The 55,582-nt window shown below is 71.3% G+C and carries 55 protein-coding genes and 3 tRNA genes (1 of these 58 cut by a window edge); 17 read left to right on the forward strand and 41 right to left on the reverse strand.

What is annotated here, in order from left to right:
* Positions 1-350 precede the first annotated feature (350 nt).
* The gene (locus DP939_RS49450; protein ID WP_225878712.1) at positions 351-506 is read right to left on the reverse strand and encodes a hypothetical protein; all 156 of its coding nucleotides are present in this window, start codon (positions 504-506) and stop codon (positions 351-353) included.
* Here DP939_RS49450 and DP939_RS47245 point away from each other — a divergent pair.
* Positions 462-800 carry a hypothetical protein gene (locus DP939_RS47245; RefSeq protein ID WP_199565652.1) on the forward strand — a complete coding sequence of 113 codons (339 nt, stop codon included), beginning with the start codon at positions 462-464 and terminating at the stop codon, positions 798-800. The genes DP939_RS49450 and DP939_RS47245 overlap by 45 nt on opposite strands.
* Before the next feature lie 101 nt (positions 801-901).
* On the opposite strand, the gene DP939_RS47250 is transcribed toward DP939_RS47245, so the two are convergent.
* On the reverse strand, positions 902-1,270 hold the full coding sequence (locus tag DP939_RS47250; protein ID WP_199565641.1) for a hypothetical protein: 369 nt from the start codon (positions 1,268-1,270) through the stop codon (positions 902-904).
* Between the two features lie 244 nt (positions 1,271-1,514).
* Here DP939_RS47250 and DP939_RS35890 point away from each other — a divergent pair, with 244 nt between their 5' ends.
* Together DP939_RS35890 and DP939_RS47255 are read left to right on the forward strand one after the other, a co-directional pair.
* Positions 1,515-3,023, forward strand: a complete 1,509-nt coding sequence (locus DP939_RS35890) for an AfsR/SARP family transcriptional regulator (RefSeq protein WP_113985291.1) — start codon at positions 1,515-1,517, stop codon at positions 3,021-3,023.
* Positions 3,024-3,227: 204 nt separating this feature from the next.
* The gene (locus DP939_RS47255; protein WP_199565642.1) at positions 3,228-3,449 is read left to right on the forward strand and encodes a site-specific integrase; all 222 of its coding nucleotides are present in this window, start codon (positions 3,228-3,230) and stop codon (positions 3,447-3,449) included.
* A 593-nt stretch (positions 3,450-4,042) separates the two neighbouring features.
* Here DP939_RS47255 and DP939_RS35900 read toward each other — a convergent pair.
* The 3 genes from DP939_RS35900 to DP939_RS35910 form a co-directional block, all read right to left on the reverse strand.
* A tRNA-Val gene (locus tag DP939_RS35900) sits at positions 4,043-4,117 on the reverse strand.
* Between the two features lie 23 nt (positions 4,118-4,140).
* A tRNA-Cys gene (locus DP939_RS35905) sits at positions 4,141-4,211 on the reverse strand.
* Between the two features lie 33 nt (positions 4,212-4,244).
* Positions 4,245-4,317: transfer RNA gene (locus DP939_RS35910), tRNA-Gly, on the reverse strand.
* Positions 4,318-4,430: 113 nt separating this feature from the next.
* On the opposite strand from DP939_RS35910, the gene dusB reads away from it, so the two are divergent.
* On the forward strand, positions 4,431-5,555 hold the full coding sequence (gene dusB, locus DP939_RS35915; protein ID WP_113985292.1) for a tRNA dihydrouridine synthase DusB: 1,125 nt from the start codon (positions 4,431-4,433) through the stop codon (positions 5,553-5,555).
* Positions 5,556-5,574: 19 nt separating this feature from the next.
* Here dusB and DP939_RS35920 read toward each other — a convergent pair whose 3' ends face one another.
* The 3 genes from DP939_RS35920 to DP939_RS35930 form a co-directional block, all read right to left on the reverse strand.
* Complete coding sequence (locus tag DP939_RS35920; RefSeq protein WP_113985293.1) at positions 5,575-6,924, reverse strand: esterase/lipase family protein; 1,350 nt, start codon at positions 6,922-6,924, stop codon at positions 5,575-5,577.
* 181 nt (positions 6,925-7,105) lie between these two features.
* On the reverse strand, positions 7,106-9,610 hold the full coding sequence (locus DP939_RS35925; RefSeq protein WP_113985294.1) for a DEAD/DEAH box helicase: 2,505 nt from the start codon (positions 9,608-9,610) through the stop codon (positions 7,106-7,108).
* Positions 9,611-9,659: 49 nt separating this feature from the next.
* Positions 9,660-10,946 carry an acyltransferase family protein gene (locus tag DP939_RS35930; protein ID WP_113985295.1) on the reverse strand — a complete coding sequence of 429 codons (1,287 nt, stop codon included), beginning with the start codon at positions 10,944-10,946 and terminating at the stop codon, positions 9,660-9,662.
* A gap of 194 nt (positions 10,947-11,140) precedes the next feature.
* Here DP939_RS35930 and DP939_RS35935 point away from each other — a divergent pair, with 194 nt between their 5' ends.
* On the forward strand, positions 11,141-12,388 hold the full coding sequence (locus DP939_RS35935) for a sensor histidine kinase (RefSeq protein ID WP_113985296.1): 1,248 nt from the start codon (positions 11,141-11,143) through the stop codon (positions 12,386-12,388).
* Positions 12,379-13,026, forward strand: coding sequence for a response regulator transcription factor (locus DP939_RS35940; RefSeq protein ID WP_113985297.1), 648 nt, complete (start codon positions 12,379-12,381; stop codon positions 13,024-13,026). The genes DP939_RS35935 and DP939_RS35940 overlap by 10 nt, the downstream gene beginning before the upstream one ends.
* A gap of 38 nt (positions 13,027-13,064) precedes the next feature.
* Here DP939_RS35940 and mihF read toward each other — a convergent pair whose 3' ends face one another.
* Together mihF and DP939_RS35950 are read right to left on the reverse strand one after the other, a co-directional pair.
* Positions 13,065-13,370: an integration host factor, actinobacterial type gene (gene mihF, locus DP939_RS35945; protein ID WP_113985298.1), complete on the reverse strand. Its 306-nt coding sequence runs from the start codon at positions 13,368-13,370 to the stop codon at positions 13,065-13,067.
* A 158-nt stretch (positions 13,371-13,528) separates the two neighbouring features.
* Entirely contained in the window at positions 13,529-13,936 is a 408-nt protein-coding gene (locus DP939_RS35950; RefSeq protein ID WP_111169795.1) for a GlcG/HbpS family heme-binding protein, read from the reverse strand.
* Between the two features lie 121 nt (positions 13,937-14,057).
* On the opposite strand from DP939_RS35950, the gene DP939_RS35955 reads away from it, so the two are divergent.
* Positions 14,058-15,110 (forward strand): phosphotransferase enzyme family protein, encoded by a 1,053-nt coding sequence (locus DP939_RS35955; protein ID WP_113985299.1) that lies wholly within the window; start codon positions 14,058-14,060, stop codon positions 15,108-15,110.
* A complete protein-coding gene (locus tag DP939_RS35960) occupies positions 15,107-15,991 on the forward strand; it encodes a ribokinase (protein ID WP_113985300.1) in 885 nt (294 codons plus the stop codon). Before DP939_RS35955 ends, DP939_RS35960 begins: the two co-directional genes overlap by 4 nt.
* A gap of 65 nt (positions 15,992-16,056) precedes the next feature.
* Here DP939_RS35960 and DP939_RS35965 read toward each other — a convergent pair whose 3' ends face one another.
* Positions 16,057-18,027, reverse strand: a complete 1,971-nt coding sequence (locus DP939_RS35965) for a glycosyl hydrolase family 18 protein (protein WP_225878706.1) — start codon at positions 18,025-18,027, stop codon at positions 16,057-16,059.
* A 332-nt stretch (positions 18,028-18,359) separates the two neighbouring features.
* Here DP939_RS35965 and DP939_RS35970 point away from each other — a divergent pair, with 332 nt between their 5' ends.
* Positions 18,360-19,322, forward strand: coding sequence for a formylglycine-generating enzyme family protein (locus DP939_RS35970; RefSeq protein ID WP_113985403.1), 963 nt, complete (start codon positions 18,360-18,362; stop codon positions 19,320-19,322).
* A gap of 21 nt (positions 19,323-19,343) precedes the next feature.
* On the opposite strand, the gene DP939_RS35975 is transcribed toward DP939_RS35970, so the two are convergent.
* Positions 19,344-20,300, reverse strand: a complete 957-nt coding sequence (locus tag DP939_RS35975) for an SPFH domain-containing protein (RefSeq protein WP_113985302.1) — start codon at positions 20,298-20,300, stop codon at positions 19,344-19,346.
* Between the two features lie 164 nt (positions 20,301-20,464).
* On the opposite strand from DP939_RS35975, the gene DP939_RS35980 reads away from it, so the two are divergent.
* Positions 20,465-21,367: a phenylalanine 4-monooxygenase gene (locus tag DP939_RS35980; protein ID WP_113985303.1), complete on the forward strand. Its 903-nt coding sequence runs from the start codon at positions 20,465-20,467 to the stop codon at positions 21,365-21,367.
* A gap of 59 nt (positions 21,368-21,426) precedes the next feature.
* Here the strand turns inward: DP939_RS35980 and DP939_RS35985 are convergent, their stop codons facing one another.
* On the reverse strand, positions 21,427-21,651 hold the full coding sequence (locus DP939_RS35985) for a ferredoxin (protein WP_113985304.1): 225 nt from the start codon (positions 21,649-21,651) through the stop codon (positions 21,427-21,429).
* 120 nt (positions 21,652-21,771) lie between these two features.
* Between DP939_RS35985 and DP939_RS35990 the strand changes: the two genes are divergently transcribed.
* Positions 21,772-22,038, forward strand: a complete 267-nt coding sequence (locus DP939_RS35990; protein WP_113985305.1) for a DUF4031 domain-containing protein — start codon at positions 21,772-21,774, stop codon at positions 22,036-22,038.
* On the opposite strand, the gene DP939_RS35995 is transcribed toward DP939_RS35990, so the two are convergent.
* The 5 genes from DP939_RS35995 to DP939_RS36015 form a co-directional block, all read right to left on the reverse strand.
* Positions 21,998-22,657 carry an HD domain-containing protein gene (locus tag DP939_RS35995; RefSeq protein ID WP_225878707.1) on the reverse strand — a complete coding sequence of 220 codons (660 nt, stop codon included), beginning with the start codon at positions 22,655-22,657 and terminating at the stop codon, positions 21,998-22,000. The genes DP939_RS35990 and DP939_RS35995 overlap by 41 nt on opposite strands.
* Positions 22,658-22,772: 115 nt before the next feature.
* The gene (locus DP939_RS36000) at positions 22,773-23,165 is read right to left on the reverse strand and encodes a ribosomal maturation YjgA family protein (protein ID WP_113985306.1); all 393 of its coding nucleotides are present in this window, start codon (positions 23,163-23,165) and stop codon (positions 22,773-22,775) included.
* 41 nt (positions 23,166-23,206) lie between these two features.
* Entirely contained in the window at positions 23,207-24,058 is an 852-nt protein-coding gene (locus DP939_RS36005; RefSeq protein WP_113985307.1) for a zf-HC2 domain-containing protein, read from the reverse strand.
* A complete protein-coding gene (locus DP939_RS36010; RefSeq protein WP_199565643.1) occupies positions 24,051-24,593 on the reverse strand; it encodes an RNA polymerase sigma factor in 543 nt (180 codons plus the stop codon). The genes DP939_RS36005 and DP939_RS36010 overlap by 8 nt, the downstream gene beginning before the upstream one ends.
* Before the next feature lie 68 nt (positions 24,594-24,661).
* Complete coding sequence (locus tag DP939_RS36015; RefSeq protein WP_113985308.1) at positions 24,662-25,369, reverse strand: cellulose binding domain-containing protein; 708 nt, start codon at positions 25,367-25,369, stop codon at positions 24,662-24,664.
* Positions 25,370-25,643: 274 nt separating this feature from the next.
* On the opposite strand from DP939_RS36015, the gene DP939_RS36020 reads away from it, so the two are divergent.
* On the forward strand, positions 25,644-26,075 hold the full coding sequence (locus DP939_RS36020; protein ID WP_113985309.1) for a TIGR03667 family PPOX class F420-dependent oxidoreductase: 432 nt from the start codon (positions 25,644-25,646) through the stop codon (positions 26,073-26,075).
* A gap of 11 nt (positions 26,076-26,086) precedes the next feature.
* Here DP939_RS36020 and DP939_RS36025 read toward each other — a convergent pair whose 3' ends face one another.
* The 18 genes from DP939_RS36025 to DP939_RS36110 all read right to left on the reverse strand — a co-directional run bounded on the left by DP939_RS36025 (position 26,087) and on the right by DP939_RS36110 (position 44,486).
* Positions 26,087-27,829: a CDGSH iron-sulfur domain-containing protein gene (locus DP939_RS36025; RefSeq protein WP_199565644.1), complete on the reverse strand. Its 1,743-nt coding sequence runs from the start codon at positions 27,827-27,829 to the stop codon at positions 26,087-26,089.
* 174 nt (positions 27,830-28,003) lie between these two features.
* Complete coding sequence (locus DP939_RS36030) at positions 28,004-29,320, reverse strand: IS701 family transposase (protein ID WP_158578895.1); 1,317 nt, start codon at positions 29,318-29,320, stop codon at positions 28,004-28,006.
* Between the two features lie 420 nt (positions 29,321-29,740).
* Positions 29,741-30,496, reverse strand: coding sequence for a MinD/ParA family ATP-binding protein (locus DP939_RS36035; protein WP_147268262.1), 756 nt, complete (start codon positions 30,494-30,496; stop codon positions 29,741-29,743).
* A gap of 3 nt (positions 30,497-30,499) precedes the next feature.
* Complete coding sequence (locus DP939_RS36040) at positions 30,500-31,714, reverse strand: PP2C family protein-serine/threonine phosphatase (RefSeq protein ID WP_158578897.1); 1,215 nt, start codon at positions 31,712-31,714, stop codon at positions 30,500-30,502.
* A 24-nt stretch (positions 31,715-31,738) separates the two neighbouring features.
* Positions 31,739-32,194, reverse strand: a complete 456-nt coding sequence (locus DP939_RS36045; RefSeq protein ID WP_147268263.1) for an ATP-binding protein — start codon at positions 32,192-32,194, stop codon at positions 31,739-31,741.
* Between the two features lie 11 nt (positions 32,195-32,205).
* Positions 32,206-32,523, reverse strand: coding sequence for an STAS domain-containing protein (locus DP939_RS36050; protein WP_113985315.1), 318 nt, complete (start codon positions 32,521-32,523; stop codon positions 32,206-32,208).
* Positions 32,524-32,557: 34 nt separating this feature from the next.
* On the reverse strand, positions 32,558-34,669 hold the full coding sequence (glgX, locus tag DP939_RS36055) for a glycogen debranching protein GlgX (RefSeq protein WP_199565645.1): 2,112 nt from the start codon (positions 34,667-34,669) through the stop codon (positions 32,558-32,560).
* Positions 34,666-35,019, reverse strand: coding sequence for an STAS domain-containing protein (locus tag DP939_RS36060; RefSeq protein ID WP_113985317.1), 354 nt, complete (start codon positions 35,017-35,019; stop codon positions 34,666-34,668). The genes glgX and DP939_RS36060 overlap by 4 nt, the downstream gene beginning before the upstream one ends.
* A 9-nt stretch (positions 35,020-35,028) precedes the next feature.
* The gene (locus DP939_RS36065) at positions 35,029-36,846 is read right to left on the reverse strand and encodes an AGE family epimerase/isomerase (RefSeq protein WP_113985318.1); all 1,818 of its coding nucleotides are present in this window, start codon (positions 36,844-36,846) and stop codon (positions 35,029-35,031) included.
* Positions 36,830-37,288 carry a VOC family protein gene (locus tag DP939_RS36070; protein ID WP_113985319.1) on the reverse strand — a complete coding sequence of 153 codons (459 nt, stop codon included), beginning with the start codon at positions 37,286-37,288 and terminating at the stop codon, positions 36,830-36,832. The genes DP939_RS36065 and DP939_RS36070 overlap by 17 nt, the downstream gene beginning before the upstream one ends.
* A complete protein-coding gene (locus tag DP939_RS36075) occupies positions 37,285-37,869 on the reverse strand; it encodes a DJ-1/PfpI family protein (RefSeq protein WP_113985320.1) in 585 nt (194 codons plus the stop codon). Before DP939_RS36075 ends, DP939_RS36070 begins: the two co-directional genes overlap by 4 nt.
* Entirely contained in the window at positions 37,862-39,472 is a 1,611-nt protein-coding gene (locus tag DP939_RS36080) for a GMC family oxidoreductase (RefSeq protein WP_113985321.1), read from the reverse strand. Before DP939_RS36080 ends, DP939_RS36075 begins: the two co-directional genes overlap by 8 nt.
* Positions 39,472-39,849: a nuclear transport factor 2 family protein gene (locus tag DP939_RS36085; protein ID WP_113985322.1), complete on the reverse strand. Its 378-nt coding sequence runs from the start codon at positions 39,847-39,849 to the stop codon at positions 39,472-39,474. Before DP939_RS36085 ends, DP939_RS36080 begins: the two co-directional genes overlap by 1 nt.
* Positions 39,846-40,286, reverse strand: a complete 441-nt coding sequence (locus tag DP939_RS36090) for a nuclear transport factor 2-like protein (protein WP_113985323.1) — start codon at positions 40,284-40,286, stop codon at positions 39,846-39,848. The genes DP939_RS36085 and DP939_RS36090 overlap by 4 nt, the downstream gene beginning before the upstream one ends.
* Before the next feature lie 5 nt (positions 40,287-40,291).
* A complete protein-coding gene (locus tag DP939_RS36095; RefSeq protein ID WP_113985324.1) occupies positions 40,292-41,932 on the reverse strand; it encodes a thiamine pyrophosphate-binding protein in 1,641 nt (546 codons plus the stop codon).
* Between the two features lie 2 nt (positions 41,933-41,934).
* Entirely contained in the window at positions 41,935-42,759 is an 825-nt protein-coding gene (locus tag DP939_RS36100; RefSeq protein ID WP_113985325.1) for a type 1 glutamine amidotransferase domain-containing protein, read from the reverse strand.
* A 151-nt stretch (positions 42,760-42,910) separates the two neighbouring features.
* Entirely contained in the window at positions 42,911-43,246 is a 336-nt protein-coding gene (locus DP939_RS36105; RefSeq protein WP_113985326.1) for a nuclear transport factor 2 family protein, read from the reverse strand.
* A 97-nt stretch (positions 43,247-43,343) separates the two neighbouring features.
* On the reverse strand, positions 43,344-44,486 hold the full coding sequence (locus DP939_RS36110) for a low temperature requirement protein A (protein WP_158578900.1): 1,143 nt from the start codon (positions 44,484-44,486) through the stop codon (positions 43,344-43,346).
* 190 nt (positions 44,487-44,676) lie between these two features.
* On the opposite strand from DP939_RS36110, the gene DP939_RS36115 reads away from it, so the two are divergent.
* From DP939_RS36115 to DP939_RS36130, 4 genes are read left to right on the forward strand one after another with little or no spacing between them, the layout of a single operon-like run.
* A complete protein-coding gene (locus DP939_RS36115) occupies positions 44,677-45,417 on the forward strand; it encodes a type 1 glutamine amidotransferase domain-containing protein (protein WP_113985328.1) in 741 nt (246 codons plus the stop codon).
* 19 nt (positions 45,418-45,436) lie between these two features.
* Complete coding sequence (locus DP939_RS36120; RefSeq protein WP_113985329.1) at positions 45,437-45,895, forward strand: (2Fe-2S)-binding protein; 459 nt, start codon at positions 45,437-45,439, stop codon at positions 45,893-45,895.
* Positions 45,892-48,291, forward strand: coding sequence for a xanthine dehydrogenase family protein molybdopterin-binding subunit (locus tag DP939_RS36125; protein ID WP_113985330.1), 2,400 nt, complete (start codon positions 45,892-45,894; stop codon positions 48,289-48,291). The genes DP939_RS36120 and DP939_RS36125 overlap by 4 nt, the downstream gene beginning before the upstream one ends.
* Positions 48,292-48,293: 2 nt before the next feature.
* Entirely contained in the window at positions 48,294-49,118 is an 825-nt protein-coding gene (locus DP939_RS36130; protein WP_158578902.1) for an FAD binding domain-containing protein, read from the forward strand.
* Positions 49,119-49,130: 12 nt separating this feature from the next.
* Here DP939_RS36130 and DP939_RS36135 read toward each other — a convergent pair whose 3' ends face one another.
* On the reverse strand, positions 49,131-49,448 hold the full coding sequence (locus tag DP939_RS36135) for a DMT family transporter (protein ID WP_113985332.1): 318 nt from the start codon (positions 49,446-49,448) through the stop codon (positions 49,131-49,133).
* Between the two features lie 2 nt (positions 49,449-49,450).
* Positions 49,451-50,185, reverse strand: coding sequence for an SDR family NAD(P)-dependent oxidoreductase (locus DP939_RS36140; protein WP_113985333.1), 735 nt, complete (start codon positions 50,183-50,185; stop codon positions 49,451-49,453).
* An 86-nt stretch (positions 50,186-50,271) separates the two neighbouring features.
* Between DP939_RS36140 and DP939_RS36145 the strand changes: the two genes are divergently transcribed.
* A complete protein-coding gene (locus DP939_RS36145) occupies positions 50,272-50,892 on the forward strand; it encodes a TetR/AcrR family transcriptional regulator (RefSeq protein ID WP_113985334.1) in 621 nt (206 codons plus the stop codon).
* A gap of 58 nt (positions 50,893-50,950) precedes the next feature.
* On the opposite strand, the gene DP939_RS36150 is transcribed toward DP939_RS36145, so the two are convergent.
* From DP939_RS36150 to DP939_RS36160, 3 genes are all read right to left on the reverse strand, one after another.
* Complete coding sequence (locus DP939_RS36150; protein ID WP_113985335.1) at positions 50,951-53,548, reverse strand: ATP-dependent Clp protease ATP-binding subunit; 2,598 nt, start codon at positions 53,546-53,548, stop codon at positions 50,951-50,953.
* 115 nt (positions 53,549-53,663) lie between these two features.
* Positions 53,664-54,632, reverse strand: coding sequence for an aldo/keto reductase (locus tag DP939_RS36155; RefSeq protein ID WP_113985336.1), 969 nt, complete (start codon positions 54,630-54,632; stop codon positions 53,664-53,666).
* Positions 54,633-54,689: 57 nt separating this feature from the next.
* Positions 54,690-55,582, reverse strand: partial view of an adenylate/guanylate cyclase domain-containing protein gene (locus DP939_RS36160; protein ID WP_158578904.1) — the 3' portion only. The gene runs 82 nt beyond the window's last position; only the last 893 of its 975 coding nucleotides appear in the window; its start codon lies off the right edge, out of view; the stop codon is at positions 54,690-54,692.

Raw genomic sequence — 55,582 nt, forward strand, 5'->3', positions numbered from 1 at the left:
CCTGCTTGCAGGTGTGGGGCCCGTAGGGCAGGTCCGCGGCGGTGGCGGTGGCCGCGTCCGCCGGGACCGCAGCCGCCGGGGGGGTGAGGGACAGTACGCCGGCTACCAGCGCCAGCGCGATGGCCAGACCGGCGCGGGGGATTCCCCGGCGGGTCGTCGTCTTCCGCATCGCTTCTCCTTGGGTGTCCGCTCCCCGCAGGGAAGGCTTCTCCAGGGTCCTGCGGAATTCCCTGCAGGGAAATCCGCACACGAGGGAAAGAGGCCCGCCGAGCCTTTCGGGGAGAGAGGGTGAATTAGGGGACGGTAAACCGGAAAGGCACTATCCGGAACACCATTATTCGTCCGAGAGATCAACACAGGGTGATGTGGGTCCAGCCGGTGGCGAACCCGGGTATGGATTTGAGTGCATGTTCTGCGATGGCGGGCGTTGCGTGGAGGGCTTCGAACTCAGCAGGCGGGACATGGCCGAGTTCACCATGGAGACGACGCTGATTGAACCAGTCGATGTACTCGGCGACGGCGTCGGCCTGTTCGAGGCGTTCGGTATAGCCGACGCGGACTTCAGGATCGCGTTGGCCCGGCGCAGTTCCTTCACCTCACGTTCCAGCTCGGCGATACGCCTGATCGCGCCGTCACGGGTGGCAGGGTCCTTACCGGCCTCCACGGGCCGGCCTCGTCGCACGCTCGCGGAGTTCATCGGGTATTTCCGGGAAGCAGCCATGAACAGGAACCTTCCGGGTCCTCGCTGTCTCCATCAAACCCGGGGCGGTTCAGTGTTCGCGTTGGGGCAGGTGACCTGACCGCCACCCGCGCGGCACCTGCGGCCTCCGGTGGAGGGCTCCTGCGATCGACGGCAGGAGCCCTCCACCGGCGCTGATCCGGCGGTGTCACCGGCCCGGAATCAGTAGTACATCCACGCCGGGATCAGGCCGTTGTCCAAGATCTCGAACATGATCGCCCCTGCCCCGGAGACAGGTGGTTCGTTGGCGACCGTCACTGGGTCGTAGACGTTGCCGTAGTTGCCCATCCACCGCCACTGCGGTGCTGCCTTGAGCGCGGCGACGCGCTTCTTGATCGCGATCCCCTCCGCCGCCGTGAGGACCCGGTCGGGATCGATGTAGTTCGGATTGGCCTGGTCGGCTCTCACCGGCGTCACCTGCCGATCACCCGTCGCCGCGGGTTCGGCGTTCACGGTCGACGCGCTCACCGTGCCGCAGACCGCGAAAGCGGCGACCGCGCACAACACGGATAGCGTCCGCAATTTGTTCATGAAGAACTCCGCATCTGTCGAATCAACATGAACACCCGGCGGTTGCGGCGGCCACCGCCATCGACGCGATGGCGAAAAGGCGCACTGCTTCCTCCCTTGAGGCCACTCCAACCGGGCCTATCGGCTCAGCGGTATCCACCATGCCATCGCACCCTGTTCCCCAACCTTGCAGCGACCTTGCGGACCAGCCAGTATCAGGTTCGCACCGCCTTTTCCGTGCACAGCCGATCACTTTGGAGAATCCGTGGAGTTCCGGATATTCGGCGAGCTGGAAGTGTGGTCGGCAGGCCAGCCGCTGGACGTGGGCACGCCGCGACAACAGGCGGTGTTGGCCGTACTCCTCATCGACGCGCGAAGACCGGTCGCGATCGAGACTCTCATCGACCGGGTATGGGACCACGCCACGCCTGCCGATCCCCGAGCCGTGCTGTATTCCCACCTGAGTCGAATCCGACGGCTGCTGGCGCAGGCAGCGATTCCCACCGGCGGAACGCCAGTGCGGATCGAGCGCCGACACGCCGGCTACGTACTCGACCTCGACCCGGAGTCGGTGGATCTGCACCGATTTCGGCACCTGGTCGAACAAGGCAGCGACCGACGTTGTGACGGCCGCGCTCGGGCCGCCGCACTCGCCGAGGCATTGGGCTTGTGGCGGGGAGCGCCGCTGGCCGGCATCCCGGGAGAATGGGCCGCGCAGGTTCGCGACAGCTGGCGCCAGCGACAGTTGGAGGCGGCGGTGCACTGGGCGCGGATCGAACTCCAGCTCGGCCATCCCGCCGCGCTGATCACCACGGTGCCCGACCTCATCGCCGAGCACCCACTGGCCGAGCCCCTCGAAGCCGTGCTCATGCGGGCGCTGCATGCGACCGGGCGGGACGCGGAAGCCCTTGACCGTTACGCTGCCGTCCGGCAGCGACTTGCCGACAAGCTGGGCGCCGACCCCGGCCCCGAGCTACGCGGCCTGCACCAGGCCATCCTGCACGGCGAACTGCCCCACCCACCACCGGATCACCCGGCCTTCACGGCCAAACCGCCGCCGCCACCGCCGCCGCCGCCGCCACCGCCGCCACCGCCGCCACCGCCGCCGCCGCCACCGTCGCCACCGCCACCGTCGCCACCGCCACCACCGTCGCCCGGCCGCATCGACGACACGCCACACAGACGGGCGCGGTCACGGCTGACCCGCCGACGCGCCGTGCTGGCCGCGGTCGCCCTGTCCACGCCGATCGTGTCGAGGCTCATCAGTGAACAAGGCAAGGAAAGCGGTTCACCCTCGGGCCTGTCGGCCGAACGCGCGCAGGAGCTCTTTGTCGCGGCTCAGGAGTTCGACCGGGGCGGAAGATCAGCTGACGCGCGGGCGATGCTCGTCAAGGCGGTGCGGCTCTACAGCGAGCTGATCAAGACGAACCCGGACCAGAACGCGCCACCGCTGGCCCCCGCCGTCATCGAGGCGTTGGGCCGAGCCGGCGTGGACTCCAGCGTCCCGCAGACCACGTTGCGGACCTGGCTCGCCAACCCGGTCCGCACGCCCTATCCGGCGATCGCCCAAGTGTTGCTGCTTCAGGGATGGCGGCTGGAAGTGCCGGTCTTTCTCGACGTCATCGTCTGGAACTATGAGCAGGCACCGGGTATCACGTCCCCACGCGACGTTGTGGATGTGAGAACCGACTCCCTGAAGTCGGCTGTCCTGGAGGCGTCGAACTCCCGCCACGGGACACAGGTGACGGACTTCGAGCAACTTCTCAAGCCCTGACCGGTGGGCTCGCTCCGGTTCGAGGGTCTGTCCAGTGTTCCTTGTACAGTCCCATTCTCCTACGCCGGGCTGCCAAATGACCGAGCGTCCGCGCTCAGGAAGGCCGTGAGCCCCTGGCGGTCGTTCCCGGCCAGCCGGAACGCATGGTCGCCAGAGCCGCCCCGGCTGGCTGGGCGGCGTTATGCCGCTGTCGACATCGGCGCCATGCGCAGCGTCCGGCTGCTGCGCTGTTTCGCCCCGGTAACCGGCGACTACCGCGGCTTTCGGCTGGTGGTCAGGGAGCAGGGCCGCCTGGCGATCACTCCGCTGGCGTTGCGTGAAGTCGGGGGACGGGTGTGGCGAGGGCCGCCGAAAAGCCCGGCTGCGGCCCGCAGGATCGACCTGCCGTCCTTCCTGGTCGATCTGCTCGCCCGCCGCTATCGATGACAACGGGAATGAGGAGCAGGTGGTGTTCTCCGCTCCGGAGGGTGGGGTGTTGCGCCGGTCCGACTTTGCCCGCCGGGTGTGGCGCCCGGTCTGTGGCGGACATCCGGGCGGTGCCACCGGCACCGGTATGCCGGTCTCCGGCGTACCGGCAGGAGAGGCGGTGCCGCCGGTCGTTGCCGGGGCGGTGTTTCACGGTCTGCGGCATCATCACAAGACGGTGCTGGACGACCTGGACGTCCCTGAAGTGCTCGTGTGTGAGCGGATGGGGCGCCGGATGGGCGGTGTCCAGGGCCGGTACAGCCATGTGACCGAGCTGATGCGGCGGCGGTTGAACAGCGGGCTGCAACGCCGCTACGCCGGCCTGGCGAAGACCGTCCGAGGGGGGAGGGAAACGATGAGCCGGGGGTGGTCCCGATGCTGCCGGCCGGCAGGTGAACTCCACCCGCGACTGGGTGGTGAGGGAGCGGTGACCCCTACCCTCGGGAGGGTCGGGAAATGATCTTCGGGGAGCGGCATGCTCCCGTTCTGCTCCCGTTCTCATGATCAACGATCTTAGGAAGTGTGATCCCCGGGCCTGTGGCCAGGGGAAATAGTGGTGGGCGATACTGGGATTGAACCAGTGACCTCTACCGTGTCAAGGTAGCGCTCTCCCACTGAGCTAATCGCCCGAGGTCTTCGTCGTTTTGTTTCGAGGTGGAGACGGGATTTGAACCCGTGTACGCGGCTTTGCAGGCCGCTGCCTCGCCTCTCGGCCACTCCACCGAGCAGAGGCTCAGTAGTGACGGGACCTCTCCGAGCGGACGACGGGATTCGAACCCGCGACCCTCACCTTGGCAAGGTGATGCTCTACCAGCTGAGCCACGTCCGCAGTGCTGCCGCCGATTTCCGGCGACGAGAAAACTCTAGCGGGTTTTCCGGGCCGGTGCGTAACCGGGAAGGGGCCGGGACGGCCGTGTACCGCGTATGGGGTAGAAATGACGGGTGGAGGCGCTCCGAATCGGCCCGTTGCGGGTGTGGCCGCCCGTGGTGCTCGCGCCGATGGCGGGGATCACCAACGCGGCGTTCCGCACGTTGTGCCGTGAGCAGGGGGGCGGGCTCTACGTCTCGGAGATGATCACCACGCGCGGGCTGGTGGAGCGCAACCGCAAGACGCTGGCGATGATCCGGTTCGAGCCGGGGGAGAGCCCGCGCAGCGTGCAGCTCTACGGCGTCGATCCCGAGGTGGTCGGGCGGGCCGCGCGGATGATCGCTGACGAGGACCTCGCCGACCACATCGACCTCAACTTCGGCTGCCCGGTGCCCAAGGTCACCAGGCGCGGAGGGGGGTCCGCGCTGCCGTACAAGCGCAACCTGCTGCGCGCGATCCTGCGCGCGGCGGTGGCGGGGGCCGGGCGGCTGCCGGTCACCATGAAGATGCGCAAGGGCATCGACGACGACCATCTGACCTACCTGGACGCCGGGCGCATCGCGGTCGGCGAGGGGGTGGCCGCGGTGGCCCTGCACGGGCGTACGGCGGTGCAGCATTACGGTGGCGTCGCCGACTGGACGGCCATCGCCCGCTTGAAGGAGGCGGTGCCCGAGATCCCGGTGCTGGGCAACGGCGACATCTGGAGCGCCGCCGACGCCGTGCGGATGATGGACGCCACCGGCTGCGACGGCGTCGTGGTGGGCCGCGGGTGCCTGGGCCGTCCGTGGCTGTTCCGCGACCTCGCCGCGGCGCTGACCGGTGAGGGCGCGCTGCGGCCCGCGCGCCCGCCGCTGGGGGAGGTGGCCGCCGTCATGGCCAGGCACGCCGCGCTGCTGGTCGAGTGCTTCGGCAGCGAACCGCACGCCATCGCCGACTTCCGCAAGCACATCGGGTGGTACCTGAAGGGGTTCACCGTCGGCGCGGAGACGCGCAGGGCGCTGGCGACCACGGAGACCCTGGAGGGGTTGCGCGCCCACCTGGCGGAGCTGGACCCTGACCAGCCGTGGCCGGCCGGGGCGGAGGGGCCGCGCGGCAAGTCCAGCCCGCGCGAGCGCGTCCACCTGCCCGACGGCTGGCTCGACGACCCCTACGACGGCGTGGTGCCCCAGGGGGCCGAACTGGAGACCTCCGGCGGCTGAGCCGCCCTTGAGCGGCCGGTCAGGGGTGCAGCCACCGCATGATCTGGGCGGACGGCTTGGGCAGGCTGAAGTAGGCGCTGTGGTGGACCGCGTCCTTGGGGACGAGGATGAGGGCGTCGCGGGTCGCGACGGTGCCGGAGGAGCCGAGGTCGCGTACGCCCTCCGAGGGCACGATGAGGTCGTTGCCCGCGGCGAAGATCAGGTCGGCGGCGAGGTCCTGGAGCAGCATGGACCCGCCGGAGGGCTCGAAGTCCGAGCCCACCGCGTGGTAGGTCACCCCCGGTACGGGCCGCGTCGCGCCCAGCCCGCGCAGGTAGGGCCCGCCCGGGTCCATCGAGGTCAGCCCGGGCAGCTCGGCCATGACCCCGGCCGCGGCCAGTTTGACCAGCTCCAGCACCAGGGCCAGCGCCTCGGTGGCCGGTGCGCCGCCGCCGAGCACGGCCAGCAGCGTGGTCATCCGGTCCAGCAACTGGTCACGGCGGGCGGCGTCGGCCAGCGTGGTGCCCGCGTTGGGCGTGCCCGCGAATACCACCTTGCCGATCCGCACCCGCCTGCGCCCGAGGTCGGCGGTGGCGCTCTGGCGGACCAGCTCGCGGGCGACCAGGCCGCCCCTGGAGTGGGTGAGCACGTCGAAGCGCAGGTCGGAGCCGTCGGGGATCAGGGCGATGAGCCTGCGGACGTTCTCCGCGGGGTCGTGGATCAGCGTGTGGTGGTCGAAGGCGATCACCCGCCCCTGGTAGGCGCGGTGCAGCTCGGCGAACGTGGCCGCGGGCAGCCCGCCGAAGGCGGTGTGCGAGCGGCCGAAGGCGCCGTGCAGCATCAGCAGCGTGCGGCGCTCGCCGCCGTCGGCGACCAGGTCGGCCCACGCCGACCCGGGCAGGTCGTCGGCCACGTCGGTGCCGTAGGAGCCGGGCAGGCAGGCCCGCATCCGGTAGCGGTGGCTGCGCTGCTCGATCTGGGCGGCGAGCTGTGCGGCGATGTCGCCGCTCACCTGCTCGATGGTGAACCCGAAGACCTTGACCAGCAGATCGCCGGCCCAGCCCCGCGCGGTGTTCCACGACGGGCGTTCGACCGTGAACCGCCCGGCGCCCGAGCGTTCCATCGGGTGCCAGGTCAGCATGCCGTACTCGTCGTCGCCGACGGTGACCGCGAGCGCGACCCGGTACTCGCCGGGCGGCGGCGCGGTGTCCTGTTCGATCACCACCCGGGGACGGCCGGCCGTGCGGGCGGTGCTCCGCACCGTGAGCATGTGGTCCCTGCCGAGGTCACGCAGCCCGGCCGCCTCCGCCGCGTCCGTGAGGGACTTGGGGGCCCCTGGGCCCGCGCCGCGGCCCCCGGCCATGGAAACGTCTTCGACGCTGCCGGTCACACCGACGCTCGTAAGGGTCGATCGATCTCCGATCCGTACGCTCTCACCTGCTCGGAAGTCCACCATGGCACCAAGCATCCATCGCGGGCGGGCCGCCGCGCACGACCGAATCCCCTCGCCCGTCGGTTACATACTGAAATGGCCTGAATAGGCTCAAGCGGCCTTCGAGCGGGCCGCTAGTTCAGAGCCGGGTCAGCCCGGTGACGTGCAGCACCGCGCGGCCTTCGGCGTCGGATGCCGTGAGATCCACCTGGGCGTCGATGCCCCAGTCGTGGTCGTCGGCGGGGTCGTGGACGGTCTGCCTGACCCGCCAGAACTCCTTCTCCTCGGTGATCTTGAGCAGCGCGGGGCCGCGGGCGTCGGCGTCGGTGCGGATCTCCTCGTGGTCGGCGAAGTAGGCGTCCAGCGCCGCCGTCCAGTCGACGTCGGGGGCGAGCTCGGCGAGCTCGTCCTCCTTCTCCAGCGCGGCCAGCTCCACCAGCCGGAACATCGCGTTGCGCACCAGCACCCGAAACGCCCGCGGGTTGCCGGTGACCGGGCGCGGCTTGGCCTCCAGCTCCTGGGCCGCGGCCGGCGCGGCCTGCGGGTTGGACAGCGCCTCCCACTCGTCCAGCAGGCTGGAGTCGACCTGCCTGACCAGCTCGCCGAGCCATTCGATGAGATCGACCAGGTCGTCGGTCTTCAGGTGCTCGGGGATGGTCCGTGACAGCGTGCGGTAGGCGTCGGCCAGGTAGCGCAGCACCGTGCCCTCCGAGCGGGCCAGCTCATAGAACTGCACGTACTCGGTGAAGGTCATCGCCCGCTCGTACATGTCGCGGATCACCGACTTGGGGCTGACCGTGTAGTCGCCCACCCAGGGGTGGCCGTGCCGGTAGGTCTCGTACGCGCCGAGCAGCAGGTCGGCGAGCGGCATCGGGTACATGACCTCCGTCAGCCGCTCCATCCGCTCCTCGTACTCGATCCCGTCGGCCTTCATCTGCGCCACGGCCTCGGCCCGCGCCTTGTTGAGCTGGGCGGACAGGATCTGGCGCGGGTCGTCCAGGATGGACTCGACGATGGAGACCATGTCCAGCGCGTACGCCGGCGACTCCCGGTCCAGCAGGTCGAAAGCGGCCAGCGCGAAGGTGGACAGCGCCTGGTTGAGCGCGAAGTCCTCCTGCAGGTCGATGGTGAGGCGGGCCCTGCGGCCCTGCTCGTCGGGCTCGGCGAGCTGCTCGACCACGCCGCCCGCCAGCAGCGACCGGTAGATCGCGATGGCCTGGCTGATGTGCCGCCGCTGCCACTTGCGGTCCTCGTGGTTGTCGGTGAGCAGGTGCTTCATCGCCGCGAAGCAGTCGCCCGGCCGGTTGATGACCGCGAGGAGCATGGCGTTGCTGACCTTGAAGCGGGACCCGAGCGGCTCCGGCTCGGCGGTCTGGAGCTTTTCGAAGGTCTCCTCGCTCCAGCCCACGAAGCCCTCCGGCGGCTTCTTCCTGGCGTAGCCGCGCCGCCGCTTCGGGTCGTTTCCGATCTTGGCCAGCGCCCGCTCGTTCTCGATGACGTGCTCGGGCGCCTCGCAGGCGACGTACCCGATGGTGTCGAACCCGGCGCGTCCGGCCCGCCCGGCGATCTGGTGGAACTCGCGGGCGCGCAGCCGGCGCACCTTGTTGCCGTCGTACTTCGACAGCGCGGTGAACAGCACCGTGCGGATCGGGACGTTGACGCCGACGCCGAGGGTGTCGGTACCGCAGATGACCTTCAGCAGCCCGGCCTGGGCGAGCCGTTCGACCAGCCGCCGGTACTTCGGCAGCATCCCCGCGTGGTGGACGCCGATGCCGTGGCGGACCAGCCGGGACAGCGCCCGGCCGAACTTGGTGGTGAAGCGGAAGTTGCCGATCAGGGCGGCGATCGACTCCTTCTCCGCCTTGGTCGCCATGTTGATGCTCATCAGGGCCTGGGCCCGCTCCATCGCCGCGGCCTGGGTGAAGTGGACCACGTAGACGGGGGCCTGCCCGGTGGACAGCATCTCCTCAAGGGTCTCGTGCAGCGGGGTGAGCCGGTAGGAGTAGACCAGGGGGACCGGCCGCTCGGCGTTCTTGACGACCGCGGTCGGCCGCCCGGTGCGCCGGGTGAGGTCCTCCTCGAACATGCGCACGTCGCCGAGCGTCGCCGACATCAGCACGAACTGCACCTTGGGCAGCTCCAGCAGCGGCACCTGCCAGGCCCAGCCCCGGTCGGGCTCGGCGTAGAAGTGGAACTCGTCCATCACGACCTGGCCGATGTCGGCCGCCGCGCCGTCGCGCAGCGCCACGTTGGCGAGGATCTCGGCGGTGCAGCAGATGATCGGCGCTCCCGCGTTGACGCTGGCGTCGCCGGTCATCATCCCGACGTTGTCGGTGCCGAACACCTCGCACAGGTCGAAGAACTTCTCAGAGACCAGCGCCTTGATCGGCGCGGTGTAGAAGGTCCGCTGGTCGCGGGTCAGCGCGGTGAAGTGCGCGCCCGCCGCCACCAGGCTCTTTCCCGAGCCGGTCGGCGTGGAAAGGATGAGGTTGCTCCCGGAGACGACCTCGATCAGGGCCTCCTCCTGGTGGGGGTAGAGCGTGAGCCCCCGCCCGGCGTTCCATTCCGCGAACGCGTCGTAGATCGCGTCCGGTTCGGCGTCGATGTCGTCAGGGAGGTAATCGATGAGGCTCACACCTCCCATACTGCCGAAGCCCGCACACTGTTCGGACCACTCCGGCAAGCCCGGGTTGTCAGGAATCGGCGGAGGGCAGGGTGAGCAGCAGCCCGCCGACGATGGCGAGGAGCGCGAGCACCGGCGCGAGGCCCGTGGCGAAACCGCGGACGGTGAGGGTCAGCAGGCCCGCCCCGACCAGTCCGGCCGAGACGAGCGCGCCCGTCCAGCCCGTCTTCCCGTACGGCAGGGCGGGCACCCGCTCGAAGCGGGCGAAGCAGCGCAACAGGCCGTACAGGATCGCGCCGAGCAGTCCCAGCCACAGCGGCCACCCGGCCAGCCAGGCGGGGCCGCCGGGCGCGGGGGTGTCGATCCCGGCCCCGACCACGACCAGGCCGGTGCCGATGATGAGCGCGGGCATGTGCCACAGGTAGATGGTCATCATCCGCGGGGAGGCCCAGCCGAGCACCCGCCGCCAGGGCAGCCGCACGATCCACGGCCGCAGCAGGTTCACCAGGCCGACCTGCCCGGCCGCCACGGCGAGCAGGGCCAGGCTGGGCGGGGCCATGTTGGACGTACCGGCCCCGGGCATCCCGATCATGCTGCCCGGGTAGGGGCCGAAGGCGACCAGCAGGGCCGCCGCGCCGAAGCCGCCCACGGCCAGCAGCGCGGGCCGGGTGATCCGGCCGGCGGCGTACATCACGCCGGCCTGGTGGACGGCCAGCCACACGAAGACGATGTTGGGGTAGCCCAGCCACTCCTGGCCGGAGGCGAACCTGACGACGTCGGTCGCCGCCGCTCCGGCCGCGAGCGCGGCGGGCACCAGCCAGCCGTACCGCTCGTGGGCCTTGACCATCAGCGGCGTCACCACCACCGCGATCACGTAGACCGCCAGGAACCACAGCAGCTGACCGACCAGCTTGGCGCCCAGCTCGACCGGCTGGGCGGGCACGCCCATGCTGAGCAGTACGTGCGGCAGCGGTATCCACACCGCGGCCAGCGCCAGGACCGGCCAGGCCAGCCGCCGCAGCCGGGCGGCGGGCCAGGCCGCGGGGGCGCCGGTGAACCGGCCGAAGCTGATCGAGTTGGCCGCCCCGCCCGCGAAGAAGACCAGCGGCATGACCTGGATGATCCAGGTCAGCACCCACGCCCCAGGGGCCGACAGCGCGTTGCCCGGGGTGACCCGCGCGCCGTCGTAGGACAGCAGCGGCATGCTCCAGTGCTCCAGCACCACGACCGAGATCCCGAAGACGCGCAGCGCGTCGATGAACACGTCCCGGCGTTCCGCGGCGGGCCGCGCCTTGGGGCGGCGCGCGGGCGCCGGGGAGCGGAGGGAGGTTTCCGGGGGATCCAGGAGGATGGTCATGTGTTGCTCGATTCGTCCACGAGAAGGGTGGGGAGAGTGAATCGAGCCTCCCGCCTGGAGGGGGCCGGGCGCAGTGATGCCATCTGCCCACTTTTCGATGCCGCCGCACCACCGATAGGGGTAGGGCTAGCCCCACCCAGGAACTGAAGTCGCCGGGATCGAAGTCACGCCGCCGGACTCGTAGCGTTGGGGGCATGCGCTCCCTCATCAAGCAGATCGGCGTGGACACCAGGTACCTGCTGATCGGGTTCCCCGTCGCCATCGTCGGCTTCTGCCTCCTGCTCGTCGGCTTCGCCGCCGGTGTGGGCACCGCGGTCGTGTGGATCGGGCTGCCCATCCTCAGCGGCACCCTGCTGATCGCCCGCGGGGTCGCCGACATCGAGCGGCACTGGCTGCCCGACGTGCTCGGCCGGCCGCTGGCCCGTCCCCGCTACACCCGCCCTCCCGAGACCGCGGGAGCCCTGCGCCGCATCGTCAACCCGATCACCAGCGGGCAGTCCTGGCTCGACCTGGTCTTCGGGATCGTGGTCTTCCCCTTCGCCATCGTCGGCTTCGTGGTCACCGTGGCCTGGTGGGCCCTCGCCATCGCCGGGCTGACCTACCCGATCTACGGGTGGATCCTGCACAACATCCCCGACAACGACGGCCTGGCCCACCTGCTCAACCTCCCCGACATCTACATCGTGGACGCCGGGCTCAACTTCGCCATCGGCGTGGTCGCCGCCGTCACCCTGCCCTTCGCGCTGCGCTTGGTGGCGCTGCTGCGTGGCGGGCTCGGCAGGGTCCTGCTGACCGGCGTGGCCGAGCTGCAGGAGCGCATCGACGACCTCGCGCAGGGGCGTGCCGCCGCGGTGTCCGCCGAGGCCAGCGCGCTGCGGCGGCTGGAGCGCGACATCCACGACGGCCCGCAGCAGCGGCTGGTGCACCTGGCGATGGAGCTGTCCCGCGCCCAGCGGCAGATGACCAAGGACCCGGGCGCCGCGCAGACCACGCTGTCGGACGCGATCCTGGCCACCAGGGAGACCCTCGACGAGCTGCGCGCCCTGTCCAGGGGCATCGCCCCGCCGATCCTGTCCGACCGCGGGCTCGCCCCGGCCCTGGCGGCGCTGGCCGGCCGCTGCACGATCCCGGTGGAGATCGACGTGCAGACCTCCGAGCGCTACCCCGCGGCGCTGGAGAACGCGATCTACTTCGTGGTCGCCGAGAGCCTGACCAACGTCGCCAAGCACAGCCGCGCCACGCTGTGCACGGTCACCCTCGTCCGCACCGGCGACGTGCTGCTCCTCACGATCGGGGATGATGGTGTCGGCGGCGCACACGTCGCCAAGGGACATGGCCTGGCCGGTCTGGCGGACCGGCTGCGGGCGGTCGACGGCGACTTCGCCGTCGAGTCGCCGCCCGGAGGGCCGACGCTCATCGTCGCGGAGGTGCCGTGCGGGTAGTTGTGGCCGATGACGCCGTCCTGATCAGGGAGGGCCTGATCAGGTTGCTGGAGGAGTTCGGCTGCGAGGTCGTCGAGGCGGTGAGCGACGGTGAGAGCCTGGTCAAGGCCATCGTCGAGCACCGCCCCGACGTCTCCGTGGTCGACGTCCGGATGCCGCCGAGCTTCAGCGACGAGGGACTGCGGGCCGCGGTGGAGGCGCGTCGCCAGGTACCGGGCGCACCGGTGCTGATCCTTTCCCAGTACGTGGAGGTGTCGTATGCCGACGACCTTCTCGCCGACGCCCGCGGCGCGGTCGGATACCTGCTCAAGGACCGCGTCATCGACGTCGATGAGTTCCTCGCCGGGCTGCGCAGGGTGGCCGGGGGCGGCACGGTCTTCGACCCCGAGGTGGTGGCGCAGCTGATGGTACGGCGGCGCCGTGACGACCCGCTGGCCCAGCTCACCCCGCGCGAGCGCGAGGTGCTGGGGCTGATGGCGGAGGGCAGGTCCAATCCCGCCATCGGCCGGCAGCTCGTCATCACCGACAGCGCGGTGGAAAAGCACATCCGCAGCATCTTCGCCAAGCTCGGCCTGCACACCGAGGACACCGACCAGCATCGCAGGGTGCTGGCCGTGCTCGCCTACCTGCGGTCCTGAAGCGGCCCGCCGCGCCCGGCCCGGGGATCAGGGGCCGGTCAGGACAGCGCGTCGACCAGCTTGCGGCGCTGCTGGGCGCCGAGGCCGCCGATCCGCCGGTTGGGATCGACCCCGGCGTGCTCCATCAGGGCGTTCGCCTTGGCCGGGCCCACGCCCTTGACCGCGCGCAGCGCCTGGGAGACCTTCGTCTTCTTGGTGATCTCGTCCTCGCGGTCCAGCAGGTCCGCGAACGACATCTCGCCTTTCTTGATCTTGGCCAGGAGGGCGGCGCGCGCTGCGCGGGCCTCGGCCGCCTTCTCCAGCGCCGCCTGGCGCTGCGCGGGGGTGAGTACGGGAAGGGCCATGGGTGATTCTCCTCCTCGGCGTCCTGGATCGCGTCTGTGTTACCCGTGATGCCGTTTCTAATCGTGGCGGACACGAGTTTTCCGCCTCCAGCCCCGCAAGGGAAGGGGTTCGCCGCCTCTGGGCCGCCGTAACGGCCTTCAGGGGCGGTCCGGCGCGCTCAGGAGGTCTCCCACAGCGCCACGGCCGCCTCGGCGCAGGCCACGTCCTGCTCGATGGTGCCGCCGCTGACCCCGACGCCGCCGATCACCCGGTCGCCCTCGCCGTGCTCGTCCCACAGCGGGACGCCGCCGCCGAAGCACACGAATCCGCCGCCCGCCGCCAGGCCGTACAGCTCGCCGCCGGGCTGCACCAGCGGGGCGAGGTCGGCGGTGGCGATGCGATGGGCGACGGCCGTGTACGCCTTGCCGGGGGCGAGCGCCGGTCCGGCGATCTCCGCGCCGTCCATCCGCTGGAAGGCCAGCAGGTGCCCGCCCGCGTCCACCACGGCGACCGACACCACCGCCCCGGAACGGGCCGCCTCCTTGATCGCCGCTTCGCACATTCGCAGCGCAAGCTCCAGGTTCACGTTCGCGCGCCCTCCGCCCACCACACCCGCACGTCCGGCCGATTCGTTCGTACCTCTCCGGCCATCCCACCGCAAGATCGCGCCGGGTAGGGAACCGTGCCGTTGCTGATAGAAGAAGGGCATGCGGATTCACGATCTGTCCGCCGGTGACGGCGTGCTCTCCCGGGTCGCGGAGGTCGCGCGTGCGGCGCTCGCCCGCTATCGGCTGTCCCCGGCGGCGACCGCCGAACTGATCAACGTGTCGGAGAACGCGACCTTCCTGGTGCGGGACCCGCGGAGCGGCGAGCGCGCGATCCTGCGGGTGCACCGGCTGGGGTACCACTCGCGGGCGGCGATCGAGTCCGAGCTGGACTGGCTGTCGGCGCTGCGCCGCGACGAGGGGGTCACCACGCCGCGGGTGCTGCCCGCCGCCGACGGCAGCCGTACCGTGATCGTGCCCGACCCCCGCGGCGGGCCCGCGCGCACCTGCGTGCTGTTCGAGTTCCTGCCGGGTGACGAGCCCGGCGAGGAACGGCTGGCCGCCGGTTTCGAGCGGCTGGGCGAGGTCACCGCCCGGATGCACCGGCACGCCAGGGGATGGCGCGGCCCGGCCGGGTTCACCCGCTTCCACTGGGACTACGACGCGGCGCTGGGCCGTGAGGCGCGCTGGGGCCGCTGGCAGGACGGGGCCGGGGTGCGGGGGGAGGCGCGCGACGTACTGGGCCGGCTGGACGCGGCGCTGCGCGCCAGGCTGGCCCGCGCCGGCACCGGCCCCGACCGGTACGGGCTGATCCACGCCGACCTGCGCCTGGCGAACCTGCTGGTGGCGGGGGACGCGCCGCCCAGCGTGATCGACTTCGACGACTGCGGCTACGGCTGGTACCTCTACGACCTCGCGGCGGCGCTCAGCTTCATCGAGCACCACCCGCGGGTGCCGGAGCTGATCGACGCCTGGACGCGGGGATATCGGACGGTGGCCCCCCTTCCGGACGCCGGAGCGGCCGACATCTGGACGTTCATCATGTTCCGCAGGCTGATGCTCGTCGCCTGGATCGGCTCGCACCCGGCCGCGGGGGCGGCGCGCGAGCTGGGCGCGGGGTACACCGAGCAGAGCTGCGCGCTCGCCGAGCGGTACCTGGCGGGCGAGTTCGCCCCCAGAGCCGTGAGCAGGGCCGTCACCAGGGAGATCGGATGATCAGCGTTTTCGGCAGCGCCAACATGGACCTGGTGGCCTATGTCGCCAAGGCCCCCGGCCTCGGCGAGACGGTCACCGGGCGGGCCTTCCGCACGGTCCCCGGCGGCAAGGGGGCCAACCAGGCCGTGGCCGCCGCGCGGGCCGGGGGCCGGGTGGTGTTCGTCGGTGCGGTGGGCGACGACGCGTTCGGGCCCGAACTGCGCGGCGCGCTCGCCGGTGCGGGCGTCGATGTCGCCCACCTGCGCACGGTGCCGGGCCCCTCGGGGATCGCGCACATCGTGGTCGAGGACTCCGGCGCCAACTCGATCATCGTCGTGCCGGGCGCGAACGGCATGCTGACCGGGCCGGGGGAGGCGGGCGCGGCGGCCATCGCCGCCGCCGGGGCCCTGCTCGTGCAGCTCGAACTCCCCATGGAGGCGGTCATCGCCGCGGCCCGGTGCGCGGACACCCCGGTCGTCCTGACTCCGGCCCCCGTCGTCCCGCTGCCCGCCGAACTGCTCGACGCCGTGGACCTGATCGTGCCCAACGAGCACGAGGCCGCGGCCATCACCGGGCACGACGACCCGTGGCGGGCGCTGCCCGCGCTGCTGGAGCGCGTTCCGGAGGCCGTGATCACGCTCGGCGCGCGCGGCGTCCTTTACGGCGGGCGCGCGACCACCCCCGGCGGTCCCGTCCACGTGCCCGCCTTCCCGGTGACCGCGGTGGACACCACGGCGGCGGGCGACACGTTCGTGGGCGCGCTCGCGGTGGCCAGGGGCGAGGGCAGGGAGCCCGCCGACGCGCTGCGGTTCGCCTCGGCCGCCGCCGCGCTGTCGGTCCAGCGCGAGGGGGCCACCACCTCGATGCCGCACCGCGCGGCGATCGACGCCTTCCTCGCGTAGCGGGAAGCGGGCCCGGAAACGGCAAAGGGCCGGGGAGACGTGCTCCCCGGCCCCGCCGTACGGCCTTAGCCCAGGCCGCTCTTCATCGCGGTGATCAGCTCACCGTTGGTGGTGTCTCCACTGAGTTCCCAGAAGAAGGCGCCACCGTAGCCATTGCTCTTCGACCAGCCCATCTTGCTGACGATGGTGGCCGGGGTGTCATAGCTCCACCACTGGTTACCGCAGAAGGCGTACGCGGTTCCGGCGATGGTGCCGTTGGACGGGCAGCGGCTCTTGAGGATCTTGTAGTCCTCGATGCCCTGCTCGTAGGTGCCCGGCGCGGGGCCGGTGGCGGTGCCGCCCGGCTCCTTCTTGGTGACGCCGGTCCAGCCGCGGCCGTAGAAGCCGATGCCGGTGAGCAGCTTGCTCGCCGGGATCTGCTTGCCGGTCAGGTGGGACATGGCCCGCTCGGTGTGGTAGTTCTTGATCGGGATGTCCGGGTAGTCGGTCAGCGGCGAGTGCGGGGCGGTCGGGCCCGTCTTGTCCCAGGCGCCGAAGAAGTCGTACGTCATCACGTTGTACCAGTCGACGTACTGGGCCGCGCCCGCGTAGTCGGCCAGGTCCATCTTGCCGCCGTCCGTGCCGTCGGCGGTGATCGCGGCGGTGACCAGGTTGTCGGGGCCGAACCGGGCGTCCACGGCCTGCATCAGGTTCTTGAAGGCCGCCGGGCCACTGGTGTCACAGGTGAGACCACAGGCGTTCGGGTACTCCCAGTCGATGTCGATGCCATCGAAGACATCGGCCCAGCGCGGGTCCTCGACCAGCTTGTAGCAGGAGTCGGCGAACGCGGCCGGGTTGGCCGCGGCCTGGGTGAAGCCGCCGGACCAGGTCCAGCCGCCGAAGGAGAACAGGACCTTCAGCTTGGGGTACTTGGCCTTGAGCTTGCGGAGCTGGTTGAAGTTGCCGCGCAGCGCGCCTGCGTCCCAGGTGTCGGACTGGCCGTCCACGCTCTCGCCCGCGCCGTAGAAGCGGTCGTAGTCGGCGTAGGAGTCGCCGATGGTGCACCGGCCGCCCTGGACGTTGCCGAACGCGTAGTTGATGTGGGTCAGCTTGGCCGCGGAGCCACTGGTGTCGATGTTCTTGACATGGTAGCCGCGCTGGTAGATGCCCCACTGCACGAAGTAGCCGAGCAGCTTGTTGCCGCCGCCGGTGTCGCCGCCGGTGGTCTTGGCGGTCACCGAGTTGCTGTTGCCGGAGCGGTTGCCCGCCGCGTCCCTGGCCTTGACCGTGTAGGTGTAGGACGTGTTGGCGGTGAGGCCGCTGTCGGTGTAGCCGGTCGCGGAGCCGTTGGTGGTGTTCACCAGCGAGCCGCCGCGGTAGACCTCATAGCCGGTGACGGCCCGGTTGTCGGTGGAGGCGTTCCAGGCCAGCGTGATGGTGCTGCCGGTCGCGCCGGTGTTGCGCAGGTTGCCGGGCGTGGTGGGCGGCTCGGTGTCGTCGCCGCTGCCGCCGCCGGTGGTCTTGGCGGTCAGCGTGTTGCTGGCGCCGGAACGGTTGCCCGCGGCGTCCTTGGCCCTGACCGTGTAGGTGTAGCTGGTGTCGGCGGTCAGGCCGTTGTCGGTGTAGCTGGTCGTGGTCCCGTTGGTGGTGGTGACCAGGGTGTCGCCGCGGTAGACCTCATAACCGGAGACGGTCTTGTTGTCGGTGGAGGCGTTCCAGGCGATGGAGATGGTGGTGTCCGTCGCGCCGGTGCTGCGCAGGTTCCCGGGCACGCTCGGGGCCTGGGTGTCCTCACCGCCGCCCTCGGCCGCCTTCCACAGGGCCGGTACGTTGGTGGGCTCCCAGCCGGGCAGGGAGGTGTGCGCCTGGCGGCACTCGTAGTCGACCCCGTTGTAGGTCACCACGGTGCCGGCGGTGTATGCGGTGTAGGGCGCCCAAGCCTGAGCCGCCTGCGCGCGAAGCGCGGCCGGCGCGGCGGACGCGCCGGGTGCGAACGCGAACGCGGTGCCCAGCGGGATCACCACCGCGACCGCCGCCGCCGCGAGGCGCGTGTACATCCTAGAGTTCATTTGTGTGCTGCTCCACGTCCGAAGTGCGGTGTGGCGAATTCTGATGTGGTGAGCGGCGTTGCTCACGCATGGCCCCCTGCGGATCGTCATCGGATCGGTACGGGCGGTGATCGCGGCACAGGTCACTCCAAGCCGTCCGGAACCCGGCTAATTGTTAGTAAGGTTTCTTAAAAGTTTGGTGTGAACGTAGCCCGGGACACTGGCTCGCGTCAATGACATGGGGGCAACGGAGGGCAAGTCCGCAGGTACCGCAGGCGCGCGGAGATCGGCGGTCCGGGATAATCGGCCGGGTGACGAGTCCCGAACGCGAAACGGCGATGATGTCCCAAGAGCACCCCCCGGCGTGCTGCGCTCCCTCGCGCGGCGAGACCCCGCTCACGCTCTCGCCGCCCCCCGGGCCCGCCCCGCGGGCCTCCGGCGCTCCCGCGGTGACCGGGGGGATGGTCCTGCTGCCCGGCGGGCCGTTCCTGATGGGCGGCGCCGACGGCGAGGGGTTCCCCGCCGACGGGGAGGGGCCGGTGCGCGAGGTGCGCCTGCGGCCGTTCCGGATCGACGTCCACGCGGTCGGCAACGCGCGGTTCGCGGAGTTCGCCGACGCCACCGGCCACGTCACCGAGGCCGAGCGGTACGGCTGGTCGCACGTGTTCGCCGGGTTCCTGCCGGGCGTGCTGCGCCGCGACTCCCCCCGGGTCGCCGAGACCCCCTGGTGGTGCGCGGTGCGCGGGGCGGACTGGCGGCACCCCGAAGGCCCCGGCTCGACCGTGGAGGACCGCTGGGACCACCCCGTGGTCCACGTCTCATGGAACGACGCCGCCGCCTACGCCCGGTGGGCCGGGGTGCGGCTGCCCACCGAGGCCGAGTGGGAGTACGCCGCCCGCGGCGGGCTCTCCCGGCGGCGCTACCCGTGGGGGGACGAGCCGACCCCCGGCGGGCGGCACATGTGCAACATCTGGCAGGGCGCGTTCCCCACCAAGAACACCGCCGAGGACGGCCACCGCGGCACCGCCCCGGTCGATTCCTTCCCGCCCAACGGTTACGGCCTGCACAACGTCTCCGGCAACGTCTGGGAGTGGTGCGCCGACCGCTTCAGCGCGACCTTCCACATCGACGGCCCCCGCGACGACCCGACGGGGCCGCCGGACGGCCCGGCGCGGGTGCTGCGCGGGGGCTCCTACCTGTGCCACGACTCCTACTGCACCCGCTACCGGGTGGCCGCCCGGATGGGCAACACCGGCGACTCCTCCTCGGGCCACACCGGCTTCCGCTGCGCCGCCGACGCCTGACCCCGCACTCCTGGGGCGGCCTCATCGGCTGGGCACCACCACCGCGTCCGCGTTGCCCGGCGCGTAGACCGTGATGCCCTGGGGGAGCGACTTGAGCCGGTCGATGTCCGCGCACGCCGGGCACTTCAGGTAGCCCTCCTGGCGCGCCCGGTCGGCCTCGGCCTCCGCCTGGGCCTGCGCGACCTTCGCCCTGGCCTCCGACACCAGGGCCGCCGCGGCGAGCGAGCGGTCCACGGCCTTCTGCACCTCGGCGGGAAGCGTCACCTTGACCAGGTTGAACCGGACGCCGGTGATGAAGTCGCCGCCGAGCATGGCGGGCAGGTCGCGGGCCAGGGTGGCGTTGACGCCGTTCTGCACCTTGGCCACATTGGTCACGGTGTCGCCGGCCTCCAGCTCCGCCTTGGCGCCCGTCTCCTGGACGAGCGCGCACGAGGCGACCAGCTCGGCGCACCGGTGCGCGCCCACCTGCACCCGCATCGCGTTGTCGATCACCGGGCGGACCGCCTGCCCGAAGAAGGCGGCCCAGCCCTCGTCGCCCTCCCAGGCGTGCCTGGCGGTGTCGTCCTGGCCGCGGAAGGTGCGCGTGCCGTACCGGTCGTCGAAGCGCCGCAGCGACTCGTGGTCGAGGTTGAGGGTGAAGTAGAGGGTGCCCTCTATGCCGAGGTTAACGCCGTCGCCGCTCGGCGTGGTCACCACGTCCACCCCGAGCGCGGTGGCCCGCTTGGGGTCGGCGGTGATGGTGTAGAAGCGCTGCTGCGCGGGGTAGGCGTGCACGCTGGACCACATCCCGGCCCAGGTGATCCCGGAGCCGGGGTCGATGATCTGGCGGATCGCGTTGTCGTCGAACGGCCCGCCGTCCCGCACTACCGCGACCTCGCCGGCCCCGGTGCGCTCCAGGCCGCCCACGAGGCCGATCAGCGTGGGGAGCCCCAGCACGGCCGCGATCACTCCGGCGATCACTCCGATCCTGTATGACATGGCGTTCCCTCCGTGAGGGCGAGAGGCATCCCCCTCACGGTAAGAATTGTTGAACGATTCGACAAGTGAATTGGCCGACAATCTCGGACGCACGGATCGCCGCAAGGAATAAGGCCAGGTCAGAACTGGTGTGTTTGTCCGGATATGCGGTAATTAAGCAGGTTATGAGCGATGTGTGGCGCCGGACTCCCATCACCGCCGGCGGCGGCATAGGCACGGCCGCCGAGCATCCCGGCATGCGCGATGCGCGTTACCTCGCGCGCCGGCGATCAGTGGCCGCGCCGGCGCGGGGGCATCGGGTGGGCGACCCGTCGCCGACGGTGGCCTACACCGAGGAGGAGCAGGCGACCTGGCGCGCGGTCCACAAGGCGCTCGCCGAATCCCAGCGCGCGAACGCCTGCCGGGCCGCGCTGGACGGCAGGGAGGCCGCCGAGATCCCCGCCGACCACGTTCCGCAGCACGCGGAGATCGGCGCCCGGCTGCGGCGGCTGACCGGCTTCGACTACACGCTGGCCGCGGGCGCGGTGGCCAACCGGCGGTTCCTGGGGTCGATGGCCCGCGGCTACTTCCACGCCGTGCAGTTCCTGCGCCACCCCGCCGTCCCGATGTACTCGCCCGAGCCCGACGTGGTGCACGACATGTTCGGGCACGGAGCCCATCTCGCGCTGCCCGAGTTCGCCGCGATATACCGGCTGGTCGGCGAGGCGGCGGCGCGCCTGGAGACGGACGAGGCGCTGCAGGTGGTCAGCGACCTCTACTGGTTCACCCTGGAATACGGGGTCGTGGACGAGGGCGGGGTGCCCAAGGCGTACGGGGCCGCGCTGTTGTCGTCCTACGGCGAGCTGGGCAGGCTGGGCGGCTGCCTGCTCGTGGACCTGGACGTGCCGGGCATGCTGGCCACGCCGTACGAGATCTCCGGCTATCAGCCGGTGTTGTTCCGCGCCCGGTCGCTGGGGCACGTCGCCGACACGCTGGCCGGCGTGCTGGGCCGCCTGGACGACGGCGACGCCCCGGGGCTGCGCCGGGCGGCCGTGGCCGGCCGGCGCGCCGGGCGAAGCCGGCCCTGAGCGCCGTGTGGCCGGGCGGGAGCCCCTTCACTTTCGCAAGGGCCCCGCCCGGGGAGCACTCAGGTCGCCGCCGACTCCTGCCTGGCATGGTCGTCCACGACCCGGATGGTGCCACTGGGGCACCGGTCGGCCGCCTGCCTGGCCGCCCTTTCCTGGGCGGGTGTGGCGGGCTGGGCGAGGAGCACCACGGTGCCCTCGTCCTCGTCCTGGTCGAAGAGGTCTGAAGCGGTCAGCGCGCACATGCCTGCGCCGATGCATCGCTCCACGTCGAGTTCGATCTTCATCGGTGCTCCTTGTTCAGGCGTTCACTCTCCAGCATGTCAGGCCCGGCCCGCGCCCCGCGCACGTCCCCGGGAAGTTCGCGGCGTGTATCCCGGTACGTGCGGAGGGCTACCCTTGAGCGCGTGACGGTGCTGATCGATCCGCCCCTGTGGCCGGGGCCCCGCGGGCTGCTCTGGTCGCATCTGGTCAGCGACACCTCGCTGGAGGAGCTGCACGCGTTCGCGGTCCTGCTGGGCGTGCCGCCGCGCGCCTTCGACCGCGACCACTACGACGTGCCGGAGACGATCCACGCCCAGGCCGTGGCCCTCGGGGCCGAGGCGGTCACCTCGCGCGAGCTGCTGAGCAGGCTCATCGCCTCAGGGCTGCGCCGGCGGCGGGCCCGCCGGTGAGCAGGTCCAGCTCGGCGGCCAGGTTGGCGCGGGCCGCCGCCTCCCACAGGTCCCGGCCCAGCGGGGTCCGGTAGAGCCGGGGCGCCGCGAGCAGGCGGCGCAGGATCTCCGCCCGCCCGGCACGGAACGCCGCCTCAGGCACGTGCCGGTACTCCTCCCGCACCGCGCGGGCGTACGCCTCGTAGCCGGGCCCGGCCAGGACCGCCAGGTCGGCGTCGCACAGCACGGCCCCGTCGGCGTCGCCGTCCGCCGGGTCGTGCGTCGCGGTCAGGCGTACCAGCCGGGCGGTGCGGGCGATCCGCTCGGCGGGCACCCCGCAGCGCGGCAGCAGCCGCTGGGCGAGCTGCGCGCTGCGTTCCTCGTCGTCGCCCGCCAGGCCCTCGTAGACGGCGTCGTGGAACCAGGCGGCCAGTCGTACCGCGACGGGGTCGTCCGCGTGCCGCTCCAGCCGCTGGGCGGCGGCCAGCACCGCCCGCAGGTGGCCGGGGGTGTGGTAGCGGCGGTGCGGCTCGGCCCAGCGCGCGATCAGCTCGGCGGCGACCGCCAGGGAGGCCGGGGAGTCTCCGGCGAGCGCGGGCCAGCCGGCGGCCAGGTCTGCGCATTCGTCGCGTTCATCCACAGAAGCAGCATGACATGGCCGATGTGCCACGATCGATGTGCCACGATCGATGTCCTTCCATGACACCACGGGACGATCGGCGCTGGTACTTTTCGATCCTGGGCCGGGCGGTCCGTCAGCGCCGGCGGGTCAGCAGCAGGTGCGCGAGCAGGCCGCAGGCGGCGCCCACGGCGTACCAGAACAGGTCCGGCGGGTTGAAGGTGCTGCCGAGGGCCAGCCGGGCCAGCGCGCTCTCCCGGGACAGCGCGGCCGGTACGCCGGTGAGCTGCGCGAACTCGACCAGCCAGCTCACCCCCGCCGCCACCAGGGCGGCGACCGGTGGCCTGACCCTGGGCGCGGCCACGACGACCAGCGCATAGATCAGCAGCGTGTACAGCGCGTCGCCCGCGTACTTCGCGAAGTCGCCCTCGGCCACGGCCCGGACCCCGAGCCCGGCCGCCACGGTGACCACCGCCGCGAGCGCCGCCGTCAGCCGGGTACGCCCGCCGCCCACTCCCGATCCGCCCACCCCGGCACTCTACGGGCCGGTCCCTGATCAAGCGAGGTCGATCACCAGGCCGTTCGCTGGCGGAAGCGGCCCGCGATCTCGGGGGTGCCCGGTCTGCTCAGTACGATCCGGGAGACCTCGGCGACGTGGTGGTTCACCGCGCTGCCCCAGGTGGCCCGCCCGTCGGCGATGAGCACCTGGCCCATCGCGCGCCGCTCGCCGTCGAGGGTGACGACGGCCACGTCATAGACGCCGGAGATCGGCGCGTTCACGATGGTGAGGAAGATCCAGCTCGGCGCGCCCTGGTAGCCGAAGACCTGGCCGACCCGCCGTCCGGCCGAGTAGACGCCCCCCGCGGTCAGGTACCGGCCGTTGGCGGCCTCCAGGGTGGCCCGGTATCCGGCGGCCAGTGTGCGGTCGGCCTCCGTCGCCCGCCACACGCCGCCCCCCGCCAGCGTGGCGACCGCGATGAGCGCGACCAGGACCGCCGCGGGCCGCCGCCAGGCCCGGTCGCCGGGGTCGGCGGGACGCCGGTTCCGTGGCGGGTCGCCCGCCGCAGCGCCGCGCAGTGCCCGCCATCGCCCTGCCGTGCGGCCGTCGCGCGCGCTGCGCCCTCGGCCCGGCTCCCGGCGGCGCGGCGGGCGCCCGCGCCGCCGCCATCGGCCCGGCGGCTCGGCGCCCTCCATCTCGATCCGCGCGAGGACCGCGACCTCGAACCCGGCGGGCGGCTCGTACGCGGGCGTGAGTGACAGCAGCTCGTCCACCACGGCCGCGTTCTCCCGCAGGTCGTGGCGGCAGGTGGGACACCCCGACACGTGGCCGAGCACGCCGGCCCGCTCGTCCCCCGCCGTCGCGCCCGCGGCCAGTTCCGGGATCACCTCCCGGGCCCTGGCGCATGCCGGGTCGTCACTCATCACCGGCCACCTCCATCCGCTCGCGCAGCTTGGCCATCCCCCGGCGCAGCCGTGTCTTCGCGGTGCCCAGCGGTATCCCCTCCCAATCGGCGACCTCCTTGCCCGTCATTCCGTAGAAGACGGTGAGCGCGATGACCCGCGCCTGCTCGCGGGGCAGCGAGTGGAGCGCCTGACGGACGAACTCCTCGTCCTGCGGCGCCTCCTCCCTGCGCTCACCGTCCAGCAGCTCGGTCAGGAGCCGCTGCGGGTCCACCGGGTCCTCCCTGCGTAATCGCAGGGCGTCGACCGCCAGGTTGCGTGTGATCGTGAGCAGCCAGGTGGACACCTTGCCGCGTCTGGCGTCGTACACGGCCGCGTGCCGCCAGGCCCGGACGAACGCCTCCTGGGCGACCTCCTCGGCGACGGCGGCGTCCCCGAGCACCGCGCGTGCCAGGCCGAACACACGTGCCTGATACCTGCGGACGAAGGACGCGGCGGCCTGGGTGTCGCCGGCCGCCATGCCGGCGAGGAGCGACTCATCGGAAAGTGCCCACACACCGTAATACGGTCCCAGGTCGCCCTAGAGTTTCACCAAATGTTCGGAAATTGGATGACTTGTCATCTCTAGGGGACGTACGTGACCTTGCAGGGGGCGCCGTCGATGGAGAACCAGCTCGGCCGAGAGTAGGCGCTGGAGTAGGGCCAGGCGTATCCGGCCGAGATCGTCTCCGCCGGCGCGATGGTCCTGGCCGCGTCCGACAACGTGACGAACGCGCCGTCCTGCACCCAGTGCGCGCCCCAGGCGAATCGGATCCGCTGGTCGCCGGGGAAGGCGAAGAACAGCCGCCATCCGTTGATCGGAGTCGTGCCTGTGTTGGTCAGCCCGATGGACGCGTAGGCCAAGTCGCCCGACCGGCCGGTCGCGTGCTCGACGTGGCAGTAGGGGACCGGCACTCCCGGCCGGGCGTAGGCCATGTACACGTCCGACCAGGCGCTCATGTTGCCCGCCGCGTCCCTGGCCACGATGAAGAATTTGTGGACGAGGTCGGGCAACAGCCTGGTGGCGGTATAGGCCGGTATGGGGGAGGTGCCGATCCGCCCTATGGTGTCGCCTGCGATCTGGTAGATGTCGTAGCCCGTCACCCCGGTGTCGTCGGTGGAGGGCGTCCAGCACATCGGCACCTCGCCGTAGTAGTCGGTGGCGCACTCCCGGATGCCGGTCGGCTTGGACGGCCGCTGGTCGTCGGAGGCCGCCCTGACCGGCCCGCAGATCGAGACCATCAGCGCCAGCGCGAGTGAGACCGTGAGCGCACGGCGTTTCGTCAAACGCATGGGACACCATCCTGTCGAGGGTTCGCCCGGTGCGGTCCGAGGCGATCGTCGGCCGGGTGCTCAGGGGTGTCAACCCTGCGAAATTCCCCTATTTCCGCATCTCGCGCCGGGCGGCGCTGGACTCCGCGCTCGCCTGAGCGCGCTCGCCTGAGCCGTTCCGGATAAATCGGGCAAAGCACTCTAAAAACGAATCGCCCGGCCGGAGACGGCTAAGTGCGCGCGGCGGGCGTGTTCCGGCCTGGCTGCGCCAAGTGGCGCGGGATACCATCCGGGAATGGCGAATGACGTGCTTCCCGACCCGGCCACGCCGTTTGGCGAGCGGGTGCGGCGCAGGCTTACCGGCGACCTCGTGCTCTGGCTCACGACGGTGGCCCATGATTCGACCCCGCAGCCCAATCCCGTATGGTTTCTCTGGGACGGCGCGGAAAGCCTCCTGATCTACAACAGGCCCATCGCGAAACGGCTGGTCAATATCCGCCGCAACCCCCGGGTGTCGCTCAACTTCGACAGCGCCCAAGGGCGCGACATCGTCGTCATGACGGGTGACGCCGAACTGCTCGACGAGCCCGCCACCGACGTGCCCAACCCCGCCTACCTGGAGAAATACCACGACGACATCATCCGGATCATCGGTGACGCCGACAGCTTCGTCCAGGCGTACCCGGTGCGGCTCCGGGTACGCCTGACGCGCGTGCGGGGTTTCTAGACCGCCGCCGGCTATTGCGGCTTCCCGGTTTCCGACCAGCGCCGGAAAACGGCCAGCCACTCGGGTGACCAGCCGCCGTCGCACGGCATCGAGCCGTTGCTCAGGCGCTTCAGGATCTCGGCCGAATGGGTTTTCACGTCCTCGTACGACCACAGGTCGAACGCGAACCGCATCGAGTTTCTGTCCATGGCCCTGAACAACGGCTTGATGTGCGCGGCGAACGATACCGGCTCGCCCGCTCCGGGTAATGTCACCACCTGCTCTTCCGGTTCTTTTTCCGCCAGCGCGGAGACCCGCGCGCCCGGAGTGGCGTTGCACACCCACCACCAGCGGGGCACCGGCATCTTCTCGGGGGGCCGCGCCCCCGACTGGGAGTTCTCCAGGGCGATCCGCGACCCCCACTCCAGGTAGGCCACGAAGGCCGCCCGGAACTCCGCGTCGGCGGGCAGCCCCGCCTGCTGGGCGGCCTGGCACATCAGGGCCACCCAGCGGGCCCGCTGCGGTTCGCTCAGCCGCTTGCCGAGGTGCTGGGCGATCATCCGGTCGTATCCGCCGTACTCCTGGCTGTACGCCTTCGGGCCGCCGAACACCTCGCCCAGCCACTTGGCCACCCGGTTGGGGTGGTCGGGGTGCATGGCGGCGAACAACGGCCCGATGAGCGGATCCTCCGGCACGTACTTGCCGTAGAACAGGCGGGTCATCCGGGTCAGCGCCGGAAGGCCGCCCGCCCACTCGAACAGCGTCGGCTCATGGCTCGGGTCCTCCACCGGATCATGGAAGCCCGCGTACCAGTGCATGCCACTGCAGAAGGGCTTGTTCTGAGAGTGGCCGCAGCGGCAGAGGCTGTAGTGCTCCAGCGACGCCCCCTCGTTGCGCTCGGCGTCACGGCCGCCCTGGCCGCACAGCGGGACGCCGCCGGTGATGCGGTACGGCCCGTCCTTGGAGACCTCGATCGCGGGCTCCCGGTCCGAGTCCACCGTCTCGCGCTGCTCGACGCCCCCCAGGGCGAAGCTCAGCGCCCCGGAGGGGCAGTCGCGGACCGCTCCCACGATCTCGTCGAGCCGGCCGCCGCTGGCGGCCACGAAGGGCTCCTTGCCCACGCGGAACACGGCGGGCACCCGGTCGGTGCAGAACCCGGAGTGGGCGCAGGTGCCGCGGTTGTCCAGCACGGTCAGGCTGACACCCGGATGGCTCTCGCGGTGATCGGGCACCCGGTTGGGGTCCTTCGCGCCGGAGAAGCCGGTCCCTTCGTGGCCGCCGTCGCAGAACGGCTTGGACTCGGAGGCGCCGCACCGGCACAGCGCCACCTGCGGCCCGGCCAGGATGGGACGTCCGAGCCAGTCGTGCAGGGACGAGACGTTGGTGACGAGGTAGGGCCCGTCCTCGGCCACCTCGATGCCGCCGTCCAGGCCCTCGTGCAGCGCGCGCAGCCGCGCGAGCCGTTCGGCCGCGACGTCCTCGGCGGCCAGGCGGAGGGACAGCTCCTGGAGGGCGGCGACGGCCTCGCGCAGCTCGGCGCTCGCGCCGGCGCCCTCCTGGACCCGCAGCGTCGTGGCGTCGATCGCCGACTCCCACAGCCGGGCCTCAAGGGCGCCGGGCGACCCGTCGTCCCCGGGCGGTGTGGCGGCGATCTCCGCGTCGCCGTCCGGCTCGTCCGCCACTTTCGCCAGCGGGCGGATCACACTGGCCCGGAGCCGTGGCCCGCAGGCCGCCCAGGGCTCGGCTTGTTGCACGTTCTCGAATTCGTGTGCCAAGCGCGTTATATTTCGGAGAAGAGAGCCTAAGGTGATATCCGTCATAACGTAACCTCGATCGTTCGCGACCTCATGCCCGCCGACGGGACGGCTTACCGCAGTCAATTCCGGCCTTACGGTAGACCTGTCGTCGTGGTCCTGCCCAGCTCGATGACGGCACTTCATGAGGTCGGTTCAGACTTCCTGCCATGGAGAATCCGCGTGCTGTCGCGGTATGACCACGCCTTTCGGTTCGGCCGGCCCGCGAAATGCGCCGTGCAGGCGGTTGAGCGAGATGAACGCGTGCGCCGCTGACACCAGTGTCACGTGCCGGTGCCAGCCGCCGAACGACCTGCCCTCGAAGTCGTACAGGCCGATTCGCCGGCTGATCTCCTCCTGATCCCGGTGGACCTGGTGAGTCAGATTCGCGCACGCCAGCAGGGCGGGAACCGCGGCGTTGGTGATATTGGAGACCCAGAACGCGGGTTTGCCCTGTACCGAGTCCCGCCATTCGGCGATGAGCGCCAATGCCCGCTGCATGGGCGGGACGTCCACGCCGATCGGGACGAACGCGTCGCCGGGGTCGCTCATCCCGACGTCCGAATTCGTCAGGTGGTCGGGCAGGTTGACGTGCACGGCCGCCGCGAGCACCCCCTGATGGGTCCCGCGCTCGCCGTCGTGCCACTGCACGACCCTTCGCCTCCCCTTGAGGATCTGGGCCAGGGCGTCGGCGGTGTACTCGTCGTCGGCGCCCCTGCGGCCGGGCACGGGCCTGGCCCTGACGAACCGGGTCGCCCGGCTGACCCGCACGATGAACGGGATGTGCAGGCGTTGCAGCTCGCCGATGATCTCGCCCGCGTCGGCCTGGCGTACGTCCATGACGGCCGGGCGCATGGGCAGCCCCCAGTCGTTGATCATGGTGATCAGCGCCTCGACCCCGTGCTCCCAGGCGGGGGCGTTCTTGACCTCCACCGGGATCGCGGCCCGCCGCCGCCGGATCGGGTCGTCGGTCCAGCTCGGCGGCAGGATCAGCCGCCAGTCCATCGGGCAGCTCACGCCCGGCTTGACGAACCACACCCCGAGGGCCTGCTGGCAGTTGACCAGCCGGCCCATGTGGGTGACGAACTGGGTCTCGACCCCGACGGTGTTGCTGCCCGACTTGGGGATCACGAGCGGGGCGAGCACCCAGGCGGTCGCCTTGAGGTGCCGGCACAGCACCCTCGCCAGCCGGCGGCGCACCTCCTCCCACTCCCAGGTCGACTTGCTGACGAACTGCTGCAGATTCTGCTGGGAGGCTGGTTGGTGCGCCGTGGCGGCGATGTTGCGCATTGACTTGCGGCCCGCAGACAGCAGCAGCCCGCGGACGTACATCCATCCCCACCGGCGCTGGTCCCGCCGGCTCAGCGGTGCGAAGAGTTCTTCACAGAACTCCTGTAGTGAATCCTCGCGAACGCGACCGGCGAGTTGTGCGGGCGACTCCGTGACGTGGTGTTCATGGTTGATCGATTGCACACTTGTGTCTTCCTTTCCGGTTCTGGTGCGTGCGGGATCGAAGCGTGGCCGCGCCCCGGAAGGAAAACGAAGAAGGGCGGCCCCGGCCTGCGCCACCTCCCCCGCGGACGCCTTGTCGGCCTGCCTGGCTTATAGATAAGCAAAGAAACCCCGTTCTGGCTATGTGGCCAGAAGGATGGAGAACCAAGCTGTTGCCGGATCTTGTCCGGTTATGCGAGGTTCGTCCAGTGAAACACGGTACGCCGCACGCCGCGTTCGGTCGCTAATAGGCGCATTTTCTTCATGGGGAATCGGGATGCGATCTCCGGCGGGCCGATGAGTGGGTATAGAACGCCCGGAAATCAGGTATTTAATCGGCCATCTGAAGTTCATCCGCATGACAAGAAGAACGATATTCGGGCGGCGAATACCGGCCTTTTCCTACCAACGTGCTCGATGCGCCCCGGGGATGGTCGCGGCCAGCGCGCGGATCCGCCCGGCCGCCTCGTGCCCCGGATGGCCGTCCACGAACACGCCGCCACGGCCCATCGCCGCGAATTCCGGTACGTACGGCAGGATGGTGAGCGGCGGCGGGACGCCGTAGACGGCCCGCACGTCGCGCTCGACGTCCGGTTCGGCGAGCGCCGCGGGCACCATGTTGACCACCAGCCGGAACGACGATCCGGCCGCCCCCGGCGCGCCGGGCGCGTCCTGGTGGCCGCCCACCCGGTCCACCCGCACCACCGTGTCGGCCATCCCTGTGCTGACCAGGGCTTCGGTGTTCAGTCCGGGGGGCGTGTCGAGCAGCAGCACGTCCAGGTCCAGCAGGTCCACCAGGCGGTGGCAGCCCTCGACCAGCAGGCCGGGGTCGTACCCGCCGACCAGCGCCGCCGCCGCGTCCTCGCGGTCGCGGCAGGCCGCCACCGCGAACAGCGCGCCCTCCGCGCCGCCCGCCCCGCGGTGGTGCCGCACGGCGTCGATGATGTCGCAGGACCCGCACAGGTAGTCGGCCAGCGAGCGCGGGACGCTCAGCCCGAGCGCGGCGGCGAGGCCGGGCGACTGCATCGCGGTGTCCACGACCGCGACCCGCCTGCCGTACCGGAAGGCGACGCAGGCGATGTTCACCACCATGGACGTCTTGCCGGTGCCGCCGTGCGGTGAGCACACGGCGACGATCGGCGCATGACCCCGGCCCACGGTCTATGGACACCTGCGCAAGGCCAGCATGGTGATGTCGTCGGACTGCGGGGCGCGCCCGCCGTGCGCTTGGACCTCCGCGAGCACGCGGGTCACCGCGTCCTCGGCGGGCGCGCCCGGCATGCCGTCCAGCAGCTCCACCAGGCGCGGCAGGCCGAACATCCGGCCGGCCTCGTCCCTGGCCTCGGTGACCCCGTCGGTGTACATGAACAGCGTGTCCCCCGGGGCGAGCGCGACCGCGGCGATGGTGAACACGGCGTCGGCCCAAAGGCCCACGGCCGGGCCGGTCGCGCGCAGCAGCCGGTGCCCGCCCGCGGCGCGCAGCAGGATCGGCGGGTTGTGCCCGCCGTTGATGTAGAGGATCCGGCCCGTGACCGGGTCGGCCACGCAGAAGAACAGCGTGACGAAGTACGCCTGGCTCAGATGGTTGGTGGTCAGGTAGGCGTTGGTGCCGCGCACCGCGGCGAGCAGCGGCACCGCGCCGATGCCCGGCGAGCCGAGGAAGCCCTGCCTGCCCGGCAGCAGGAACGGCGCCAGCGCGCCGGTCCACCAGTTCTGCGCCGAGTGCCGCAGCAGGGTCCGCATCAGCGCCATGAACAGCGCCGAGCCGATCCCCTTGTCGCACACGTCGGCCACCAGGAACGCCGCCCGCCGCCCGGCGGCCATCCAGAAGCCGTCGTAGAAGTCCCCCGAGACCTCCCTGGCCGGCTCGAACCGCGCCGCGACCTCCCAGCCGGCCGGGCAGGGCAGCTCGGCCGGCAGGAAGCCCTCCTGGATCCGCCGCCCGATCCGCAGGTCCCGCTCGTGCGGCAGTGCGGCGAGCGACGGTTCCAGGTCCCCGACCGCCCTGGCCAGCCGCCGCCGTTCGTGGCCGCCGGCCAGGCGGTTGCGCACCAGCCCCGGTGTGAACGGCGGCAGGATGTAGTCCAGCCCCGCGTCGAGGTGCGGTTCGAGGCTGACGTGGTCGGCGCCGCAGAACAGCAGCGCGCCCGGCGGATCACCGGAGCGCCGCCACCGGTCCCTGACGAAGCCGACCTCCCCGACGGTCAGCTCGGCGTGCAGCAGCAGAAGGTCGGGGTCCAGGGTGTCGTGCGCCCCGGCCAGGACCTCCCTGCCCGAGGCGAGCACCGGGCGGGTGCCGCACTCGGCCAGGGCGCTCGCCAGTTCGTGAGTGGTTTCGTCGCCGGCGCCGTGCCTGCCGACGACGAGGACCTTCAACCCATCCATCCTCTTCTGCCGTCTTCAGCGGATTTCGGCCTCGCACAGCCGGCGTCCGGAACGGCGGACCACGATGATCGTCCGGTTCAGGTCGCCGGTGCGTTCGTACATGATCCGGTCGGCGCACATCCGGGCGAGGGTCAGGCCGAAACCGCCGGCCGTGCCCTCCTCCCGCCGCCACACGGCGGCCTGCCGCACGGCGGGCGCCATCCGGTCCCGGCCGGTCGGATCGAACTCCCCGGCCGTGTCCAGCACGACCACGAGGACCCAGCCGTCGCTGACCGACACCTGAAGCTCGATCTCGCCGGGCGCGATGTGCCGGAACCCGTGGGTGATGACGTTGGTGACCAGTTCGTCGGTGGCGAGCCGCAGCCGGTATGCGTCTCTTTCTCCCAGATCCGCGTCCGTGCCCGCCTGGCCGACGAACATCGCGACCTCCCCCAGCGAGGCCACGGTGGCGGGCACCCGAAGTGTCTTCACCGCGCGCCCGCTCAGCCGGAGAACGAGGACCGGATCGTGAGGGCGTGCTCCATCCCGGTCAGCCGGATCGTCTCCGCGACGCTCTCATTGGCGCCCTCCACGATCACCTCGACGTCGTCGCCCATCTTCTGCCGGGCGAAGACGAGGCCGCGCACGCCCGCCGACGAGATGTACTTCAGGTTGTGCATCGCCAGACAGAGCCGCTCGGGTGAGTGCCCCGCCGCCTGCTGCAGGATCTCGTGGAAGCTCGGTGCGGACGACGCGTCGAGGTCGCCGCTGAGCTGGATGACCACGATGCCGTCGTTGATGGTCAGATCTGCTTGGAACATTTCGGTGTCCTTTCCCCAGAAGGTCGCTATGTGCCTAGCTGATGCGTGAGCAGAGGACGACGGTCGAGCGCGCGTTCACCTTGATCGCGCGCTGGTCGCCCAGGACCGGCTCCTCGCCGATCGGGAAGACGTCGTCGGGGGCGGCGGCGAAGGTGTCCGCGGCGACCCGCCATAGTGCCCCCTCGGGCAGCCACGGAAGTTCCACCTCGCGCGCCTCCCAGTGCGCGTTCGAGGCGACGTAGACGCAGTCCACGTCGCCGTCGGCGGCCGGGGCGCATCGCATGACGGCCAGCAGCCTGCTCTCCTGCGACCAGTCCGGCGAGTACGCGGCCACGCCGTGCCAGCTGATCTCCGGCAGGCCGGGCACCACCTCACGCCCGGTCGGGTGTTCCAGCGCGTGCACCGCGGGATGGGCGGCGCGCAGCCGGGTGAGGCGGGAGGTGAAACCGGCGATCTCCTCGGGCAGGTCGCCCTCGGACCAGTCCACCCAGCTCAGCTCGCTGTCATGGCAGTAGGCGTTGTTGTTGCCCCACTGCGTGCGGGCCCGCTCGTCGCCGGCCAGGATCATGGGAATCCCCTGACTGGTCATCAGCAGCGTGAGCAGGTTCTTCATCTGGCGGCGGCGCAGCGCGTCGATCTCGGGGTCGTCGGTCGGCCCCTCGGCGCCGCAGTTCCAGCTGTTGTTGTCGTTGCCGCCGTCCCGGTTGGCCTCCCCGTTGGCCTCGTTGTGCTTGTCGTTGTAGGAGACCAGGTCGTGCAGGGTGAAGCCGTCGTGCGCGGTGATGAAGTTGATCGACGCGGCCGGTGAGCGGCCGGCGTACATGTCGGGCGAGCCCACGTAGCGGGTGGCCATCTCCCCGGCCATCCCGGGGTCGCCCTTGACGAACCGCCGGACGGTGTCCCGGTATCTGCCGTTCCACTCCGACCAGCGGTGGTAGTTGGGGAAGCTGCCGACCTCATAGAGTCCGGCGGCGTCCCACGCCTCGGCGATCAGGATGCAGCCGCGCAGCAGCGGGTCGTAGGCCAGCTCCTGCAACAGTGGCGGGTTGGGCAGCGGCGTGCCGTCCACGTCCCTGGTCATGATCGCGGCCAGGTCGAACCTGAACCCGTCGATGTGGTACTCCACCACCCAGTAGCGCAGGCAGTCCAGGACGAACTCGCGCACCACGGGATGGTTGCAGTTCATCGTGTTGCCGGTGCCGCTGAAGTTGTAGTAGTAACCCTCCGGCGTCATCATGTACCAGACGTCGTTGTCCAGCCCCTTGAACGAGATCGTCGGGCCCTCGTGGTTGCCCTCGGCGGTGTGGTTGAACACCACGTCCAGGATGACCTCGATGCCGTTCGCGTGGCACTCCCTGACCAGCGCCTTCAGCTCATCGCCCGCCATGCCGTACCGGCCGCTCGCGGCGTACCCGGCCTTGGGGGCGTAGAAGGAGACGGTGGAGTAGCCCCAGAAGTTGTAGAGCCGTTCCCCGGTCTCCTCGTTGATCCTGGAGTTCTCGAACTCGTCGAACTCGAAGATCGGCATGAGTTCGAGCGCGTTGACCCCGATGGACTTCAGGTAGGGGATCTTCTCCCGCAGCCCGGCGTACGTCCCGGGCGCGCTCACCCCGGAGGAGGGGTGACGGGTGAACCCGCGCACGTGGGCCTCGTAGATGATGAGCTGGTCCCTGGGGATGCGCGGCGGGGTGTCATCGCCCCAGTGGAAGTCGTGGAACATCAGCCGGGAGCGGTGCTGGTAGGGGTCGGACCAGTCGGGTTCCTGACCCCAGACCTCGCGGCCGGACACCAGCTTGGCGTACGGGTCGGACAGGATCCGGTCGGGGGAGCAGTTGGGGTCGGGGCCGTCGGCCCTGAAGCCGTACTCCAGGTCGTCCAGGTTGTCCAGGTCGTACACCGTGATGGACCAGATGTGCCCGGTGCGGAACGTGTCGGGGAGCGGCAGCTCCGCGTACGGTTCGCGCTGCCCGCGCTTGAACAGCACCAGGCTGATCGAGGTGGCGTTCTCGGAGGAGACGCTGAAGTTCACCCCGCCGTTCGTGAACGTGGCCCCGGGCAGCAGCGGGTTGCCGTGCCGCGCCGGGAAGCCGGAGATCTTGTGTGTCGGGTAGGCGTCGATCCGGCCGAGCAGGGGGATCGTCATCATTCCTCCGTGAGCAACTTCGTGGCCTCGTCGAGGTCTTCGGCGATGGTGAAGAAGCCGAGGAACCCCACCGCGCTCATGATCATGCGGAGTTCGCCGGACAGGCCCACCACGGCCATCTCGCCGCCGGCCCGCTGCGCCTGCCGATAGGACAGGAGCATGACCCGCAGGCCCGCGCTGGACATGTAGCGCAGGTCGGTCAGGTCGAGCGCGAGCAGCCGCGATTCGGTGAGCGCCGTGCCCACGTGTTCTTGCACGGCGGGGGCGGTCCGGCTGTCCAGATCGCCGCTGAGCCGCACCACGGCCAGCTCACCCGCCTTCGACGTGGTCACGTCGAGCGTTCGTACGGACATTTCACTCCTTCACTTGGCCGGGACGAGGGTGACCCGGACCGTCAGCCGCTCCTGCGAGTCGGGCAGGTCCACCACCAGGCCGTCCCGGTCGAACGCGGTGTGCCTGCGGCCGTCGACCTCGACCTCCTCCAGCCGGACCGAGCCGGCGGGCAGCAGATCGGGGGAGACGTGCAGCCGGCGCGGCGCGTTGGGCAGCGGCTTGAACCACAGGTTCAGCGGCTCGCCCCTGACCAGCAGGTTCGTGTAGACGGTGGCCAGATAGCACAGCTCGGAGGAGTGGTACATGCTCATCGAGTGGCTGCCCTTGAACCGCTCGGTGCCCAGTAGGTACGGCATGCCGTCGGCGAGCACGTTGAAGTACACCGCGCCCTCGTCGTGGTCCAGGAAGAACGCGTTGTAGAACGCCGACGCGCGGCGCGCCTCCTGCAGGTAGTCCTGGTCCTTGGTGGTGCCGGCCAGGATCAGGTAGGCCAGGATCGCCTGCTCCTGCTGCCACCACGCCTTGCGGTCGTGCCAGGTGAAGGCGTACCAGTGGTCGCCCGCGGCCTTGGTCCGTTCCACGACGTCGTACCAGCCGCCGCGCTGCTGGTCGCTGCCGATCGCGGGCATCCGCCCGGCGATCCGCTCGGCCAGCGCCTGGTAGTCCCGCTTGCCACGCAGCGAGTGCATCCGCATCAGGTTCCAGGCGATCTTCAGGTTGTGGCCGACGACCGCGCGGTCCTGCTGCCAGGTGTGGCCCCGGTCGGGGGTCCAGTCCTCGTTGAAGCGCTCCTGGACGAACGGGCTGTGGTCGTCCTCGGGGAAGTGCTCAACGATCGTGTCGAAGGTGCGCTCCAGCATGTCGGCGTACTCCTCGCGGCCGGTCGCGAGGTACAGGTTGATCATGTACGCGGGCGCGTGGTCGCCGACGGAGTTCCAGTTCTTGCGCCCGTCGTTCGGGGCGATGGACGCGTGCCGCGGATCCATGAAGATCGGGTCGATGTGGCTGAAGTAGCCGCCGCCCTTGTAGTCGCGGAAGTGGTTGTCGAACAGCCTGATCGTGCCCTCCGCGTCGCGCAGGATGCGGGGGTCGCCGTTGATCCGGTAGGTCTGGGTGGGCCCGGCCAGCGCGTAGATCTGCTCGTACATCGGGATGGCGTCGTAGTCGTCGGAGAACTCGGAGGTGAACAGCTTCTTCTCCGGGCGGCCCTCCTGAACCTCGATGCCGTGGTACCAGTAGGTGACGTTGTGGGTGGTGTCCACGAAGCGCATGTGCTCGCGCAGGTAGTCCACGCCGCGCTCGGCCGCCTCCAGGAACTCCTCTTCGCCGCTCAGCATGTACGCCGAGGCCATCCCGTACACCAGGCGCGAGATGGTGTCGGTCTCCTGCACGTGGCTCGCGGTCTTGCGCCCGTCCAGCCGCAGCACGGTCCGGTAGTCGCGGTAGTCGATCGGCCCGGCGCCGAACTGCGCCCTGCGGTAGAAGGCGGCGATGCGGCCGAGCTGGTGGATCCACCAGTCCGGCTCCTCGAACCGGTAGGACTCCGGCTCCCGGCCCAGGAAGATCACCCGCTTGGCGGCGAATCCCAGTTCGCCGTCCTGCGGCGTGAAGACGCCGTAGGCGAACAGCAGGCGGCCCGGGACGACCATCTCATCGCGATGGCCGGCGGCGTCCAGGTAGGGGTGTTCCAGGTTGCGCAGCACCTCGGCCGAAGTGTTGCCGTCCATGGTGACGCGGAACTCGCGGCCGTCGGCCGTGGTCAGGCCGAACGTGCCCCGCTCGTCCACCGGCGAGCCGACCCGGCCCGCCACTAGGTCGCTGAATCGGAAGTCAACGCCGCTGGGCATCTTCTTCACCTCCGGTCGTCTGGTCCTTGTAGCCCTGGCTGATCTCCACGACGGTTCCGTCGGGGTCCTTCACCCACACCGAGCGCCAGCCGGGGATGAACTCGTCGAAGCACAGCGGCCCGAGCGAGACCTGTGCCCGCGGCCCCATCCGCGCCAGGACGCGATCGATGTCGTCGGTCTGCAGGGCGATGTGCCGCAGCGTCCCGGCGCGGGCGGGGCCGTCGCCGCCCGCCGTACCGTCCGCCGTGTCATCCGCCGCCTGGAACAGCTCCAGGTAGGCGTCGTCCTTGCGGAGGAACACGATCTTGGTGTCGCCGATCGGGAAGGCGGCGGCCCGGACGAACCCGAACCACCGGCAGTAGAACTCCGCGGTCGCGTCGATGTCGCGGCAGTTCAGCGCGGCGTGCGACCAGCGCAGGCCGTCCGTTTCACCGGTGCTCACGACGCGGCCCTGCGCGCGGTCAGCTCGCCGATCAGCGCCCGGGCGAACAGGTGGGCGTGCGCGCCGCTGCGGCCCGTCACCAGGTCGCCGTCGATAACGACGTCCTCGTCGCGGTACTCGGCGCCCATGTTGACGACGTCGCCCACCAGGTTGTTGTGGCAGGTGACCGGCCGGCCGCGGACCGTCTGCGGGACCTTGGCCAGCAGCCACATGCCGTGGCAGATCACGCCCTTGAGCACTTCCGGCAGGGCGAACGCGCGCAGCATCAGTTCGGTCGCGGGGGACAGGTCGCGCGGCTTCTCACTGAACCGCAGCCGGTCGGCGACCATCCCGGACGGCACGATCACCGCGTCGTAGCCGCGCAGGTCGTCGTCGGACAGTCCCTCCAGGCTCTGGTCCACGACCAGCGGCGCGCGGTACTCGTGGCCCGTGAAGGTGATCTGCCGCTGCCCCCACAGCCGGGTCATCAGCGTCAGCTCCACCCCCTCCTCGGCGAAGCGCCGCTGGTAGTAGAAGATCTCCGGCTCGAAGTAGTCGCTCTCCATCAGCAGGGCGACGCGCGCCCCGCGCAGTTCAGCCATCGAAACCCCCGAGGACGAAGTCGGCGCACCGCTCCGCGATCATCTGGACGGCCGCATGGGTGTTGCCGGAGGTCACCGCGGGCATCACGCTGGCGTCGGCGACCCGCAGGCCCCTGACGCCCCGCACCCGGAGCCGCGGGTCCACCACGGCGTCGTCGTCGATGCCCATCCGGCACGAACCGGCCTGGTGGTGGTAGGTGTCGGCGTGTTCGCGGGCGAAGGCGGCCAGCGCCTCGCGCCCGGCGACGTCCGGGCCGGGCAGCAGTTCCCTGGCCAGGTCCTTGGCGAACGCCCGCGTCGCGAAGATCTCCCTGGCCAGCTCCACGCCCTGGACCAGGCGGTCCAGGTCGGCGCGGTCGCCCAGGTAGTTCGGGTTGACCAGAGGCGGGGCCAGCGGGTCGGCCGAGGCCAGGCGCACCCAGCCGCGGGAGGCCGGGCGCACCACGCCGGGCAGGATGCTGACCGCGTTGGGGTGCCGCCGGCCGACGATGATGTCGAACGGCACGTGCACGAACGCGATCTGGATGTCCGGCGCGACCATGCCGCTCTCCGAGACGGTGAACAGCGCCGCCTCCGACAGGTTGTTCGCGCCCGGCGGCACCGGCCGCCTGGTCTCCTGGATGACCCCGGTGAGCACGTGGTTGTGGAAGTTCGCGCCCACCCCGGGCAGCGGCAGGCGTACCTCGACCCCCGTCTCGCGCAGGTGCCCCGGATCGCCTATGCCGGACAGCATCAGCAGTTTGGGCGACTCGATCGCGCCGCCGCACAGCAGCACCTCGCGGCGGGCGCGAACCTGCCGCAGCCCGGTCTCGGCCGAGGTGTCCACCGCACGGCCGGCCAGCCTGCGGCCGTCGCTGCCGGAGGGGGCCGGGGCCTGGCGCAGGTACTCCACGCCGGTGCAGCGGTCGCCCTCGAACAGCAGCCGGGTGGCCCGCGCGTTGGGCCGCAGGGTCAGCCGCTCGTGGTCCAGCATCGGCTCCACGTAGCAGTGCAGCGCGCCGCGCCGCCGCCCGCCCTCGGCGTTGATGTGGTGCCAGCCCGCGCCCAGCATGGCGGGCCCGTTGAAGTCCGGCACGGACGGGTATCCCAGCTCCGCGCAGGCGTCGAGGAAGGCCCGGGAGTACGGGTTGGGGTCGTGCGCCCCGGCGTTGGTCACCACCTGCGGGCCGCCGGTGCCGGTGCCCTCCCAGGTCTTGTCCTCCTGGTTCTCCAGCCGCTGGAAGTAGGGCAGGCAGTCGGCGTAGGACCAGCCCGCGGCCCCCTGGTAGGCCCAGTCGTCGAAGTCCGCGCGGTGGCCGCGGATGTGCATCATGATGTAGAGGTCGCTGCTGCCGCCGACGATCTTGCCGCGCGGCTCGCGGGTGGTCCGGCCGGAAAGACCCGGCTGGGGCACGCTCTCGTAGTTCCAGTCGATGCCCGAGCCCAGCAGGGTGTACCACAGCGGCGCGGCGTCCACGCCGGTGGGGATCCACGTGCCGCCCGCCTCCAGCAGCAGCACCGAGCCCGCGCCCGACTCGGTCAGCCGGCGGGCGAGCACCGAGCCCGCCGCGCCAGCGCCGATCACGACGTAGTCGAACTCCGATGCCTCCGTCGCGACCGCCATCACTTGTCCAGCCCGAGCGGGCCGCGGAACGGCATGGTGTCGTGGAAGTTGGCCATGTAGGCGATCCGGCCGTTCTCCAGGCGGAAGTAGTTCATCACCTCGGCCTCGATCGGCTCGCCGCCGGACGCCACGGCGCTGATGTGCGACACCACGCCGGCCTCGTCACCGGCGATGACGACGTGCCGCGGCTCGTTGCGGAAGGACCGGTAGATCTGCGGGAACCCGGCCACCGCCGCGCGCAGCGTGTCCTGGCCCTCCAGCCGCCCGGCGATCTGCTCGTCCACCACGGCCTTCTCGGTGAACAGGTCGCACCAGCGCGACCAGTCACCGGCGTTGGCGTACGTGTAGTAGCGCTCGATGGTCTCTTCCGGTGTCATAACGACCTGCTTCCGGGCATCGGGTCCAGCCGGTCCACGACGTACTTCCTGATCCGCAGGTCCCCGGCCGGGCCGGTGACGACCTCCCAGGACTGGTAGGCGTCGAAGCCGAGCCATTCGCTCCGCGCGGCCGGCGGGTCCCAGATCTTGGCCTGCCAGTTCACGACGACCTTGAGGGGGGCCGCGCCGTCGCGCCACGGCCCGACCTCGACCGAGGTGACCGTGTGCTGCTCGTCGAAGAAGCGGTTGGTCACCGTCTCGTACCACTTGCGGAAGTCGCCGTGGCCGTGCGAGGTCCCCTCGGGGAAGACCATCGTCAGGTCGTCACCGGTGAGGTAGTCCCACAGCGTCTCGATGTCGTCGTGCCGGTCGAGCGCGCGGTACCAGTTGGCCACCCACTCCTCGACCGTCCTGTCGGACGGGGCGGGTCTCGCCATAGTGATCACTTCCCTTCCGGCCGGGGCCACCGGCCGCCGGGCTCCACCGAGACGTGGGCCAGGAACGGCTCGTCGTCGGCGAGCATGCGTTTGATCGCGGGGCCGATGTCGTCGACGGTGGCCACCCGCGCGGCCTGGACGCCCAGGCCGCGGGCCACGTCGGTGAATCCGATCGGCAGGCCGCTGAGGTCGAAGGAGGAGGGGAACGCGTGCGGGGCGACGCCGCGCTCGCGCCAGTAGACCGAGATGTTGTCGTTCAGCAGCTCGTACCGGCCGTTGTCGCAGATCACGAACTTCGCGCCGATCCCCTGGCGGGCGGCGGTCCACAGCGCCTGGACGGTGTACATGCTGCCGCCGTCGCCGGTGAAGCCGATCACCACGTCGTCGGGCATGGCCAGCTTGATCCCCACCGCGCCGGGGATGCCGACGCCGAGCGAGCCGCCCCTGGTGAGGTAGTGCCGGCCGGGGCTGCGCGGCGGGAAGTGGCGGGTCAGCGGCGGGCTGGAGGTCAGCGCCTCGTCGAAGATCACCGGGTCGGTGGTCTGGGCGGCCAGTTCGGCCAGGAACCGGTCGTACACCTCGCCGCCGGTGACCTCCGTCCGCCCGGCGGCGGGCGGGGGAGCGGTGGCGGGGCGGGCGCCCCGGCGTACCAGCTCCTCGGCGAGCGCCGCGAGCGTGGCCTGCGGGTCGGCCACCAGGCCGAGGTCGGCCGGGTGGTTCTTGGCGATCTCGTAGGCGTTCAGGTCGATGTGCACCACCCGCGCGCCCGCCGCGAACGGCGAACCGAGGGCCGGGAACACCTCGGGGAAGACGTAGGTGCCGACGATGAGCACCGCGTCCGCCTCCCGCACGGCCGCGGTGCTCACCTCCCCGAACATGTGGCCGAGCGGACCCCGGTACAGCGGGTGCGCCGCGTCGAGGTTCACCACCGAGGTGTCGGCCAGCCACACCCGCGCGCCGAGCAGTTCGGCGACGCGGGCCAGTTCGGGCTGCGCGCCGGACTCGGCGACCCCGTCGCCCGCGATGATCACCGGCCGCCGCGCGCCCGCGAGCAGGCCCGCCGCGGCCTCGACCAGTTCGGGGACTGGAACGGTCCGGGTCCGCGGGATCGAGGTGGGGACCACGACCTCGTCGTTGGGGGCGTCCAGGACGTCCAGCGGCAGCGAGACGAACACCGGCCCGCACGGCGGCGTCGCGGCGATCTTGATCGCCTTGCGCAGCACGCGCAGCACCGAGCGCGGGTCGATGACCCTGGTCGCGAACTTGGTCACCGGCCGGGCCATGCCCACCAGGTCGGCGGCCATCTGCGCGTCGAAGGCGTCGTAGCGCACCCCGGCCTCGCCGGCGACCACCACGAGCGGCGCGTGGCCGCGCATGGCCTGGTACATCATGCCGATCCCGTTGCCCAGCCCGACCCCCGAGTGGAGCTGCACGAACGTGGGCCGCCTGGTCGCGCGGGCATAGCCGTCGGCGATCCCGACCACCGCGGCCTCGGCGAGGGCCAGGACGTAGCGGAAGTCGGGGGCTGCGTCGATCGCGTCCAGCAGCCCCTGCTCGACGGTGCCCGGATTGCCGAACACCGTGGTCATCCCGTCGGCGCGGAGCTGGTCGAGCACCGCCGCGGTTCCGGTGCGATGCGTGGTCATGGTCACCAGCCGTAGCGCCGCAGGCCGTCTTCCAGGACCGCGACCATCTTCTCGCCGGTGGTGATCGAGTCCGGCGTGGACCGCCCGGTGACGAACGGGTAGTCGACGATCACGGAGATGGGGTGCCCGACGTTGCCGTGGTAGCGCCCCTGCGGGCCGGTGGCGTCGCGCAGGATGTACTCCAGCGGGTACGGCGGCGGCCCCATGTTGAAGTCGGTGCCGAGGAAGCCGGTGCCGTCCTTGTAGTCGTACTCCTTGCAGTGACCGGTGACGTGCTTGCCCCAGATGATGCTCTTACGGTCGTCCCAGTCGCGGGCGAACGCCAGGCAGGCCACCCCGTAGCACTCGGCGCCGACCGGCTTGCCGGCCGCCAGGAACGCCAGGATCAGGCCGTGGACCCGCTCGTTGTTGCCGAGGTCGGCGATCGGGCCGCTGCCGCCCACGATCAGGATCGCGTCGAAGTCGGCGATGCTGCGTTCCAGCTCGCCGAGGGCCCGGTGGTAGGCCTCAAGGTCGCGCAGGTACCCAGGGGCGCTCATGTAGGGGCGCTCGGGGACCCACGCGGAGATGTCCACCGGCTTGGCCAGCCGGTCGGACTCGTCCACCTCGCGGACCAGCTCGGCCATGGCCTCGGTGGTCACCGAGCGGCCGAGCGGGGGGTCGATGAAGGCGGGGTCCATGCTCGGCGGAAGCGCGTGCGGCCTGCGCCCGCGCGGGGTGGCGATGACGGACTCGTAGCCCTGGCGGTCGAAGACGCCGAGCGGCCCGACGAGTTCCTCGCCCCAATAACCGAGTTCAGAGACGACGACGAGAATCTTTCTGGACACGCTGAACTCCCCGGTGTCGGTGATTTTCGTGAATCGGCGTGGAATTGATCCGGCCCGTCACGGTGGCGGGCGGCCGATCGTGATCGCCTGCCCCGCCGCGGCTGTGCCGGGCGGGGCCGCGGTCATTCGATGAAGCGGCTTTCGCTAATCGTCATTCGGAGACGAGGACCGCGGTCTGCCGCCAGATGAGACCGTTCTTGAGCACCCAGGTGCCGACGTCCTTGTGGACCTGGTCACCGATGCCGATCTTGGCGTAGTAAAGGATCAGGTCATCGGTGCCCTCTGTCACCATGACCTCGTCGATCCGGGGGTCGAGCTTCAGATATTCGGCGAAGAACTCGCGGATCTCGGCCTTTCCCCGGGCGATGGCGCCGGGGCGCATGACCACGGCGTCATCGTGATAGTTGCGCATCATCGCGTCCAGGTCGTGCGCTTTAAGCTGACCTATCTGCTTGTCCAGCAGGGCCGGAAGTACGATGGCCGCCATTTGCCCCTCCCAAGAGGTTCGGTGGTGTGCTTTCTCACCGAAACCGATTGGTGTGCGCACTGTCCAGGAGAGCCGGAATACTTGCGGAGGTCGGCCGCTACACTCTCGCTACTCGGCGGCTTCGGGCGCGTTCTTCAAAAGCCAGGGTGACGGAGATGAGCGCCACCATGAGCACCAGTTGGATCGCCGCGTTCACCAGGCCGACCGGCATCGTGGCCAGGACGAGGAGCGCGGCGGCGGTCCTGAGCGCCCTGCCGGGCAGGCCGAGCGCGGCGCGGAAGGCCACCGAGCCGAGCAGGAACAGCGCCACTCCGCCGGTCAGGGCGAGCTGCGCCCCGCCGGTCAGCGGGTCGCCGGGGTGGGCCACGGCCTTCTTCAGGCCGGCCGACAGCGCGATGATGCCGAGCAGGATCGGCACGTGCGCGTAGAAGAACCCGAACAGCACCATCCGGGTGCGGCGTACCTGGTCGGTGACCTGGGTCAGGGCGTGCTCGGCCCGTTCCAGGTCGATGTGGAAGTAGGCCCACCACAGGCCGGCGCTGAGCGCCAGGCCGACCAGGGCGGTGCCGATGGCGGGCACGCTGAGCCGCCCGTTGCCCTCGATGCCGATGGCGACCGCGACGATCGACTCACCGAGCGCGATGATGACCACCAGGCCGTGCCGCTCGGCCACGTGCCCGGGGTGCAGCGGGAAGCCCTCCTGGCCGGTCACGTACGGCGAGGCCCACATGACCAGGAGCGCGGCCAGCCACAGGCCGTACTTCGGCGCCCCGGAGAAGCCCGCCGCGGCCAGGATGAGCAGCGCCCCGCCCAGGTTGGTGGCGAACATCCGTAAGAACCGCCAGGTGGACTGGAGGTACATCAGCCCGTGGACGACGACCACCACGAGCATGCCGACCGCGAACCCGGCCCCGTCCTCCCTGAACGCGCCGGGCACGGCGAGCGCGACGATCAGCCAGCCCGCCATGGCCAGCAGCATGAACAGCCGCCGGGCGGCGCGCACCGGCGGCACAGCGTTGGTCACCCAGGCGTAGCTGGCGAACATCCACCAGATCACCCCGAACATCAGCAGCACCTGCGGGGCGCTGCCGAAGTCGGCGGCGAGCACGACGGTGAGCTGGGTGGCGGTGAACACGAATACGAGGTCGAAGAAGAGTTCAAGCGTGGAAACACGCAGTTGCTCGTGGTCCGGTACGGGAGCCACCCGTTCGGCGAACCAGGTCGGAAGTCGGAGGTTCATGCCCGGATTCTGGCCGTACAACGGTCCCGCGCCAATGGCGTCCCGGAGAATTCCCGGCACCGTGCGGCTGACATCATGAAGTCGCGCGATCGAGGTGGGAAAGTGCCGCCACCGCGCCATCCCGGGATTGCCGCCCCGGTCGCCCGCGGCTCATTGTGGGGGCGAAGTGCCGCATGAAGGGTGAAGGACCATGTCGGACGTACTCATTCTGATGACCAAGGCCAAGACCCTCGGACTGCTCGACGGCAGACAGCACGCCTCGGGGTTTTGGGCGGAGGAGTTCGTGGTGCCCTACGAACGGCTCCTCCAGGAGGGGCATACCGTCGACGTCGCGACCATCGACGGGCGGGCCCCCGCTCCCGACCAGGGCAGCCTGACCGCCCTGTCGGTCTGCAAGACCAGGCCGGTGGGATCGCCCGACAACGACGAGGCGAACATCGCGCACTACAAGCAGGTCATCGGCTCGCTCGCCGCGCTGCGGGCCCCGCTGAACGTCTCCGAGATCACCAGGGAACGGCTGGCCGGATACGCCGGGGTCTACATCTCCGGCGGACACGGGGCGATGGAGGACATGCCGCACGACGCGGCCATGACCCGCGTCGTGCGCTGGATCCTCGACCTGGGAAAGCCGCTCGCGGTCGTGTGCCACGGTCACTCGGCGCTCCTTCCGCTGCGCGACTCGGAGGGCCGCTGGCCGCTGGAAGGCTATGAAATGACGGCATTCTCCCATGATGAGGAGAAGGTCACGGATATGGCGGGTAAGTTGCCATTCGTCCTGCAAGTGGAACTGGAACGGCTCGGCGCGAAGTACGAAAAGGCGAAGGTGATCTGGGATTCCCACGTGGTGGAGGACAGAAATCTGATCACCGGCCAGAATCCGTATTCGTCCACGGCGCTGGCGGAGGCGTTCGTGAAACGCCTGGCCGGTTGATCGGACGGGCCGATCAGCGATGCGAATCTCGCTCACCGTCAACGGGTCAGGCGTGAACACGTCCGCCGGCCCGGACGTCCTGCTGGTGAATCTGCTCCGGGACACCTGCGGCCTGACCGGCGCCAAGGTCGGCTGTGAAACGGGCCAGTGCGGCGCGTGCGTGGTCCAGGTGGACGGCCGCTCGGTCAAGAGCTGCCAGATGCTGGCCGTACAGGCCGACGGCGCCGAGGTCACCACCATCGAGGGGGTGGCCGGCGGCGGCCTCACCGCCCTGCAGGAGGCCATCTGGGCCGAGCACGGCGCGCAGTGCGGCTACTGCACGCCGGGGATGACCATGTCCCTGCTCGACCTCCTGGAGCACGAGCCCACGTCGGACGGACCGGCCATCCGCGCCTGGCTGGCCGGGAACATGTGCCGCTGCACCGGCTACAACGCGGCCGTGCGCGCCGTCCAGACCGTGGTGAAGGGCATGAAATGAGCACCGAGACCACAACCGCCGGCACGACGGTCTTCGGGGCGGGAATCAAGGACCGCGAGGCGCCCGCGATGCTGCGCGGCGCGACCAGGTTCACCGCCGACCTCACCGTGCCGGGCATGCTGCACCTGGAGTTCGTGCGCAGCCGGCACGGCCACGCACGGATCGACCGGATCGACGCCGCGAAGGCCGCCGCGATGCCGGGCGTGGTGGACATCGTCACCGGCGCGGACCTCGCGGGCGAACTGATGCCGCTGCCGTGCATCTGGATCCCCGGCGGGGTGGAGAGCCACTTCCCGCCGCACCCCTACGGGCTGCCCGGCGCGGGGACCGTCCTGGCCGAGGACCGGGTGCGGTTCATCGGCGAGCCGGTCGCCGCCGTGGTGGCCGAGACCGCCGAGCAGGCCAGGGCGGCGGCGCGCGCCGTCCGGGTGGACTACACGCCGCTGCCCGCCGTCACCCGGCCGGACCAGGCGCTCGCCCCCGGCGCCCCGCAACTGCACGACGCCGTGCCCGGCAACCTCAACGCCCTGTGGACCTGCGGGAACGCCGAGGCCACCGACGCGGCCATCGCCGCCGCCGAGGTCGTCGTCGAACTCGACCTGTACAACCAGCGCACCATCAACAACCCGATGGAGCCCAGGGCCGCGCTCGGCGAGTACGACCCCGTCACCGAGGAGTACACGCTCCACGCCACCACGCAGTCGCCGCACAACCACAGGTTCCTGCTGTCGGCGCTGGTGCTCGGCATCCCGTTCAACAAGCTGAGGGTCATCGCGCCGCCGATCGGCGGCAGCTTCGGCACCAAGGGCTACCTCTACCCGGACATGCCGCTGGTGCTGTACCTCGCCAAGCGCCTCGGCCGCCCGGTGAAGTGGGCCGACACCCGCGAGGGCCTGATGCGCTCGACCGTGCAGGGCCGCGACCATCGCCAGCACGTCACCATCGCGGGCACCCGCGAGGGGCGGATCACCGCGCTGCGCTGCACCAGCCACGCCAACCTGGGGGCCTACCCCTCCACCATCGGCCCCGGCGTGGCCACCGCGCTGATGGGCCGCAGCATCACCGGCCCCTACGCCATCCCCAGCGCGTTCTGCGAGGTGTACGCGGTGTTCACCAACACCGTGCCGCTGGGCGCGCAGCGGGGGTCGGGCCGGGCGGAGGCCACCACGATCACCGAGCGGGCCGTGGACCTGTTCGCGGCGGAGGTCGGCCTGGATCCGGCCGAGGTACGGCTGCGCAACATGGTGCCCCCCGACCGCTTCCCCTACGACAACGGCCTCGGCTGGACCTACGACTCCGGCGACTACCCGGCCGCGCTGCGCCGCGCGCTGGAACTCGCCGGGCACGACAAGATCGAGGTCATGCGCCGGGAGGCGCGCGAGCGGGGCCGGCTGCTCGGCGTCGGCATCGGCAGCTTCGTGGCGGTCTGCGGCGTCGGGCCCTCGACCCGGATGCGGGACGAGGGCATGCTCGGCGGCACCTGGGAGGGCGCCAACATCCGCGTGCACCCCAGCGGCGAGGTCGCGCTGTGCATCGGCTCCACCTCCACCGGGCAGAGCCACCGCACCACGTTCGCCCAGATCGCCGCCGACGCGCTGGGCATCGACGTGGCCGGGGTGACGGTCATGCAGTCCGACACCGAGCGTGCGCCGTACGGGCAGGGCACCTACGGCAGCCGGTCCTACAGCGTCGGCGGCCCGGCGGTCGTCCTGGCCGCCGGGCAGATCATCGCCAAGATGCGGACGGCCGCCGCCCACTTCATGGGCGTGCCGGAGGCCGACCTCCAGTACGCGGGAGGCCGGTTCTTCGTGCCGGGCGAGGAGGAGTCCGCCAAGACCTTCCAGGACATCGCGATGGCGATCTGGTACGGCTGGAGCCTGCCCCCGGGCATGGCGCCCGCCCTGGACGCCACCTCCGTCTTCGACCCGCCGGACTTCAACTACCCCTTCGGCTCGCACGTGGCCGTGGTGGAGATCGACCAGGAGACCGGGCAGGTGGAGATCGTCCGCTACGCGGCGGTCAACGACGTCGGCCCGGTCGGCAACCCGCTGGTGGTGACCGGCCAGTTCGAGGGCAGCATCGTGCACGGCCTGGGCCAGGCGCTGATGGAGGAGGCCCGCTACGACGGCGAGGGCCGGCTGCTGAGCGCGGACCTGCTCGGCTACGCGCTGCCGCGCGCCGCCGACGTACCGGACTTCGACCTGGACCGGACCGTCACCCCCAGCCCGCACAACCCGCTCGGCGTCAAGGGCGCGGGGGAGATCGCGACCGTCCCGGTGACGGCCGCGGTCGCCAACGCGGTCTGCGACGCGCTGCGGGACTTCGGCGTACGGCACATCGACATGCCCTACACCGCGGAGAAGATCTGGCGCGTCATCCGAGACGGCAGGGGATGATCATGGACCTGGTGGACTACACGGCCCCCGCGGACCTCGAAGGCGCGCTGCGGGCCCTGTCCGAGACCCCCGGCGCGCGTCCCCTGGCGGGCGGGCACCGGCTGGTGCTGGATCTCAAGCGGCGGGCGCGGCGCATCCCGCTGCTGGTCGATCTAGGCCGGGTACCCGAACTGCGCGGCGTGCGCCGCGGCTTCGGTGGCGCGCTGGAGATCGGGGCGATGACCACGGTCACCGAGCTGGTCGGCCACCCCGCCGTACGCGACTCCTACGCCCACGACCTGCTGGCCGACGCGGCGGCGACCCTGCCCGACCCGCAGACCAGGAACCGCGGCACGGTGGGCGGATCGGTCGTGGCCGGTACCGACATCGCGGCGGCCCTGATCGCCCTGGACGCCGTGGCGCGCATCCGGGGCCGCGGCGGCAGGCGGCGCACGCTCAACGTCGAGCGGCTGCTCGACCCCGCCGCGCCCGGCCTGGCCGCGGGGGAGGTGATCGCCGCGGTCGGCGTGCCCCCGGGGACCGCCCAGGGGGCGCACGTACGACAGCCGGTGCCCGCGACCCTGGACTCGGTGTGCGGGGTGGCGGTCGCGGTGAGCTTCCACGCGGACGGCACCGTCTCCGCCTGCCGGGCCGCGGTCTGCGGCGGGTCGCGGCCCGCCCGCCGGCTGCCGGTCCTGGAACGCGCCCTCACCTCGGGAACGGCCGCCGCGCCCCCGCTCGGCGACGTGTTCCCCGGTGACGAGGTCGCGTCCGGTGAGTACCGCGCCCACCTGGCGTGGGTGCTCGCCGGGCGGGCGGTGGCCCGGGCCCGCGAACGCGCCGTCTGAGGCCGACCCCGCCTATCCCTCGGCGAGCTTCAGGCCCACCACCCCGGCCAGGATGAGGAACAGGCAGGCCAGCCGGGCGGGGGACGCGTTCTCGCCCAGCGCCACGATGCCGGCCACCGCGACGCCGACCGCGCCGAGTCCCACCCACACGGCGTACGCGGTGCCGGTCGGCAGGTCGCGCAGCGCGAAGGCCAGCATCACGAAGCTCGCCACCGCGCCCGTCACCCCGATGGCCGCCGGGACGAACCGGGTGAAGCCATCGGAGCGGTCCAGCGCCAGGGCCCACACGACCTCCAGCAGCGCCGCCCCGATCAGCAACAGCCAGGCCATCGCTAGGCCGTCGTTCCCGCGTCCACGGTGAAGGACGCGCCGGTGATGTTGCGCCCGCCCGGCCCGGCCAGGTGCGCCACGGTCGCCGCGATGTCCTCGGGGTCGCAGTAGCGGCCCAGCGAGGTGAAGGCGCGCTCGCCGTCGGCCTCCGGGCTGTCGGCCGGGTTCATCTCGGTGTCGGTCGAGCCGGGGTGGACCAGGTTGGCGGTGATCCCGCGCGGGCCGAGGTCCCTGGCCAGGCCCTTGGTGAGCCCGACGAGCGCGGACTTGCTCATCGAGTAGAGCGTCCAGTCCGGGTACGGCACGCGCTCGGCCAGGCTGCTGCCGATGTTGATGATCCGGCCGCCGTCGGACATGCGCGCGGCGGCGGCCTGGGCCAGCACGAAGGAGGCCCTGGCGTGGATGGCGAGCGTCCGGTCCACCTCCTCCAGGGTGACCTCCGCGAGCGGGCCGAACGGCGCGATGCCGGCGTTGCCCACCACGATGTCCAGCCGGCCGAACTCGGTGGCCGTCCGCTCGACCGCCTCGACCAGCGCCCCCGCGTCCGTCGCCTCCGCGCGCAGGGCCAGGCCGCGGCGACCGGACGCCTCGATCTGCCCGACCACCTCCTTGGCCCGGCCCTCGGCCGAGGTGTAGGTGATCGCCACGTCCGCGCCGTCCCCGGCCAGCCGCCGGGCGATGGCCGCCCCGATGCCCCGACTGCCCCCGGTGACCAGCGCGACCCGTCCCTGCAACATCTCATGTCCTCCGATATCCGGAATTGATTCCGTTTGCGAGCTTAATCGGAACCGATTCCGGATGGCAAGCCGGTAGGGTTTAGCCCGTGACGCAGACCCGGCGACCGCTGCCGCAGGCAGAGGCGGGCGACCCGCGCCCGGAGGAGCGCGCGGACGCCGCGCGCAACCGCGCCAAGATCCTCGCCGCCGCCGAGGAGATCGTCGCCACCCGCGGCGTCGAGGGGCTGTCCATGGCCGACGTGGCCGCCGCGGCGGGAGTGGGCGTGGGCACGCTCTACCGCCGGTTCGGCGACCGGTCCGGCCTGGCGTACGCGCTCATCGACCGGCGCGAGCGGGAGTTCCAGGAGTCGTTCATGGGCGGCCCGCCGCCGCTCGGCCCCGGCGCCCCGGCGGCGGCCAGGGTCCGCGCCTTCCTGCACGCCCTGGCCGTACGCGTCGCCGACCAGCTCGATCTGCTGCTGATGGCCGAGACCGCCACACCCTACGCCCGCTTCGGCGCGGCCTACGGCGCCTACCACCGGCACCTGACGATCCTGCTGGCCGAGCTGCGGCCGGACCGCGAGCCCTCCTACCTCGCCGACGCCCTGCTGGCCCCGCTGGCGGCCGGTCTGATCGCCTACAACCTGCGCGAGCGCTGCGCGGGCCTGGACACCGTCCACGCGGGCCTGGACGCCCTGCTGGACGGCCTCGACCCGGCGCGGACGTGACGTCCCCGCCTGCCGGGCCCTCTGCGCACGGCAGACGGGGACGACTCCCCGCGCGGATCTACAGGTAGAACCCCGAGGCGTCGCGGCGGCGCTCCTCGTCCCTGCCGCGATCCAGCTCGGGCCGGTGCTCCGGAGTGGCCCGGGCCTGCGGCTCCTGACCCTCGCCGGGAGCGGACTCGGCCCCCTCCAGCACGGTGAACGCCAGGTCGTGCTCGCGCACGCCGAGATGCACCCGCTGGCCGGGCCGCAGCGTGCCGTCCAGCAGCATCCGCGACAGCGTGTTGTCCACCTTGCGCTGGATGATCCGGCGCAGCGGCCGGGCACCGAACTCCGGCTGGTAGCCCTGCCTGGCCAGCCAGTCGATCGCCACCGGGTCGATCTCCATCCCGATGTCCTGGGCGTGCAGGCGGCGCCTGCTCTCCTCCATCAGCAGCCCGGTGATCTGCCGCAACTGGATGTCGTCCAGGCTGCGGAAGATGATGATCTCATCGATCCGGTTCAGGAACTCCGGCCGGAACGCGTGCCGCAGCAGCCGGCTCAGGTGGCCGCGCAGCTCGCCGGCCGCCTCGCCGGGATGCGACATGATGACGTCCGCGCCGAGGTTCGAGGTCATGATCAGCACGGTGTTCTTGAAGTCCGTCGTACGGCCCTGCGCGTCCGTGAGCCGCCCGTCCTCCATCACCTGGAGCAGCAGGTTGAACACGTCGGCGTGGGCCTTCTCGATCTCGTCCAGCAGCACGACCGAGTAGGGCCGGCGGCGTACCGTCTCGGTGAGCTGCCCGGCCTCCTCGTACCCCACGTACCCCGGCGGCGCGCCGACCAGCCGGGACACCGTGTGCCGCTCCTGGAACTCGCTCATGTCGAACCGGATCATCCGGTCCTGGTCGCCGAACAGCGCCTCGGCCAGCGCGCGGGCCAGCTCGGTCTTGCCCACGCCGGTCGGGCCGAGGAACAGGAAGGAGCCGATCGGGCGGTTCGGGTCGCCGAGCCCGGCGCGGGAGCGCCGCACCGCCTCGGCCACCGCCTCCACCGCCTCGTCCTGGCCGACCACGCGCTGGTGCAGCCGTTCCTCCAGGGCCAGCAGCCGGTCCTTCTCCTCCTGGGTGAGCCGCGCGACCGGAATCCCGGTGGCCCGCGAGACGACCGCGGCGATCTCCTCCGCGGTGACCTCCGGCACCCCCTGGTGCTCGCCCTGGGAGTCGTCGATCCGGCGGCGCAGGTCCGCGATCTCGTCCCGCAGTTCCCTGGCCCGCTCGTAGTCCTCGCCGGAGACCGCCTGGTCCTTCTCGCGCAGCAACTGCTCCACGCGCTCCTCCAGCTCGCGGGTGCCGCCCGGCGTCGTCTTGGTGCGCAGCGCGACCCGCGCCCCGGCCTGGTCCATGAGGTCGATGGCCTTGTCCGGCAGGAAGCGGCCGGTGAGGTACCGGTCGGACAGCTCGGCCGCGGCCACCAGGCACTCGTCGGTGAAACGCACCTGGTGGTGGGCCTCATAACGGTCGCGCAGCCCGCGCAGGATCGCGATGGTGTCCTCCACCGTCGGCTCCGGCACGAAGATCGGCTGGAAGCGCCGCTCCAGCGCCGCGTCCTTCTCGATGTGCCTGCGGTACTCGTCCAGCGTCGTCGCGCCGATCACGTGCAGCTCGCCGCGCGCCAGGGCGGGCTTGAGCATGTTGGAGGCGTCGATCGCGCCCTCCGCGCCGCCCGCGCCGACCACCGTGTGCAACTCGTCGATGAACACGATCAGCTCGTCGGCGTTGTCGCGGATCTCGTCCACGACGCTCTTCATCCGCTCCTCGAACTCGCCGCGGAACTTGGTGCCGGCCACCATCCCCGCCATGTCCACCTGCATCACGCGCTTGCCGGCGAGCGTCTTCGGCACCTCGCCGTCCACGATGCGCTGCGCGAGCCCCTCGACGATGGCGGTCTTGCCCACGCCGGGCTCGCCGAGCAGCACCGGGTTGTTCTTGGTACGCCGGGACAGCACCTCCACGGTCTGGGCGATCTCCTCGTCCCTGCCGATGACCGGGTCGATGCCGCCCTCCCTGGCCGCCTCGCACAGGTCGCGGCCGTACTGGTCGAGCGTGGGCGTGCTGCTCGGCCGGGGAGCGGGCGGGGCCTCGCCCCGGTCGGCGGTCTCGGCGCCCAGCGACTGCGGGGTGACCCGCGCGTCGCGCAGCAGGCGGCCCGCCATCGAGTCGGGGTTGGCCGACAGGGCCAGCAGCAGGTGCTGCGCCCCGATGTAGGACGCGCCCGAGGCCCTGGCGATGTCGCGCGCCGCCAGCAGCGCCCGCTTGGCGGCCGGGGCCAGCGGCATCGGCCCCTGCCGCGGCTCGCGCCGCTGAACCTGCCGCTGGATGGTGCCGGCGAGCGCGTCCGGGTCGGCCCCGGCCCGCTCCAGCGGGCCGCGCGTGGAGTCCAGCCTGGTCGCGGCCCACAGCAGGTGCTCGGTGTCGAGGTACTGCGAGCCCCATTCGGACGCCTCGTGCACCGCGAGGCGGAGCAGTTCGACGGCGTCCTCGCTGAGCAGGCGGCCGATGTCCACCCGCCGCCGCGACTCCGCCCCTGACTGCTCCGGCGGTCCGAGCCCGCCGAAGAACCTCGCCAGCAACTCGTCCAGCGGGCTGTAGCCGTACGGCCAGAAGTCACCGCTTGTCATCGTCGTTCCCCCTCGGGCGCGGCGGGCGCCCAGCTACGTCGATGTCGTACTCGCTTGTCCGGCTGAACCCCCCGCCTACCCGTGACCGCCCGCCGTAACCGCCGGGCGGGCCCTTTCAGTCGGGGCGGGGGCCGGTCACCGGGGTCGCCGCGCGCGCGATCCGGTCGATCTCGGCGAGGTCGTCGCCGGTCAGCTCCAGGTCCACCGCGCCGGCGCTCTCCTTGAGGTGGGCGTGCCGGCGCGAGCCGACGATCGCCACGTCCACCGCGGGCGCGGCGAGCACCCACGCCACGGCGAGCTGACCGACCGTCGCGCCCTTGCCCTGGGCGAACTCCCGCAGCAGGTCCACCACCGCGAGGTTGCGCAGGAAGGTCTCGCCGGTGAAGTCGGGGCTGACCGAGCGCCAGTCGTCGGCGGGGAAGGTCGTGTACTCGTCGAAGGCCCCGCCGAGCAGGCCGTGCGCCAGCGGGCCGTACGCGAGCACGCCGATGTCGCGCTCCGCGCAGTACGGCAGGACGGCGGTCTCGATGTCCCGCTCGAACAGGTGGTACGGCGGCTGCAGCGTCTCCACCGGCAGCGCCTCCTCGAACTCCCGCATCTGCTCGACGTCGAAGTTGGACACCCCGGCGTGCCGGATCAGCCCCTCCCTGATCAGGTCGCCGAGCGCGGCGGCCGTGTCGGCGAGCGGCGTGCGGGGGTCGGGCCAGTGGATCTGGTACAGGTCGATGTGGTCGATGCCGAGCGCGGACAGGCTCTGCTCCACCTCCTGCCGCAGCCAGGCGGGACTTGCGTCGCGCGACAGCACGCCGCCGTCCTCGCGCAGCCCGCCCTTGGTGGCGATCACCACGGAGTCGCGTGAGGTGCCCAGCTCATCGGCCAGCGCCCGGCCGAGCAGCCGCTCCGACACGCCGAACCCGTAGCCGCGGGCGGTGTCGAAGAAGTTGATGCCGAGGTCTCTGGCCCCCTGGATCGCCTCGATCGCGGCGCGTTCGTCCACGGTCCCCCAGTCGCCGCCGAACTGCCAGGTGCCGTAGCAGATCGGCGTCACCATCAGCCCGCTGCGGCCGAGCGGCACGGTGCGCATCGTCTAGACCCCCCTTCCCCTGCGAAGTCGCGGTCCCGCTACCCCGGGGACGGCGGGCTAGGCCGGCCTGCGCCGGCGGATCACGACGGGCGTGACCTCGCCGATCCCGCGCACGGTCACCCGCTCGCCCGCGCGCAGCGCGAACGCGGCGTCGTCGGCCAGCGCCTCGGCCATCGCCGGGTCGGCCAGCGCGCTGCCCGCCTCGGCCAGCGCGGTGAGCCTGCTGGCCAGGTTGACCGGGGCGCCGAACACGTCGCCCATCCGGCCGATGACCTGCCCGATGGCCAGGCCCACGCGGAGCCCGGGCATGCCGCGGGTGCGGCCGTGCACCTCCAGTAGCCGCAGCGCGATCTCCGCGGACTCGTGCGCGGTGTCGGTGACGAACAGCACCGAGTCGCCGAGCGTCTTGACCAGCCGCCCGCCCGAGGAGGCGACCACGTCGGCCGACCGGCCCTCGAACCGCTCGACCAGCCTGGCCAGCTCGCCCTCGGAGATCTGCCTGCTGAGCCGGGTGAACCCGACGAGGTCGGCGAAGCCCACGGCCAGCCGCACGGCGTTGCTCTCCTGATCGACCAGCCGGCCGGCCGCCGAGGCCAGGTGCCGCCGCCAGGAGTAGATCAGCAGCTTCTCCAGCTCGGGCAGCACCCAGGCGGCCCGGCCGCGCCAGGCCGCGCCCCGCTCGGCCATCGGCACCCCGGCCGTGGCCAGCGCCTCCGAGCCCAGCTCGGCCTGCGACTCGGCGAGCCTGGCCGTGTAGCTGCCGAGCGACCTGGTCATCAGCAGTAGGTGGTCGTCGTCGTAGGCCCCCGCGGTGACCATGCCGACCAGCGTCTTGAGCGCCTCGACGTCGGCATGGGTGAACTCCACCGCGTCGTCGGGAACGTTGGCGAAGCCGAGCGCGCGCCACAGCCGGCGGGCGCGGTACATCGGCACACCGGCCATCGCGGCCA

Source organism: Spongiactinospora rosea (assembly GCF_003315795.1).
GTDB classification, from domain to species: domain Bacteria; phylum Actinomycetota; class Actinomycetes; order Streptosporangiales; family Streptosporangiaceae; genus Spongiactinospora; species Spongiactinospora rosea.

Coding starts and splice junctions, on each gene's coding strand:
- DP939_RS47245 (WP_199565652.1), top strand. CDS start 462: ATGGCCGAGTTCACCATGGAGACGACGCTGATTGAACCAGTCGATGTA.
- DP939_RS47250 (WP_199565641.1), bottom strand. CDS start 1,270: ATGAACAAATTGCGGACGCTATCCGTGTTGTGCGCGGTCGCCGCTTTC.
- DP939_RS47255 (WP_199565642.1), top strand. CDS start 3,228: ATGCGCAGCGTCCGGCTGCTGCGCTGTTTCGCCCCGGTAACCGGCGAC.
- DP939_RS35925 (WP_113985294.1), bottom strand. CDS start 9,610: ATGGGAGGTGTGAGCCTCATCGATTACCTCCCTGACGACATCGACGCC.
- DP939_RS35930 (WP_113985295.1), bottom strand. CDS start 10,946: ATGACCATCCTCCTGGATCCCCCGGAAACCTCCCTCCGCTCCCCGGCG.
- DP939_RS35935 (WP_113985296.1), top strand. CDS start 11,141: ATGCGCTCCCTCATCAAGCAGATCGGCGTGGACACCAGGTACCTGCTG.
- mihF (WP_113985298.1), bottom strand. CDS start 13,370: ATGGCCCTTCCCGTACTCACCCCCGCGCAGCGCCAGGCGGCGCTGGAG.
- DP939_RS35955 (WP_113985299.1), top strand. CDS start 14,058: ATGCGGATTCACGATCTGTCCGCCGGTGACGGCGTGCTCTCCCGGGTC.
- DP939_RS35960 (WP_113985300.1), top strand. CDS start 15,107: ATGATCAGCGTTTTCGGCAGCGCCAACATGGACCTGGTGGCCTATGTC.
- DP939_RS35965 (WP_225878706.1), bottom strand. CDS start 18,027: ATGTACACGCGCCTCGCGGCGGCGGCGGTCGCGGTGGTGATCCCGCTG.
- DP939_RS35970 (WP_113985403.1), top strand. CDS start 18,360: ATGTCCCAAGAGCACCCCCCGGCGTGCTGCGCTCCCTCGCGCGGCGAG.
- DP939_RS35975 (WP_113985302.1), bottom strand. CDS start 20,300: ATGTCATACAGGATCGGAGTGATCGCCGGAGTGATCGCGGCCGTGCTG.
- DP939_RS35980 (WP_113985303.1), top strand. CDS start 20,465: ATGAGCGATGTGTGGCGCCGGACTCCCATCACCGCCGGCGGCGGCATA.
- DP939_RS35985 (WP_113985304.1), bottom strand. CDS start 21,651: ATGAAGATCGAACTCGACGTGGAGCGATGCATCGGCGCAGGCATGTGC.
- DP939_RS36005 (WP_113985307.1), bottom strand. CDS start 24,058: ATGAGTGACGACCCGGCATGCGCCAGGGCCCGGGAGGTGATCCCGGAA.
- DP939_RS36015 (WP_113985308.1), bottom strand. CDS start 25,369: ATGCGTTTGACGAAACGCCGTGCGCTCACGGTCTCACTCGCGCTGGCG.
- DP939_RS36020 (WP_113985309.1), top strand. CDS start 25,644: ATGGCGAATGACGTGCTTCCCGACCCGGCCACGCCGTTTGGCGAGCGG.
- DP939_RS36050 (WP_113985315.1), bottom strand. CDS start 32,523: ATGTTCCAAGCAGATCTGACCATCAACGACGGCATCGTGGTCATCCAG.
- glgX (WP_199565645.1), bottom strand. CDS start 34,669: ATGATGACGATCCCCCTGCTCGGCCGGATCGACGCCTACCCGACACAC.
- DP939_RS36060 (WP_113985317.1), bottom strand. CDS start 35,019: ATGTCCGTACGAACGCTCGACGTGACCACGTCGAAGGCGGGTGAGCTG.
- DP939_RS36065 (WP_113985318.1), bottom strand. CDS start 36,846: ATGCCCAGCGGCGTTGACTTCCGATTCAGCGACCTAGTGGCGGGCCGG.
- DP939_RS36075 (WP_113985320.1), bottom strand. CDS start 37,869: ATGGCTGAACTGCGCGGGGCGCGCGTCGCCCTGCTGATGGAGAGCGAC.
- DP939_RS36080 (WP_113985321.1), bottom strand. CDS start 39,472: ATGGCGGTCGCGACGGAGGCATCGGAGTTCGACTACGTCGTGATCGGC.
- DP939_RS36085 (WP_113985322.1), bottom strand. CDS start 39,849: ATGACACCGGAAGAGACCATCGAGCGCTACTACACGTACGCCAACGCC.
- DP939_RS36090 (WP_113985323.1), bottom strand. CDS start 40,286: ATGGCGAGACCCGCCCCGTCCGACAGGACGGTCGAGGAGTGGGTGGCC.
- DP939_RS36095 (WP_113985324.1), bottom strand. CDS start 41,932: ATGACCACGCATCGCACCGGAACCGCGGCGGTGCTCGACCAGCTCCGC.
- DP939_RS36105 (WP_113985326.1), bottom strand. CDS start 43,246: ATGGCGGCCATCGTACTTCCGGCCCTGCTGGACAAGCAGATAGGTCAG.
- DP939_RS36110 (WP_158578900.1), bottom strand. CDS start 44,486: ATGAACCTCCGACTTCCGACCTGGTTCGCCGAACGGGTGGCTCCCGTA.
- DP939_RS36115 (WP_113985328.1), top strand. CDS start 44,677: ATGTCGGACGTACTCATTCTGATGACCAAGGCCAAGACCCTCGGACTG.
- DP939_RS36120 (WP_113985329.1), top strand. CDS start 45,437: ATGCGAATCTCGCTCACCGTCAACGGGTCAGGCGTGAACACGTCCGCC.
- DP939_RS36125 (WP_113985330.1), top strand. CDS start 45,892: ATGAGCACCGAGACCACAACCGCCGGCACGACGGTCTTCGGGGCGGGA.
- DP939_RS36130 (WP_158578902.1), top strand. CDS start 48,294: ATGGACCTGGTGGACTACACGGCCCCCGCGGACCTCGAAGGCGCGCTG.
- DP939_RS36135 (WP_113985332.1), bottom strand. CDS start 49,448: ATGGCCTGGCTGTTGCTGATCGGGGCGGCGCTGCTGGAGGTCGTGTGG.
- DP939_RS36140 (WP_113985333.1), bottom strand. CDS start 50,185: ATGTTGCAGGGACGGGTCGCGCTGGTCACCGGGGGCAGTCGGGGCATC.
- DP939_RS36150 (WP_113985335.1), bottom strand. CDS start 53,548: ATGACAAGCGGTGACTTCTGGCCGTACGGCTACAGCCCGCTGGACGAG.
- DP939_RS36155 (WP_113985336.1), bottom strand. CDS start 54,632: ATGCGCACCGTGCCGCTCGGCCGCAGCGGGCTGATGGTGACGCCGATC.